We start from the raw sequence: 56,433 nt of genomic DNA on the forward strand, positions 1-56,433 counted from the left end.
GCAGAGTCCCCTGCCCGGCCTATCCGACATGCGTGGGAGGCCCCGGTGTTCATTGAGCGTACGAGTGTTGGGCTGGATGTGCACGCCCGTTCGGTTGCCGCGGCGGCGATCGACGGCGTGACCGGCGAGCTGGTGCAGGCCAGGCTTGCCCCGTCGGAGCAGGCGATCAGGTCATGGCTGGCCTGCTTGCCAGGCCCGGTCGCCGTGGTCTATGAGGCCGGCCCGACGGGGTTCGGGCTTTGGCGGGCCTTGACCTCACGGGGGGTCAGGTGCGTGGTTGCGGCCCCGTCCCGGCTCCAGCGCCCGTCGGGGGACCGGGTGAAGACCGATGCCCGGGACGCGGTGCACCTGGCGAGGCTGCTGCGCCTGGACGAGGTCACCCCGGTGGCGGTCCCGACCGTGGAGCAGGAGTCCGCGCGTGACCTGGTGCGGGCGCGGGAGGACTGCCGCGGGGACCTGATGCGGGCCCGGCACCGGCTCTCGAAGCTGCTGCTGCGGCACGGGATCGTCTACGACGGAGGCGATGCCTGGACCGGGGCCCATGACACGTGGCTGCGCAGGGACGCGGCCCCGGCGCTGGGCTCGAGGGCGACCCGGATGGCGTTCGACTCCGACTACGAGGCCGTGCTGACGGTCAAAGCCCGCCGCGACCGGCTCGACCGCGCGATCGAGGAGCTCGCTGCGGGCAGCGAGTTCGCCCCGGCCGTACACCGCCTGGGCTGCCTGCGCGGGGTCAGCACGCTGACCGGGTTCGCCCTCGCGGTAGAGATCGGAGACTGGCACCGGTTCACCGGGGCCACCATCGGCTCCTTCGTCGGGCTGACCCCGTCCGAGCATTCCTCGGGCGCGTCCCGGGCGCAGGGGCCGATCACCAAGACCGGCAACGCCCACGTCCGCCGCCTCCTGGTCGAGGCCGCCTGGCACCACCGTGCCCGCTACGCGGTCGGGAAGACCCTTCGGGACCGGTGGGAGCTCGCCCCGGCCGCGGCACGGGCCCGCGGCGACGAGGGCAACCAGCGCCTGCACGCCCGGTGGGTGCGGTTCCTCGAGCGGCGCAAGCGCCCGACCGTGGCCAACGTCGCCGTCGCCCGCGAGCTGGCCGGCTGGTGCTGGTCCCTGGCAGTCATGGACGACGACTGACTCCCGAAGGCCGCTTCGCCACGGCGCAAGGTGCCGGCGGCAGCGCGTGGAGCCACCCGCGGCGCAACTATGAACAGACCCCCTCCTGGGGCCAACGTTCGCTCCTAGACACGCGGACCGACTCCAGCCGAACCACCGCCCTGCGGTAGCCAACCCGCGCATATCAGCCTGACCGCGCGTCGCCCAACGACACGCTCGCCGGCGCCCGCCACGCGAAGCACAGAGGCGCCGCCAGGACTCCCTCCCGGCGGCGCCTCGCCATGCCCACTTGACAGCGGACTACTCCATATCAGTTGCTCGTCAGGTCCTGTTCTTGAAATGCCGGAAGAGGTGGCTTTCTCGCACGGTCACCGTCGCGCCGACGGCGCCCATGATCGCGGCGGATGCGCCGGCGGCGCACGTGAGCCCGGCCATCACAAGTGCGGTGTCGAGGGTGGACCGGAAGAGAACGACGCCGGCAACAGCGATCGCGCAGAAAGCGCCCGCCGCGGCCAAAGTGGCCCACATCGCCGATTCCGCCCCGAGGATGACGGCGAGGTGTCCCGGCCTGACGCCCGAGTGGAGGGCCGCGGCGAATTCGAGCCGTCGGCGGACGGTGGATCCCGCGCCGAGCACGGCTCCGAGGATCGCCGCCGCGATCGGGGCGAAGCGCGTGACGCGGGCTTCGAAGTCTGCCGAACCCTCCCAGTTCCGTCCGAAGCTCTCGTTGAGGAGGGAGATCGAGGCACCTCCGGGCCTGCCGTCGACGCCGTCCGCCGTCCCGCGCAGGAGGCCGTCGCGCGAGGACGTGCTCGGCCATACTTCCGCGAGGCACGCATCGAAAGGCCCGGACGCGAGCGTCGGCACAAGGACGGCGTTGGCAAAGCGCGGATCGCGCCCGTCGCGCTCGGTGTAGGGGAATACGCCCGCGATGGTGAGGTAGCCGCGATCCGTGGAGAGGGTGTCTCCCGCCTCGACGCTCCAGCGGGCGGCGAGCGTGCTCGAGACGAAGGCCCCCGGCACATCGGCGTGGCTTGCGCCGAGGACCGTGGGGAGGCCCTGCGTGACGTCGAACACCGGGATCGTCAGGCCGCCGAGGGCGTCGAGCGAAAGGGGCGCGGAGTCCCGGAAGGCGCCTGAAGCTGTGATTCCGTCGACGGCAGCGAGTGCTTCGCACGCGTCGGGGTTGATGGAATGCGGGGCGGACGCCGCCCGGATCGCGGCGCCGGAGGCGCGGTACGCCTGGGCTTGGGAGTCGAGGCGGCCGACGGCAGTGGCGTCGCCGAAGGACGCTGCCGCGAGGAGAAGCCCGAGCGCCACGGCCAGGAATGCTGCCCGGCTCGTGCCCGTCGCGAGGTTGCGCCAGCTTTCCCGGAGGCACTCACGGATGAGCATGACCGGCCTCCGAAGGTCCCGGCGCGTGGGCGCGCGCGGAGAGGTCGACGACGGCGCCGCACGCCGCGAGCGTCTCGCCGTCGTGGCTTGCGACGACGACGGCGGACCCCCGCGCGGCGAGCGACGCGAGCACTGAGTTCACTGTCGCCGCATTGGCGCGGTCCAGCTGCGCGGTCGGCTCGTCGACGAGGATGAGGTCGGGGTGGCCGGCCACGGCGCGGGCCAGCATGAGCCTCTGGGCCTCGCCTCCCGAGAGGGCAGAGAACGGCATGTCCACGTTTCCTGCGAGGCCGAAATCGCCGAGGAGCGCCGCGGCTTCCCGCGTGGCGGACGCCCGGTCGAGTCCGTGGGCGAGGAATGCGAGGGCGACGTGGTCGAGCGCCGTGCGGCGGGGCACACCGAAGGGATTCTGGAAGACCCAGCGCGTGGTCGTTCCGCGGGCGACGACGACGCGGCCCCGGCGCGGCTTCTCCCATCTCGCGATGATCGAGAGCAGGGTTGACTTCCCCGAGCCCGACGGGCCGGAGATGCCCGTGACGACGCCGCTCGAAAACGTCGCGGTGAGGCCCTCGAAGAGCCATTGATCCGGTTTGAAGCCGTGGCTGACGTCATGGAGCAAGACGACGGGTTCGCGCTTCAGCTCGTCGCGCACGAGGCCTCAGTCCACGACCAGCCCAGGCGCGCCGTGCGCGGGGCTGGGCCCTCGAATATGCCCAGCACGGCGCCTCCGCTCGATCCGACGACGCGGAGCCGATGGTCGGCGTCGTCATCCCCTCGGACGCACGCCGCTGAACCCTTGGGCGGGGAGACAGCGGAGATCGGCAGGCGCGCCACACGCAGCGGCGTGGTCAGGGCGACCCTGAGGCTTACGGGCTTGGGAGCGGACCCCTGGGCGCGGGCCGCCGTGTATTCCGTGCTGCTCGAGACAGCCCGGAGGAAAGCGGCGTCCGTGATGACGCCGTCGTCTCCTACGGCTGACGACGCCGAGCCGAACTGGGCCGTGCGCGCCCCCGGAGTCCACGACGACCCGTCCGGCGCGGCGACCCGGAGGCTCTGGAGAGCCCCAGCTGCCGTAAGGAAGGGCGAGCCGGGGGAGTAGGCCGAGCCGACGAGCGCATCGCACGAGAGGACCTCGGTCGACGCCGCCGGGAGCCACATGATGTCGCGCAGCGAGAGGCTGCCGTCGCGCTGCTCGAGGCCGTGCTTGATCTGGATGGCGCGGACCGCACGCGCGACCGCAGCGTCGTACGCGCCCTTCTCGGCGACCTCGTGGCCCATGTCCCGGAGCGCCGCCCGGAGGGCGTCGACGTCGGGACCCGACGTTCCCGCCCGGAGGTCCCGGAAGAACGGGACGGCCGTCGCGAGACTGAGGACGGGGTGCCCGTCGACCGACGCGACGATGCGGCCGGACTCGATCGAGGCGCCGCCGACGCACTCGGTCGACGTGACGATGCCTCCGCGCCCGAGGGATACGGCCGCCGGCTTCGACGTCGTGACCGTTGCGCCTGCCGACCTCTCGTCCCGATGTTCGACGTAGACGACGGGGACGGTGCGCGGAGCCGAGGGTTCGGACAGATTCGGCGGAGGCGCGGCCCACAGGGCGGCGCAGACCGCGGCAGCCGAGCCGGCACCGATGAGGAGGGCGACGGCGGCGATGACGAGGCGGCTTTGAAACCGATCCTCGGTCACAGGACTGCCAGGGCAATGCCTGCACCGACGAGGCAGGCTTGAACGTCATCGGACTTGAAGTCGAAGGGCATGTCCTTGAGGCGGCTCCCGCCGCCTGCTTTCGGTTCGTTCATGGATCTTGTGAACTGTTGGAGCGAGTACCCGTCAGGAACAAGTCCTGAGCGTTCGAGGCAACGATAGGCAGCTTCGTCCGGATCTCTTAGTAGCTCAGGATTTCCCTGTTGGAATGCGAACATCTCGGGAAGGTAGCCGGTGGTAATCTTCTGACACGCGGACACGATGTCCATGGCCTGCTCAAGTGATTGGCCGGGCTTGAGAGGGGCTGCCTTCTCGTAGTAGAGCCCGTTCGGCAGCTTTTTGAGCGCTACTGGCTCGCCTCTTTCGGACATGCACGCGGAGTATCGGGAGTATGCCTCGTCGTAGTCAGCCTGAGCGATTCGCCCCTTCTCCTTGGCGCGCCGATACACCTCGCGTTCGAAGTCGTTGAGATTCGGCTGTGCGAGCTTCAGGTCGAGCAACTCGGCGAAGCTCCCTGCAATCTTGCTGCCAGCTTCTGAATGTGGCTGATCCGCGGCGCAGCCTGCAAGTGCGATGGTGGCGATCAGAGCGCATGCCGCCCACGTATGCTTCAGCATGCTCGCTGGTAGGCCTCGTGCGTCCAGCTGTACCCGGAGGCATCGGCCTTGCTGCGCCAGTTGGATGGCCACCCATAATTCCAGTAGCTGCCGATGCGCGCGACCGGCAACGTTGATCATTTGATCCCCCAAGAATCGTTTGGATTATACGTTTTTATTGAACGGCCACCGACATGTTCGCCCCGACGAGACATGCCTGGACCTCATCGGACTTGAAGTCGAACGGCATATCGGCGAGTGAACTCCCACCGCCTACTTTGGGCTCGCGGAACCCCTTCCGGAACTGTTCGAGCGAATAACCATCCCGCACGAGGTCTGAGCGTTCGAGGCAGCGATAGGCCACCTCGTAGGGGTCACCCGCAAGTTCCCGGTTCTCCTGCTGAATCCCGAACGCCTCGGGGATGAAGCCCTTGGCCGTTTGAGCGCAGCTGAGTGCGAGAGCTTCAACCTGCTCGGACGATTCGCCCGCATTCACCCTCACGTTTCCCTCCCAGTAGAGACCATTCGGGAGCCTGCGGAGGGTAATCGGCTTTCCGCCGTCTGCCATGCACTGGGAATAGCGGGAGAAGGCTTCGTCATAGTCCGCCTGATCGATGCGTCCCGTGGCTCTGGCTCGTTCGAATACCTCGCGTTCGAAATCATTGGAGGAGGGACGCGAGAGATAGTCCTCGATCAATTCGGTGAAGCTTCCAGCGAGCTTGCGAGGAGCGGAGTTCGAGTGCTCGGGGGCGCAGCTCGCGATGGCGAGGACGGACAATCCGAGTAGAACCGCCGAAACGCGCTTCAGCATCCGCGCTGGAAGGCCTCGTGGGTGAAGTTGAAGCCGTTCACCTGCGCGAGGCTGTACCTGCGCGACGGCTCCCCAAAGCGACGATCATCACCGAGCCTTGCCACCGATTGGCGGCAAATCGATGGATTGTAGATGGAGATCTCGGCGTGGGCTTCCCACCAGTTCGACCAGTTCGACCAGTTCCAGTACATCCCGTCGACGGCTGCGTGGGAAGCGGTTGGAACCGCCGTGAGAAGCCCCGCGCTCAGTGCGCCGGCAGCGAGGACTTTTGCGAGGCGAGAAGTGGCAACTTTGACCATTTGATCCCCCATAGATCATGTGAGCCAGGTTCGGCTGACCGGTGCGGTTGATGGCTCGAACGTAGCATCATCAATCGGAGGACGCAAGCAGTGGGAATTCACGTCTGAGGGAGCGCGAAGCAATTCTTGGGCAATTCTTGGGCGCATTTTCAGAGCGATCCGCGGAATGGCGCGGAAGGACCTAAGAATTTCTTAGGCAATTGTTGGGCGTCAGCCGAGCACGTGATTCCCAAAGGTTCCCCGGCGGCTGTCGCATGTGAGACCGCGGCATGATTCGCTGGAGAGTGCTCCGTGAGGCCACCGTGGCCTCTGAGGCTTCGGGCACATCGCGGCCCCTCCCGGCGAGGGCGGCAATGACCGGCTGCAGCTCGCGGCCCTGATCTGTCAGCGTGTACTCGACCTGGGCGGCGCCTCACCATCCTATGGCCCCAGGCCGTTTCAGCCCTTAAGCTTCGAGCACCCGGGCCGCGATCGGTCTGCGGGAGAAGGGGTGCAAATTGGGGGATACGAAGTCCATGACGACACCATCGACCTGCCCGAGACCGGGCGGGCACGCCTGGCTGGGCCAGGACACGATCAACTACGGCTTCGGATGGACACGGGCCGACGGGTTCCCTGATCTGCAGCTGGATCAGGAGCACCTGGACGACAACGCTCTCCAGGCTCTGGCGGATAGGGCCAAGCTGGCGGCCAACGACAGCCGCATGGCCGCCATGCAGTGCCTCGCGGTCCTGTTCGCCCGCGATGTCTATGCGCGGCAGCCGGAAGCGGACGCCGGCTACCTTGAAGTCAAAGACGGCGTCCGCGGTTATGCCCAGCTCGTGGGCGTGTCCGTGCGCCGTGGGGACGATAGCGTGATCGAACACATCGACAGGGAAGGTCACGTCTTCTCCCCGGACGGGAAGCTGGCCCTCCCCGCAGACCGGCGGAGGGCAGAGCTCCTCCACGCCCTTCAGATCGAGTTCTACCAACCGCGGTGGACAGCAGAATGGTCGCCGAGCAGCGAGGCCGGCAAGCAGACACGCTTCGAGTACGAGGACTGAGCCGCGGTTCGCGTGGAAGACTCCAGGGAATTGACCGATGCATGGAATCGGCTTCGTCCGGCCCTCAGGCCCGGGGAACGCCTCCTCTGGTAGGGGCAGCCCGATCCGCAGGTGCTGTTCTCGGCAGCGGACCTCTTCCTGGTGCCGTTCAGCATCATGTGGGCAGGGTTCGTGGTGTTCTGGGAGTTCACAGCGGTCGCCAGCCGGGCTCCCGTCTTCTTCGACCTCTGGGGCATTCCGTTCATCCTCGTAGGCCTCTACAGCACTGCGGGCCGCTTCGTCTTCAAGAGGCGGCGAAAGCTCGCGACCGTCTACGGGCTCACCGACTCGCGGGCGATCGTGCTGTCAGGCGAACGATCGGTTGCCGACGCACCCGTCAAGGGCATGCCAATGCGCATCAGGCGCTCCCGGGACGGACGGCACGTGAACGTGATCTTCGGCGGCGGTGCCCGCTGGCTCGCCTATCAGAACACCGGACTGGACTTTTTCGGCTTCGGCCAGGATCAAGGACTCGCCTTCTTCGACGTGGCCGACCCCGACGGTCTTATCCGTGTCTTGGATAGCGTGCGATAACATCAGGCTGTCCCGGGGAAACCAGACGTAGCGGCTCGTCTCAGTCGCGGTAGACCCAGTCAACGGGTAGTCACCCCGCCATGAGGCGAAGGCTCTCGTCACACGTAGTGACGTCACTTATGTTGACAGAAAACTTCTCAGCCGATGTTGTGTGAAACCGAAAGATCAGACACCCTAGGGTGCCGCCGTCTGCGCTGCGAATACGGACTTGCTGAGGATTGCTGTTCGAATCAACGTCAAGCAGTGTGCTACGGCCCGGGGACAGATGCCGGGCTTTGTGCAGGTCGAGCGTTATCTCGCCATTGGTGTTGTTTGTGATCGTGACTCCCGCCCATTGATCACCATCGATGTAGCTGCCGCAAGCGGCCGCGGCGAGCACCAGCCCCACACATAGGAGAGATCCTGCGACCCGCTCCGCTGGCGTTGCGAGCCGAGCAGATTCAGGCCGGTCAGCATCAGATGTTTCGTGCACCCGGTCGGTCCCCCAATCCAGCCTCCCAGCCATAGTTGTTCGGCCCAAGCTCTCTGTGGCCGTCCTCGTCGATCCCGGGTAAATGGGTGTGGAGTGGACCACCGGGATTCGCGTCGATTCGGGGGATGTGCTTGATTAGCACCTCGCCCTTTCCGCCTTCGTCGTTGTACGGTTCGCTCGCTCCGAGAACGGTCGTTACGACGTCAAGGAACTTGTCGATGTCGAGCATCTGGTTTTCGAACCTTGTCGCTCCATTATTGGCCCAAGTGGGTAGCCGGTCACTGAGGCTCCCCTGCATCCGGTAGGTACGTAATACGCCGCGTACGGGGCGAAGGCAACCGCGCCCACCGCTTGTCGCATAGCCTCGCAGAGCCCATCTAGAAGTCGACACGGACCGGGGCCGAGCGGATCGATTGCGTTCAGCGGGTCGTTGCCGGTGTAGCCATACTCGGAGCGAGCGACCGCAGCCAGCAGGTGGCAGTGAGGCGACTGGGCGCCGCGCCGTCCTCCTGGACTACTCAGGCGCCCAGCACTCGATCCAGAGCGGACCGCCCGCCGTCGCGGCGCGGGACACCCGGGCAAGGGATCCGTCGGCCCCGATCCGGTACGCCGTCACGTGATCGGAGCGCTCGCCGCACGCGAGGAGATACCGGCCCGATGGGTCGATCGCAATGCCACGCGGCTGCGCTTCGGTCGGCGTACGGCGGACGAATTCGAGAAGGCCCTCGTCCCGAACGGCGAAGATGGCGAGCGTGCTCGTGGACCGCTCGGCGGCCACGAGGAAGCGGCCGTCGGGCGTGAGCCGGAGGTCCGAGCACCACACGACACCGAGCCCCGGGTCCGCCGTGCTCGGCGAGCGGACGGGACCGGGCGCAAGCTCGAGCCCCTCGATCGCGGAGGCGCGCTGCAGCAGAGCGAGCTGCCCAGTCGACGCCTCGCGCTCGTAGACGGCCACGTCGCCCGAGAGTTCGTGGAGCACGTAGGCGCGGTCGCCGGAGGCGTTGAAGCGCAGGTGCCGCGGACCCGAACCCTGCCTGGCGGCGACGTGCCCGCTCGGGGCGACGGCGTCGTCGTCATTTGTTTTGGCCGCGCCTGCATCCGAGCCGCTGCCCGCCGCGTCGAGGGCGAACCAGCTCACGCGGTCGTCGCCGAGCGAGGCCGTGTAGACAAAGCGCCCGTCAGGGCTCACGACGGCGCAATGCGTATTCGCGCCCGAACGGAACGTCTCGACGCGGCCCGCGTCGCCGGGGACCGGGAATCGGATGAGCCGGCCCTCATGATACGAGGCGCCGAAGAGCTCGCGCCGGTCGGGCGTAAGGGAGATGTAGCACGTCGTGACAGGGAGTTCGCGCACCGGCCCCGCGGCTGCCGCGCCGCTGCGTTCCGAGAGGGGCAGGGCGACGACGCGCGGCGGCACGTCCGGGAACGGTCGGTCGACGTTGCAGGCGGCATAGAGCGTGCCAGACGGATCGAGCGCGAGCGACGAGACGTGCTCGAGTCCCTCCATGCGTCCGCTCGGCTCGAGCGTCCCCGATTCGGGGTCGAGGGCCAGGACGTCGACGGTGCCGCCTGACGCACACGCGATGTACACGAAAGTCCGGGACACGCTCACTCCTTGCCGTCGGGGGTTGGGCCGTCGTCGAGCCAACCCGCCGCGCGGAACATGCGCTCGTAGATGGCCCGGATCGTCGGTTCCTTGTGCCGGTTGTAGTTCATCACAAGCTGCTCGCCCGTGGCGCTCGCGGCGGCGAGTTTCGCGTCGCGGTATTCGCTCCGGTCCTCCGGATGGGTGCGGAGCCAATCGCGGAACATGCGGTGCCGCACTGTTTCGGGGCAGCCTGGGCCGAACACGTGGAGGTTGACCTGGGGCACGTCCGCGGCGTCTCGGCGCACGAGGGCCCGATGTTCATGCCAGCCGGGCTCGCGGAGCCGCAGCATGTAGCCCACAGTCTCGAGCGCGGGCACGTACGCCGCCTCGACTGCCGGGTCGCGCACCGTGAGGTCGACGTCGATGACGGGCTTTGCGGGCAGGCCCGGCACCGAGGTCGAACCGACATGCTCGACGGCGAGGGCCGAACCACCCAGCGCGGCGCGGATCCCGGTGGCGACGCGCTCGAACTGGCTCGGCCACGCGTCGTCGTACGGGACGACTCGGACCGGAGCCGGCACGGGCGCGCCGCCGACCCACTCGAGCCGGCCATCGGCCGCATCGTGGAAGGCCATGACGGCCTCGCGCCAGAGCCGCGTGGCCTCTCGGGAATTCGTGTCCACGATAGGCCACGCTAGCAGCGGCGAATTGTCGGGTTGTGCTGGGTGTTGGCGGTGGTCACCCTGCGCCGCCCGACAATTCGCGGCGCCGGGAGGTTGCGGGGGTGTTATTCGGCGTCGTGGTCGGTTTCGAGGATGGTGACGAGGTGGTCGAGGGCGGTTTCGGCGTTGGGGTGGTCGGCGCGGAGGATGACCTTCTGGCTGTATTCGGCGCCGAGGCTCATGAGGGAGAGGATGCTGGAGGCGTCGAGGGCCTCGTCGGCGGGCTCGCCTTCTTTGGCGATGGTGACTTCGAAGTCGTATTCGCCGGCGGCCTCGGCGAAGATCGCGGCGGGGCGGGCGTGGAGCCCGACGCGGGAGCCGATGGTGGCGGTGCGTTCTGCCATGGGGGTTCCTTCTCTAGGGGCGGGTGGGTGGGTCAGAGGCCGAGCTTGTCGAGGATGGGCAGGTGGGCGCGGGCGGTGTCGCGGGCGGCCTGTGCTGACGGGGCCGCGAGGGCCTGGGCGGCGAGGCGCTGGGCGTCCGCGACGGTGACGGTGGCCAGGACGGCGGCGACGCCGGCGAGGGCGCGGGGGCTCATGGACAGGGTCGTGACGCCGAGGCCGACGAGGACGACGGCCAGGGCGGGGTCGGCGGCGGCCTCGCCGCAGACCCCGACAGGCTTCGCGGTGCCCGTCGCGAGCGCGGCCTCGTCGGCGCCGTCGCACGTGGCCTTGATGAGCTTGAGGACGGCGGGCTGCCAGGGGTCGTTCAGGGCCGCGAGAGGCCCGAGCATACGGTCGGCGGCCATGGCGTACTGGGTGAGGTCGTTCGTGCCGAGGGAGGCGAAATCCGCGTGCGCGAGGACGTGGGAGGCGGTCAGCGCCGCGGAGGGGACCTCGACCATGACCCCGGCGGTCTTGAGCCCCGCGTCGCGGGCCATCTCGGTGAAGGCCGCGGCCTCCTCGGCGGTGGCGATCATGGGGGCCATGACCCAGACGTCGGCGTCGTGTTCGGCCTCGGCGGCGGCGATCGCCTCCAGCTGGCGGGCCAGGACCCCCGGGGTGGTGCGGTCTGTGCGGTAGCCGCGCACGCCGAGGGCCGGGTTGGGCTCGTCGGCATTGGTCAGGAACGGCAGGGGCTTGTCCGCGCCGGCGTCGAGGGTCCGGATGACGACCTTCTTGTGTGGGAACTGGGCGAACACGGCCCCGTAGGCTTCGACCTGCTCGGCAATCGTGGGCTCGGTGTCCCGGTCCAGGAAGCAGAACTCTGTGCGCAGCAGGCCCACGCCCTCGGCCCCGGCTGCGGCGGCCGCGGCGGCGTCCTTGCCGGTGCCGACGTTTGCCAGCAGCGGCACGGGGTGCCCGTCGGCGAGCCGGCTGTCCCCGGCGAACTGGGCCAGGGTCGCGGACTGGGTGGCCCAGGCCCGGGCTGCGTCGGCCTCGGCAGGGCCGGGCTCGGTGGTGACCCGGCCCGCGGCGCCGTCGACGTAGACCTCGGTCCCGTCCTCGATGCGGTCCACGCCCTCGGCCGCGACCACGGCCGGCAGGCCCAGGGCCCGGGCCAGGATCGCGGTGTGGGACTGCGGCCCGCCGCCGGAGGTGATCAGGGCGATCACCCTGGCCGGGTCCAGGGTCGCGGTGTCCGCCGGGGCGAGGTCCTCGGCGGCCAGGATGAACGGGGTGTCCGAGACCGGGATGCCCGGGGCCGGCAGGCCGCGCAGCTCGGCCACGATCCGGGAGCGGACGTCCAGGACGTCCGCGGCCCGCTCGGCCATGTACCCGCCCAGGCCCCTGAGCCTCTCCGCGACCGCGGCCCCGGACTCCCACACCGCCCGTTCGGCGGTGCGGGGACCGCCGTCCCCGGCCGGGTCCAGCAGCTTCACGGCGCCCTTGACCAGCATCGGGTCCGCGGCCATGAGTGCGGTCGCCTCCAGAACGCCCCTCGCGTCCCCGGCCGTGGCCGCGGCCCGGGCCTTCAGCTCGGCCTGGACCGCCTTCGACGCGGCCCGGATCCGCTCCGCCTCGGACTCCGCCGTGACCCCCGCCGGGATGTCCACCTGAGCATGCGGCTCCCACACCGGGGCCGGCATCTGTCGCACCCGCCCCACCACACGCCCAGGCGTCACACCGACACCGTGAAACTGCTGGCTCATAGGGAGTTCCTTTCGGCAGGCTCGGCGTGGCGGTGCCCTCTTCTGCGGGGGTCGCGCGCCGTCGTTCTCTTGTTTGGGGGCTCGCACAGTTCTGGTTCGCGCGAGCGATCTGTGCGGTCTCAGCTCGGTGCCGCCCCGCCGTCGTCGGCGGAGGGTATCCGCTACCTTAGCGTCTATAGCGTTGCTATACAAGGAGGTTTCGTGATCCTCACCACGCACTCCGCCCATGTGACGCAGTTCACTCTCGGGCCTTGTATAGCGTTGCTATAGCGGTTAGGCTAGCGATCATGCGTGATACGGACATGGGCGTCGCCGACGACGCCCAGGGCGGAGATTCAGCTAAATCTTCGCCCCGTGAGCGGCTTATCGCAGCCGCCACGGAACTGCTTGCACGGTCGGACGGCAAGCCGGTGTCCACCCGCCAAATCACGGATCTCGCTGGAGTGACGGCGCCAACGCTGTACCACCACTTCGGCGACAAAGACGGGCTCATGGAAGCTGTCGTGGCGAGAGGCTTCGAGGAGTTCGTCCAGCGCGAAGGGATGATCGAGCGATCGGCAAGCCCGATCCGAGACGTCCAACGGCTGTGGGACATCCACGTCCACTTCGGGCTGACGCACGTGCAGCTGTACACCCTCATGTTCGGCAACACCGGCCCAGGCCGCCGCCCGGTTCTCGTCGAGGAGGCTGAGCACCTCCTCGAACAAGAGCTCGGGCGCGTGGCCGCGGCCGGTCAGCTCGCTGTGCCGCCTGCTCAGGCGGCGCGAGCCGTCATTGCCGCCAACATCGGAGTCACCCTCATGCTGTTGGCGGACGAACCCGACCAACCACTCTCAGCGGATGACATCGCGAGCCTGCCCCTTTCGGTGCAGACCCGTGATGCCGTCCTCCGCTCCGTCGTCTCGGATGCGTCCGTTGTGGACGATCCGGATCGCGGGGTGCCCGCTGGGGGCCAGCCGTCCTATGTCGCGGCGGCCATCGCCCTCAATGCCACGCTCGAGTCCTCGCATCCGGAGCAGCTTTCCGGGACCGAGATGCGGCTCTTCCTCGAATGGCTCCACCGGCTCTCCAAGGGCTCGAACGGCGGAGACTGACCGCACAGGGAAAGCCAGCCCCACATCCTCCGGCGGCCCGCAAGGCTGCCTCCTGACACGAAAGCAGGGAACCATGTCGATCACCGCTGCCCCAAACAGGCTTCATGCCGCGCGGGCCGGGGTGCAGAAATTCGGCACCTTCCTCTCCGGGATGATCATGCCGAACATCGGCGCCTTCATCGCCTGGGGTCTCATCACCGCGCTCTTCATCAAGACCGGCTGGCTCCCGGTCCCGGCCCTGGGCGGGTTCGGGAACGATCCTTCGGGCCAGCCGTACACGGGCCTCGTCGGCCCCATGATCACGTACATGCTCCCGCTCCTGATCGCCTACACGGGCGGCAAGGCGGTCTACGACGTGCGAGGCGGCGTCGTCGGCGCGATCGCCACGATGGGCGTCATCATCGGCGCCGGCATCCCGATGTTCATCGGCGCGATGATCATGGGCCCGCTCGGCGGCTGGACCATGAAGAAGATCGACGCCATCTGGGACGGCAAGATCCGGCCCGGCTTCGAGATGCTCGTCAACAACTTCTCGGCAGGCATCTGGGGAGCGCTCCTCGCGTTGTTCGGGTTTTTCGCGATCAGCCCAGTCGTGGCGGGCATCAGCAACTTCGCAGGGGGCGTCGTCCAGTTCATGGTCAACGCCGGGATCCTGCCGCTCACCTCGATTTTCATCGAGCCGGCCAAGGTCCTCTTCCTCAACAATGCGGTCAACCACGGCGTCCTCACGCCGCTCGGCATCCAGCAGGCCGCGTCGCAGGGCAAGTCGATCCTGTTCCTGCTCGAGGCGAACCCCGGCCCGGGCCTCGGCGTCCTTCTTGCCTACATGTTCTTCGGCAAGGGCGCGGCGAAGGCGTCGGCTCCGGGTGCTGCGCTCATCCACTTCATCGGCGGCATCCACGAGATCTACTTCCCGTACGTCCTCATGCGGCCGCTCCTCATCCTCGCCACCATCGGCGGTGGCATGACCGGCATCGCGACCCTCGCGATCACCCATGCCGGCCTCGTGGCGCCGTCCGCGCCGGGTTCGATCATCGCGGTCCTGGCCCAGACCTCCCGCGACAGCTACGTCGGCGTCATCCTGTCCGTGATCCTCGCGTGCACGGTGTCCTTCATCATCGCGTCGATCATCCTCAGGGCATCGAGGAACAGGGAAGAGGGAGACCTCGCGGCGGCGACTGCGCACATGGAGGAGATGAAGGGCCGGAGGTCCATGGCCTCGACGCTGCTGCGCGGCGCGGGGGGCGTCGCGACGGCGACCGAGATCAAGAACATCGTCTTCGCGTGCGACGCCGGCATGGGCTCGAGCGCGATGGGCGCCTCGGTACTGCGCAACAAGATCCGGGCCGCCGGTCACCGGCACGTCACGGTCACGAACCAGTCGATCGCGAACCTCACGGACACGTATGACCTCGTCGTCGTCCATCAAGACCTCGCCCTTCGGGCTGGCGAGAAGACCCCGAGCGCGCAGCTCGTCACAGTCGACAACTTCATGGGCAGTCCGAAGTACGACGAGATCGTCGACCTGCTCAACGAGCAGGCCGAGACCGAGGCCGTCCCCTTCCCGGGCGTGGCCGGGAAGGCTGAGCCAGCCTCCGAGGCCGAGGCTGCCGCGGCCCACGTCGCGGTGCCCCATCACCACGCGGAGACGAAGCACGTCCTGCGGCGTGAATCGGTCGTCCTGTCCGGCTCTGCCTCGGACATGGCGGGCGCGATCGACGAGGCGGGTCGCCTCCTCAAGGCGGCAGGCGCGGTGGACGACGCCTACGTCGCCGCGATGCATGAGCGCGAGAGCTCCGTCTCGACGTTCATGGGCAACGGCCTCGCGATCCCGCACGGCACCAACGAGGCCAAGCCGCACATCGCCGCCTCGGCCGTGACCTTCGTCCGCTACTCCGAGCCGATCAACTGGCAGGGCCAGGCCGTGAAGTTCGTGGTCGGCATCGCGGGGAAGGACAAGGAGCACCTCGGAATCCTCGCGAAGATCGCCAAGGTCTTCGGGGACCGCGAGCAGGTGGCGCGGCTCGAGGCGGCCCAGAGCGTCGACGAGGTGCTCGACATCTTCGGAAGGGTCAACGCGTGAGCGCACAGCCGGAGGCGACCGACCCGAGCACACAGCCGGAGGCGCCAGGCACGGGTTCGGACTCGAAGTCGGCAGTCCATTTCGGGGCGGGCAACATCGGGCGCGGCTTCGTGGGGCTTCTCCTCCACGAAGCGGGCTACGATCTCGTCTTCGCCGACGTCGCGGCACCGCTCATCGACGCCCTGAAGGCCACGCCGTCGTACACCGTGCACGAGGTGGGGGAGGGCGGCCGGGACCACGTGGTGGATCGGTACGCCGCCGTCAACTCGGCCACGGACGAAGCCGAGCTCGTCGAGCGGATCGCCCGCGCCGACGTCGTGACGACGGCGGTGGGTCCGAACATCCTCAAGTTCGTGGCCCCTGTCATCGCCCGCGGCGTCGCGGCCCGGCCCGAGGCCGCCCCGCGCCTCGCCGTCATGGCGTGCGAGAACGCGATCAACGCGACGGACCTCCTTGAGACGGAGGTCCGTGCGGCAGCCCGTGCCGAGGGAACCTCGGACGCGGACGTCGATGCGAAGGCGCTCTTCGCCAACACGGCCGTGGACCGGATCGTCCCGGCCCAGGCGCCGGGCGGCGGCCTCGACGTCCGTGTCGAGCCCTACTTCGAATGGGCCATCGAACGCGGTCCGTTCGGCGGCGAGGCCCCGGAGATCCCCGGTGTCACGTGGGTCGAATCCCTCGGGCCATACATCGAGCGGAAGCTCTTCACGGTCAACACGGGCCATGCCTCCGCAGCGTACTTCGGGCGTGGCGCGGGGAAGGAGAAGATCGCCGACGCGATCGCGGACCCCGAGATCCGGGCCAAGGTCGAGGCGGTGCTCGCGGAGACGAAGGCGCTCCTTGTCGCGAAGTACGGCTTCTCGCCTGAGGACCAGGAGTCCTACATCCGCAAGATCCTCGGCCGTTTCGCGAACGCCGAGCTGCCGGACACCGTGGATCGCGTGGGCCGTGCGCCCCTGCGCAAGCTGAGCCGCCACGAGCGCTTCGTGGGCCCCGCGGCGGAGCTCGCCGAGCGGGGCCTCGCGGCGGACGCGCTGCTCGAGGCGATGGGTGCGGCCCTTCGCTTCGACGCAGCCGACGACGACGAAGCCCAGCGTCTCCAGGCCACCCTCGCCGGGGATGGCGCGGACGCCGCCGTCGCCGAGGAGCTCACGGGGCTCGAACCGGGGCACCCGCTGTACGGCGCCGTCGTCGGCCTTGTCGCGGACGCGCGGCAGGGGCGCGGCTGACGTCACCGTTCAAGGGTCAGCTCCCGTGGGTGTCCCACCCACGGGAGCTGACCCTTGAACGCGATCAGAGCTCGACGCGCAGGATCCGCGATCCGGCGTCCGCGTTCGTCGCGAGCCACAGCTCGTTCCGCCCGGGCACCGCGACCGCGTCCCGCAGCCGCCCATATTCGTTCCGGAAGTGCTCGGTCGCGCCGGGAAGGCTTCCGCTCCCATCGGGAACGTATCCGGGGCCCGGGAGGGGAAAGCGCCAGAGCCGCTGCCCTCGGAGGCACGCGACGTACGCGACATCGCCGACGACCACGAGTCCGCTCGGCGACGCGTTCGCCGTCGAGGGCCACACGAAGGCAGCCGGGACGCTCGAGCCGCTGCGGGCCCCGCCCGTCACGGCCGGCCACCCGTAGTCGCCGCCTGCCACGATGAGGTTGAGCTCGTCGTTCCTCTCGGGGCCGAATTCGCTCGCCCAGAGGCGCCCCCGCGAATCCCACGCGAGCCCTTGGACGTTGCGATGTCCCCACGTGTAGACGCGGGTTCCGTGCGGATTCCCGGGCGCGGGCGAACCGTCCGGCGTGACCCTCAGGATCTTCCCGCCGAGGCTCCCGAGATCGGGGCTCAGGGTCCGCGTGTTCGCGTCGCCCGTGCCGATGTAGAGGAGGCCGTCGGGGCCGAACCGGAGCCGCCCGCCGTTGTGGACCACAGCTGCCGGAATCCCGTCGACGATGATGCGCTCGCCGCCCAGCGACGTGCCGTCCCACGTGAGCGTCACGACGCGGTTCGCACCCGCGGCCGTGTAATAGGCGTAGAGAAGGCCGTCCTTCGCGAACGTCGGAGAGACCTCGAGGCCGAGCAGGCCGCCTTCGCGCGTACCCTTTCGCGCGGTGACTTTCCCCGCTTCTCGCGGGGCACCGCCGTCGCCCGCGAGGCGGAGGATGCGGCCGGTGTCCCGTTCGGACACGAACGCCATGCCGTCGGGGGCGAAGGCGATCGACCACGGGGTGCGGAGGCCTTCCGCGATGGTTCCCGTCACCCGGGGAGCGGACGACGGCGCCGCGCCTCCCGCCCCCGTGCCACCTGACGCCGTGCCGCCTGACGCCGTGCTTCCTGCCGCGGTGCCACCTGACGCCGCGCTTCCTGACGATCCTCCCGACGACGACGGCGCGGGTCCGCTCGAGCGTGTCGGGCCCGGAGCGGGCGACGGTGTGCAGGCGGCGAGCCCTCCAGCCGCGGCGAGCCCTCCAGCCGCACCGAGCCCTCCAGCCGCTCTGAGCACGGCGGCCGCGCTCAGCCTGAGCGCGGCCCGGCGGGTCATCGGAGGCAATGGCATACTGCCACCCTGTCAGGCAGCCAGCCCGCAGGACAAGACGCCGCACAGGGTGCGAGGGCATAGAAAAACCTGCATCGCGCCATTGAGATGCAGGTCACACAAGAAAGTGTAGGTGCTCGGGGCTGCGAGAGTTCGCGTTGTGACCAAAACGTTGCCGGAACGTTGCCTATCGCTCACGGACTGTCGCCTAGCACGGCGATGCCCCGGGTTTCGGACTCCTGCCCCGCGCCGAAGCACGCGGCGAAACCCGAAACCCGGGGCACTCATGAACCCTCGCTACCGGCAGGAACCGCCCTCGCCGAGGTGCTGGCCGTCGTTGCCCGAGCAGTACGCGGCCTGGACGACCGAGCCGTTGGCGGGGTCGAGGATCAGGCCGTCGTGGCGCACGTGGGTGAAATCGAACATGTTCCCCAGCGAGCCGGCAAGGGCGTCGAACGAGCCGTCGCCGAGGCGGCCGACGCCCCAGTTGTCCTCGATGAAGCGCAGGATCGAGGACTGCTGCGTGAAGGTGTGGTCCACGAAATTGCGCTTCGCGAACGGGGAGACCACGAGCAGCGGGAGGCGCGGGCCGGGGCCGCAGCGGTCCTGGTAGCCGCCGAGGATGGGCGTGCCGGCCGTCGCGGCGTTGAGGCAGATCGACGCGTCTTCCTTCGGATCGTTGGACGCGTTCAGGATCTTGTGGGCGACGTGGTCGTACCAGCCGTCCGAGTCGTCGTACGCGAGGACGATCGCCGTCGAATCCCAGTTCTTCGACTTCTGGATCGCGTTGATCTCGTTGACCACGAACGTCTGCTCGTCGATCGGGTCGGAGTATGAGGCGTGCCCGTCCTGGTAGTTCGGCGCCTTGAGGAACGAGACGGCCGGCATGTTGTCCGTGTCGAGGACCTTGGTGAAGTCCGTCAGGTCGTACTGGTGGTTCGCCTGCCCGGTGTGGCCGATCTCGGCCTCGCTGGCCGGCGGCAGGTGATGCGGGTTCGACGTCGACTTGTAGTACTGGAACGGCTGATGATGCGGGTTGTAGTCCGTGCGGGACCCCCCGACGATGTTCTTGTGCGCCGTCGTGCACTGCGCGTAGTCGACGCCGTTGATCTTCTTGGTGCCGTTCGGCGTGAAGCCGCCCTCGAACCAGCCCCACGAGACATTCTTCTCGTTGAGGAGGTCGCCGACGTTCTTGCCCTGCATTGCCGCGAGCTTGTACGGCTTGCCGTTGTGGCTGTTGTTCGAGCAGTCGTCGAAGGCCGGGTCGGGGTCCTCCGTGACCGTGCCCACGCCCTGGGCGTTCGGGGACTTGACCGTGAAGTCGTCCGGCGTCGCGGTCTGCTGGCCCGTGAACGGGTCCACGCTGATGACGCCGTGGGTCTGGCCCGCCACGAGGTTGAGCGCGCCCGGCGTGGACGGGCCGAACTCATCGCCGAAGCTGTTGTCGCTCATCGCGAAGTGCTGCGCGTAGTTCCAGAGGCCCGTGACGGTGTTGCCGTCGTAGTAGCCCATCGTGAGGCCCTTGGTCTGATACCGCGGGTCGCCCGGCTTGCCGCACACGTCCGTGCTCGTGAACTCCACGAACTTGTCCATGAGCCCGTTGTCGAAGGCCTGCTGCTCGGGCTTGTAGTCGTGGTCCTGGTCGCACGTGACGGCCTGGCCCGGCGTGAGGCGCATCGGCTGGACCGAGTTCGGGTTGTTCGGCGCGAGCAGGTCCGCGTTCGCGAGCGTGTCGATGTCCTTGGGCGTGTTGTGCGCGGCCGTGAAGGACGACGCCGGGGCGCCCGTTCCCTGGACCGTCTCGCCTGAGGTGTTGGCGGCCTTGGGGTAGGTCGCGAAGTAATGGTCGAACGAGACGTTCTCGCCGAAGATGACGACGACGTGCTTGATCGGCGTGGTGGTGGTGGCGGGTGAAGCCTGGGCAGGCAATGCGGCGGTGATGGCTCCGCCGGCAGCAACAACGAGCCCGAGAGCGCTCGTCGCGGCCGCTGCGCGGACGCTGAACTTCGGCATCTGGTAGTCCTTCTCGAGAGAGCGGTCATACTCGTCCCCCGCCAAGACCCTAGACCCGCCGGTTATCCCCGAAGGAGGGGGAGGCGATCAATTCAGCAAGAGTTCATTCTTGAACATGCCCGCCTCGCGGAGCCAGCCCCGGCGCCTCCCTCGCGGAGCCCGCCCCCGGCGTCAGTCCGCTCGCAGCCCATCGAAGAGGACCGCGACCACGTCGTCCGCGAGTTTCGCCGGGGTGAGGGAGCCTCCGGGCCGGTACCACTCGACGATCGAGTTGATCGTGCCGAACAGGAGGCGCGAGACGGTGCGCGGGTCGATGTCGCTCCGCACCGTTCCCTCCTCGCGGGCCTCCTCGATGAGCTCCGCGACCTTGCGGTCGAAGCCGCGTCGGCGCTCCATGGCCTTCCGCTCGGTCTCGGTATTGCCGCGCAGCCGGAGGAGGAGCGTCACGAACGGGAGCCGTTCGGTGAGGACCCGAACCGTTGAGCGGACGACGAACTCGAGCCGCTGCTCGGCGGTTCCGTGCTGTGTCTCGGGCGACTCCCACACGGATTCGAGCCCGCCGAGGGCCTGCTCGAGCGCGAGGGAGAGCAGGTCCTCCTTCGAGGGCACGTGGTGGTAGATCGCGGACTTCGAGATGCCGAGGTTCTCGGCGAGGATCCCCATGGACGTCGCGTCATAGCCGTGCCGGTTGAACACCTCGGCGGCGACGTTCAGCACCGACTGCTGATCGTAGCCGGGCCGGCCGCGCCGTCCGGTGGGCGCTGGCCCTGTGGGGCCGGGTCCGGGTGTCTCAGTTGCGGCGGCGGATGGCATGGGTTCAAGTCTATTCGGGTGGGTGGGTGGGTCTGGCTAGGCGCGGGTTTGGCTGGGCGCGGGTTCGGCTAGGCCTTGGTGCGCAGGTCGTAGATGCGGCGCAGCTTGCCGTTCGAGCGCTCAAGCGAGCCGGGTTCGACGACGTCGATGCGGCACGACGATCCGATGTGGATCTTGATCTGCTGGCGCAGGGCCGCGCCCGCGGCGGTGCGCTGCTCCGCCGTCGTGCCCTCTCGGGGCTCGATCTTGACGGTGAGCTCGTCCATCCGGTGCGGGCGGGTGATCTCGAGCTGGAAATGCGGGCTCAGCTCGGGGATGCGGAGCGCGATCTCCTCGATCTGGGACGGAAACAGGTTGACGCCGCGCAGGATGATCATGTCGTCGCTGCGGCCCGAGATGCGGCCCATGCGGCGATGGCCGGGGCGCGCCGTGCCGGGGTGCAGGGCCGTGAGGTCCTTCGTGCGGTAGCGGATGATCGGGAGGGCCTGCTTCGTGAGCGACGTGAACACGAGCTCGCCGGTCTGGCCGTCCTCCATCGCGGTGCCCAGGTCGAAGGGATCGACGATTTCCGGGCGGAAGTGGTCCTCCCAGATGTGGCTCCCGTCCTGCGTCTCGACCGACTCGCCGGCCACGCCGGGGCCCATGACCTCGGAGAGGCCGTAGATGTCGCACGCCTTGATGTCGAACATCTCCTCGAGCTCGTGGCGCATCTCCTGCGTCCACGGCTCGGCGCCGAGCACCGCGTACTTGAGCGATGTGGCTCGGGGGTCGAGGCCCTTGTGCATCATGGCGTCGCCGATGGTCAGGAGGTACGTCGGCGTGCAGAGGATCGCGTCCGGCGCGAAGTCGCCGATGAGCTGGATCTGCTTCTCGGTCTGGCCGCCTGACATCGGGATGACCGTCGCGCCGAGCTTCTCCGCGCCCGCATGGGCGCCGAGTCCGCCCGTGAAGAGCCCGTAGCCGTATGCGTTGTGCACCTTCATACCGGGGCGGACGCCCGAGGCCCGGAGGCAGCGGGCGACGAGCGTGGCCCAGTTGTCGAGGTCCTGCTTCGTGTAGCCGACGACGGTCGGGCGGCCCGTCGTGCCGGAGCTCGCGTGGATGCGGGCCACTTGGTCCATCGGGACGGCGAACATGCCGAACGGGTACTCCTGGCGGAGGTCCTCCTTCGTGGTGAAGGGGAACTTCACGAGGTCGGAGAGCTCCTTGATGTCGCTCGGGTGCACGCCGGCCTCGTCGAACTTTCGCGTGTAGAGGGGGACGCGGTTGTACGCGTACTGGAGCGTTTCCCGGAGGCGGGCGAGCTGGAGGTGTTCGATCTGGTCCCGCGACATGGTCTCCTCAACGTCGAGGACGGCGGGTCCGAAGGGCGAGGCTCCAGGGGCGGGGTGGGCGGGGGCGGAAGCGGTCACGGTGTCTCTCTTGGGTCGTGGATCTTGAGTCTTGGGGGCGTGAGGGCGGGAGAGGGGAGGGAGGCTCGTTGCTCAGCGCTTGGGGATGGTGCGGGAGCGCCCGCGGAACTCGGCGATGAGCCGCGGCGCGGGAGCGCCGGCTGGGGTCGCGCGGGCCGGGGACGCGCCGTCGCCCGATGCCGATGCCGATGCCGGTGGCGTCCCCTCCGGCCCGCTGTGCGGCGCGGCGGTGCTGTGCGGCGCGGCGGTGCTGTGCGGCGGGGCTGTGCTGTGCGGCGGAGCCGCGAAGACCTGGACGTCGTAGAGGCCGCTGCGCCCGGTCTGGGCGCGGCGTTCGGCGACGGCGGTGATGCGCTCGCCCACGTGGGCCGGGGCGAGGAAATTGACGTCGACGCCGGCAGCGACGGTGATCGTGTTGTCGTCGTCGTCAGGGGAGTGGGGGTTGCACGCGAGGGCGAACGCCGAGTCCGCGATGGCGAAGATCATCCCGCCGTGGGCGATCCCGAAGCCGTTGAGCATCTCGCGGCGGACGGTCGTGGCGACCGTTGCGCTGCCCTCTCCCAGCGCGAGGACCTCGAGGCCCATCCATTCGGTCGCGTAGTCGTCGGTCAGGATGGGGTGGGCGAGCCGAGAGAGCGTTTCCGGTTGAGCAGCGTCGCTCATAGAGATACCTCGCATTTCTTTACCGAATGTTCATTAGGTAATCCCATGCGCGCGGATGTGTCAAGGCACACAGCTGTCATCTGGCACCTCGGGGCGCAGTCGAGACCCCAGGCATGGCGGACCCCGCGAAGGCGCACACGCCCGCAAGGGCGCGCCTCGTCCGCAAGGGCGCGCCGGGCCCGCCGCGCTTTTGCGGCTAAGGCGCGCGCATGCGTTTCGCGTCCGGATCTACGCGAGCAGCTCCCGAGCCCCGAGGGCGTCCGCGATGAACGCGTAGTCCCAGGCGCGGTCCTTCCACGCTTCGTACCGGCCGGAGGCGCCGCCGTGGCCGGCGTCCATCTCGGTCTTGAGGACGATCGGCCGGCTGCTCGTCGAGGCCTCGCGCAGCACCTGGACCCATTTCGCGGGCTCTACGTACAGCACGCGCGTGTCGTTGAACGAGGTCACGGCTGCGACGGCGGGGTAACCGGCCGGGCGGACGTTCTCGTACGGCGTGTAGGACTTCATGTACGCGTACACGTCGGCGTCCTCGATCGGATTGCCCCATTCCTCCCACTCGAGGGCCGAGAGCGGGAGCTCGGGGTCGAGGATGGTCGTGAGCGCGTCGACGAACGGGACCTGGGCGACGGCGGCGGCGAACCTCTCCGGCGCGAGATTGAGCACGGCACCGATGAGGAGGCCCCCCGCGGAGCCGCCCATGCACGCAAGGCGAGACGGATCGCCCCAGCCTGAGGCCGCAACCCAGTCCGCGGCCGCGACGAAGTCCGTGAACGTGTTCTTCTTGCGGAGCTTCTTGCCGTCTTCGTACCAGCGGCGGCCGAGTTCCCCGCCGCCGCGGATGTGCGCGACGACGAAGACGACGCCGCGGTCGAGGAGGCTTAGGCGCGGGATCGCGAAGCCCGGGTCCATGCTGACCTCGTACGAGCCGTATCCGTAGACGAGGGCGGGGTTCGTCCCGTCGGGCAGCACCGACGCCCGCCGCAGGACGGACAGCGGAACCCGGGTGCCGTCGTCGGCCGTTGCCCACGCGCGCTCGGCGACGTAGTCCGCGGGGTCGTAGCCGCCCAGCACGGGCGTCTCCTTGCGCAGGATCAGCTCGCCGGTCGCTAGGACGTAGTCGTAGACGCGCGGCGGCGTGAAATAGGACGTGTAGGAGAGCCGTGCGACCGGAGCGCGGTAGTCAGAGACGCTGGCCCCGGCCGTGTAGAGCTCCTCGCCGAATGCGGGCTCTGCGAACGACGGCGCGGGGTGGCCATCGGCCGCAGAATCCAGCGCGGCGAGGGCTTCCGCGAGGGGTGCGAAGCGGACGGTTTCGATGGTGTCTCGGCGGAGCGAGACGACGAGGTGGCTTGAGGTGACCTCCGCGCTTTCGATCTTGACGGCATCGTCGTGGGCGACGATGGTCAGCCACTGCTGATCGGCGAGCGGCTTCGCGAACTCGGCGAGCCGCGCGACGGAGACCATGCTGTTGACCGCTTTTGCGCCCTGCGGGTCACGGTTGTGGGCGAGCAGGACGTGGGCGGCGCCGTCGTGCTCGAAGATGTCCGCGGCGTGGAGGATGCGCTCGCCGCGGCCGATCAGGAGCTCGAGCCGCGCATCGGGGTCTTCGAGATCGAGGTATCGGGTCTCGCTGTACTCCGAGTTCCCGATGCTCACGAGGAGCCACCGGCGGTCGCTCGAGAGGTCGAGCGAGGTCCACTGGGCTACGTCGCGCTCTTCAAACAACACCTCGTCCTGCTCCGCCGGCGTGCCCAGGGTGTGGACACGGATCTGATGTGGGCGCCACGATTCGTCCGCCACGACGTAGTAGAGCCGTCGCCCGTCCGTAGAGAATTCGAGCCCGTAGAAGACGTGCTCGATGACGTCCGGGAGCTGCTGTCCGACGCCGAGGTCTTTGATGCGGAGAGCGAAGCTCTCGTCTCCTGTGTTGTCCACGGTGTACGCGTACAGAATGCCGTCGCGGCTCACGGTCGCGCCGCCGAGCGCGAAGAACGGCTTGCCCTCGGCTTCCGCGTTCCCGTCGAGCAGCACCTGCTCGCCCGGTACCGCCGCACCCGCGACGACGGTGGGCGGCGTCCACGATTCGAGGGCCGCGCCTGACTGCGCGCCGGCGGGGGCGCCCTCCGCCGCGACGCGGCAGTAGACCGGGTACTGTTTGTCCTCGATCGTGCGCGAGTAGTACCACCAGTCGCCGAGGCGGCTTGGAACCGAGAGGTCGGTCTCCTGGGTGCGGCCCTTGATTTCGGCGAAGATCGCGTCCCGGAGCGGCTGCTGATCGGCCGTCACGGCTTCCGTGTAGGCGTTCTCGGCCTCGAGGTGCGCCACGACCTCGGGGCTCTCCTTGTCCCGCAGCCACTCGTATTGGTCCGCGAACGTGTCTCCGTGGTGCTCGCGGAAGGTCGGCACCTTCTTGGCGACGGGCGGGACTGCTGCGGCCTGGCCGGCCGGCGCCGGAGCGAGGGCTTCGTTCATAGGCCCCACCTTAGTGGGGAGCGACGAGTTCGCCGTCGGTGGCCCTAGGACCCGTTCTGCACCGGGCTAGTTCCCGTTTTGGAGCTTGTTGTCCGCCACGTATTTGGACATTGTCCCCTTTGCCATCGCGTCGGCGAGCGCACTCGTTGCGGGCTGGTTGAAAATAACAATCGACTGCTGGCCGTCAGGCGACCAGCCCGTCCCATTTGTTGGCACCGTAAATGACACAATGTCGCTGGGTTTGACGCCCGTCAGTTCGAGGCCGAGGGACACCACCGCCCCTGAGTTGAAGCCAGAATCAACGGCGAGGTACGGCGAGAACTGATTCACGACATTTGCGAGCGTCACCGGATTCGCAAGTGTCTGGGGCGTCGCGAGCTTCGCGACGAGGGCCTTGATGAAAATCTGCTGATCGCGCACGCGCTGGTAGTCACCGTCGGGGAAGGCGTAGCGCTCGCGGACGAACGCGAGGGCCTGGTCGCCGTTCAGGGTCTGTGTGCCGGCGTCGAAGTGGTAGTTCGAGGTCTGCCTCGCATCGAAGGTCTTCGGAACGTTGACGGTCACCCCGCCCACGGCGTCCGTGACGCTCTTGAAACCCTCCATGTCCATGAACACGACGTGGTCGAGGCGCTGGCCGAGGACTGACTCGACGGTCTGGACCATGAGCGGGACGCCGCCGAAGGCGAGGGCAGCGTTGATCTTCGCGCTGCCGTAGCCCGGAATCGGAACCCAGAGGTCGCGCATGATCGAGATGAGGTACACGTTCTTCCGGTCAGCCGGGATGTGGACGAGCAGCATCGTGTCCGAGCGCTGGTCGGACGGCGTCCCGGACTCGGCTTGGGTGATCGTCGCCGCGCGGCTGTCCGAGCCGACGAGCAAGATGTTCATGGCCGTCTTGCCGTCCGCGGCGGGAGCCGAGGCCTGCGGCCGGACCGATTCGCTCGGGAATACGGCCGGGAGCTTCTTCGTCTGCGAGTCAAAGCTCCGCGAGAGGCTGCCGAGGTAGATGAGGGCCGCAACCGCAGCCAGCACGACGACGAGCAGGGCGCTCAGGAGGACGTACAACGTCGTGCGATTCCTCTTTTTGCGGGCCACGATCTGGTCGGTCACGATCCCTCTTCTCTTGTCAGGAGCTGCGGTTAGTATCAGTGTGCCCCGGAGCTTGCCGTTGCCAAGACCCGGGATGCACATGGGGGAGGAAAAGTGATGTCAATCTGGCGCAAAAGTGCCCTTGTCGCCGAAGTCGCGGCCGAGGATGAAGGGCGAGTGGCTCTGCTCAATCTGCAGGCGGAGAAACCTGTTGTCCTGACTGGGTCCGCAGCTATCATTTGGGGTCTTATTGACGGGGTGCGCACTGAGGCGGACATTCTCGTCGAACTCAGAGACATCTTTGTCTACACAGCCGGTGCGGAGCCCCGAGGTGCCGAGTCCCAGGTCACCGAGCCCCAAGGGGTCGCGACCGACGACGGCGCGGATGACAACGGCCCCGCTGACAACGGCCCGAGTGACAACAGCGCGTCCGACGACTGCGCGGATGACAACGGCCCCGCTGACAAGGGCCCGAGTGACAACAGCGCGTCCGACGACGGCGCGGATGACAACGGCCCCGCTGACAACGGCCCGAGTGACAACAGCGCAGCCGACGACGGCGCGGCCGCGATGGCGCGCCAGCTGGCCGAATTCCTCGCTCAGCTCGAGTGCCAGGGCCTCGCCGAGGCGATCGGATGACGCCAGATGGCCTCAGGCTCCGCGTGCTGGGGGTCGCCGTGGAGGTCGCCTTCGAGGAGGGATTCGCGCCCGAGCTCGCAGCAGCGCTGCGCCGTGCCTGGTCGAGGTGCCTCGACGTCGAGGAAGCTGTCCGTCCGAGCGCGCCGCGACCTCCGCGATTCAACGGTGGCCCGTCCGACGGTGGCCGGTCCGACGGGGCCCCGTCCGACGGTGGCCGGTCCGACGGAGGCCCGTCCGCGACGCACCGGGCCCCCAGCGGACCCCTTCGGGCGAGCGTGCGCACGGAGCGCGGGGTGGCCTCAATCGAGGGGGAATCGCCCGAGCGCTTCGCGTCCGAGCTCACGAGCGCCGTCACGCTCAGCGCGATCGAGGCACGCGCCGGGGAGCTGCTTATGCTGCACGCGGCGGCCCTCGCAGATCCGGCCACGGGGCGTTCGGCCGCCCTCGTTGGGCCCTCGGGCATGGGCAAGACCACCGCGACAAGGGTGCTCGGCCGCGAATGGGGCTACGTGACGGACGAGACCGTCGCGCTCGACCGCTCGGGCTTCCTCGAGCTGTACGCGAAGCCGCTTTCGGTGGTCGCCAGCGGATCTCGCCGGCCGAAGCACCAAGTCGGCCCGGATGAGGCCGGCCTGCGCGTCGCACCGCGTGCGGCGACGCTCGGCGCCGTCGTCCTCCTCGACCGCCGCCCGGAAGGCGACGGATCCCCGGACGCCGCCGGGGACTGGCCGCGCGTCGTGCCCTTGAGCCACGCTGAAGCACTCATCGAGCTCGCTCCGCATACCTCGTCGCTGGCCCGCATCGACCGGCCGCTCGAGTGGCTGTGCTCGACTCTTGATGCGTGCGGTGGTGCGGTGCGCGTCGAGTATCGCGACGCGCTGGACCTCGCGGCGCTCCTGCCGGCACTTCTTGATCGCGCGCCCCTCGCTCGCGAATGGGCGTCTGCGCTACACGACGGCGCCGTTCTTGACGACGGCGCCGCACCAAGCGACGGCGCGGTCCTCGACGACCCTGCAGTCCTCGACGACCCTGCGGTCCTCGACGACGGCGCCGTTCGCGACGACGGCGATCGTCGGCTCCACGACAAAGGCGCCTGGCTAAATGGCGGTTTTGTGCGTCGGGCCGAGGTCGTGGATGCCGTGAGCATCCCTCGCGACGACGGAGCTGAGGAACTGCTCGCGATGGTGGGTCACCACGTGATCCGGCTGAGCGGGATCGGGCCCCTGATCTGGGAGGCATTGGGCACTCCGCTCACGCTCGCCGGCATCGCCGAGCGAATCGCGCCCGAGGTCGGCCTTCCGGATGGTTACGAGGCAAGCCTCGCCGCAGCCGTCGCCGAGCTCGAGGCCCACGGCGTCGTCTCACGGTTCGGACAAGACGGCCCGTAACCGGTCGCTACAATCGCTGGGACGTTGCCGCAACTATGGGGGAGGACGGCACAGGTGGCTCTTGACGCACCGGCAGAAGAGCGGGGGCTTTCGCTCGCGGACTATCTCACGGTCATCCGCTCGTACTGGCTTGGCATTCTGCTGTTTACGGCGGTGGCCACGGCTGGCGCGTTCGGTTGGTACCTCGTGCAGCCTCGGGTCTATGCCGCTGATTCCACCGGCCTCGTGGTGACCGCCGGCGCCGAGAACCTCAACTTCTCCCTCGCGGGGGACACCCTCGCCAAGTCGAAGGCCAAGAGCTACAAGTCGGTCGGCGAGTCGGTCCTGGTCGCCGACCGCGTCATCAAGGCCCTTGGCCTCGACGTGAGCGCCCAGTCGTTCGACGGCCGCGTGACGGTGGCCGTCCTTCCGGACACGGCCGAGATCAAGGTGACCGTGCGGTCCTCGGATCCTCGCGAGGCCCAGACCGTTGCCGACGCGTGGGTGACCGCTCTCGCCGCGCAGGTCTACAGCATGGAGAAAGCCAATACGACGGCCGGTATGGAGCCGGCATCGAAGGTCGTAGCCCTTGCCAAGGCGACCGTTCCCACGGCTCCCGTCTCGCCGAACCTCCGGCTTGCGCTCGGAATCGGCGCCGCGGGGGGCCTTCTTGCGGGGTTTGCGTATGCCTTCGTCCGCAACCACTTGGACCGGCGCATCCGCGCTGGTGGCGAGATCGAGCGGCGATTCCGGGTTCCCGTCGTCGGGACGCTTCCCCTTGACAAGCGCCTCTCCGGGGCGACTCGCGTACTCGACGACGTTGCCGGGTCGGGGTCGAACCGCGGGGCGCACGCGATGGCCGAGGCCCTGCGCGAACTCCGCACCAATCTCTCCTTCGTCGACGTCGACAATCCGCCCCGCATCCTGCTCGTGACGAGTTCGCTCCCCTCCGAGGGCAAATCCACGGTGATCGGGAACCTCGCGGCGACCATCGCGGCGGCGGGGGAAGAGGTCATCGTCGTGGACGGTGACCTCCGCCGGCCCACGGTGCACAAGGTTTTCGACATTGTTGGGGACGTTGGCGTCACGGATGTCCTGACAGGCCGGGCCGCGATCGACGAAGTGCTCCAGTCATGGGGGCCCATGCCCCATCTGCGAATCCTTGCCGCGGGGCGGATCCCGCCGAATCCCTCCGAGCTCTTGGGCTCGCGCGCGATGGGCCACCTCCTCGAAAGCCTGTCCCAGCGGGCGGTCGTGCTCGTCGACACGCCTCCCCTTCTCCCTGTCACCGACGCGGCCGTCCTCTCGCGGGTCGCGGATGGCACCCTCGTCGTCGCGAGGGCCCGCAAGACGACGACGGACAGCCTCGACCGCGCCCTGCGCAACCTCGCCCGGGTGCGGGGTCGCATGCTCGGCGTGATCCTCAATTGCGTCGCGACCAAGGGGCCGGACAACTACAGCTACGGCTATTACGGCACCTACACGAGCGGGCGTGGCGGCAAGGGCAAGGCGCGTCGTGGAACGGCTGCGTCTGCTCCCGCGCGTGTGACCCCAGCCGCACCCGCGTTCGACCATGCCGCCGGCCCCGAAACGATCGAAGGCATCGTTGCCACCGAGCCCGTGCTTGCCCGCGCCGCGGCCCAGCTCATGCCAGCGGAGCCCGTGCCGACGCAGCAGGTGCAAGCATGGCCCGTGCTGACCGAGCCCGCTCCCCAGCCCATGCCAGGGGAGCCCGTGCCGACGGGGCGGACCGCTTATCGGGGACGGCGCTCGGCGGGCTGAATCTCTGTGGGCCCGCGCCGCTCGGCTGCCCGGACGGCGGCGCGGCTCCCCGCCTGGACCGTTCGGCGCCCGCGCTTTCGGGGCACCGCGGCCGTGATGAGGGCGCTCACGGCAGGAACCAGCTCGTCGGCCATGCGTTCGTAGGCGGATGGCCCGAGGCCGTAGGGGTCTGACACATCGTTGAGCGCGGGATCCGAGACCCGGACCCGATGCCGTTCCGCGTTTCCGTTGGCCACCAGCCGCGCCCACGCCTCGCTCGCCGTCTCACGCGACGTGGGGCCGGGCAAGAGATCGACGATGCGCGCGAACTCGCGGAGGGTGAAGGTCCGGCGCAGCGCCGCGGGCGAGGCGGACAGGACAGCCGCGCGATGCGTTTCGGCGAGAATGAGCACGAGATCCGCCCCCGTGACGAGGGCCTCCGTGAGCTGGCGCGCCCGGAAGCCATCAAGGGTCGAGCCGAGCCGATCGGCAATCTCCGCCGACAACGGCTGCGCTGGGTCCCCGACGAGGGCCCTTGTTCCCGCGCTCGACACGGCGAACTCGCCCGGCGCGACCTCGTCGAGGCCGGACTGCAGCAGGCGCTCTGCAAGAGGCGACCTGCACACGTTGCCGGTGCACACCGCCAAGATGCGAAAGGGGGTCCTGACGCTCATCGTGTCAACGTTAACATCGGCGGTGGCGCCGGATCACGCGGTTTGCCTTCCCGTCTTGACTGCTACGTGACCGGCCCGAAGCGGTCGAGGGGCCAGATCCGCGCGTCAACTCGGCCCACGATCTCGCCGAGCGAGACAGTCCGAACGCATGATTCGGGCGACGGCGCGACGTCTGCCGGCCGGCTCGCGCGGCACGCGATGAGCGAGTCCGCAGACGCCGAACGGTGGTCGCCGAGGAGCACGAACTCTCCGTCCGGCACAGCGAAGGGGCTGAAACAGCGGGGGGAGCGCGGCGTCGTCGTACAGTCGTGCTGCCCGCGCACGAACGGGAGGTCTTCGAAGACGTAAGGCTCGTCGACCCCCTGCCCATTCCGCTCGAGGCGGCCCTCCGCGTCGCAGCACGCAATGGTCTGGCCCCCGCGGGCGACGACCCGCTTGACGAGGTAATCCCCGTTGGACGGTCCGATGCCCGTGAGGTCGCCGAAGGCGCGGACGACGGCGGCGATCCCGTCGCGCGGGTCCCACGGAGCCTCCGCGGACCAGGCACGCGGGCGGGTGAAGACGACGATGTCTCCGGGCTCGGGCTTCGCGCCCGCGACGTAGGCGAGCCGGTTGACCAGCACGCGGTCGCCTCCGGCCTCGCTGCTTCGGAGCGTCCGCTCCATGGAGCCCGACGGGATGCGGACGAGCTTGATGGCGAATGCCTGGACGAGGGAAACGACGACGAGGGCGGCGAGGACGTTGAGAGCCATGGTGGCCCAGAGCGGCAGTCGGCGTCGTGCCATGGGGATTTCGTTCCTCGGTGCGGGTGCTGGATAGCCATGCTATCCAATTCATGCGAGGCCCCTCGCGCGGTCATGGTCCGGGTCGGCGGCTTGACGGCGTCGGAAGCCCCGAATATTCTGAACGAACGGTCGGTAATTATTTGAGGAGGAGCTATGGCCGCTGCGAAGCTGCAGCCCGTGCCCACGGCAGGCAACGAAGCCCCCGCCCCTGAACGGTCCGCCGAGGACATCGCGGGCCAGGCGTATTTTGACCGCATCATCGCTGAGGACTCGCGCATCGAGCCGAAGGACTGGATGCCCGCGGCCTACCGCAAGACGCTCGTGCGCCAGATCTCGCAGCACGCCCACTCGGAGATCATCGGCATGCAGCCCGAGGCCAACTGGATCACGCGTGCCCCGAGCCTCAAGCGCAAGGCCATCCTCATGGCCAAGGTCCAGGACGAGGCCGGCCACGGCCTGTACCTGTACTCGGCGGCCGAGACGCTCGGCACGCCGCGCGACGTGCTGAACCAGCAGCTCCTGGACGGCAAGGCCAAGTACTCGTCGATCTTCAACTACCCGGCGCGGAGCTGGGCGGACATGGGCGCGATCGGTTGGCTCGTCGACGGTGCCGCGATCGCCAACCAAGTGCCGCTCTGCCGCGCGAGCTATGGCCCTTATGGACGCGCGATGGTGCGCATCTGCAAGGAGGAGTCGTTCCACCAGCGCCAAGGCTTCGAGATCCTCCTCGAGCTCTCCCACGGCACGCCGGAGCAGAAGCAGATGGCGCAGGACGCCGTCGACCGCTTCTATGCGCCCGCGCTCATGATGTTCGGGCCGCCGGACGACGACTCGCCCAACTCCAAGCAGTCCATGGCGTGGAACATCAAGCGCTTCTCAAACGACGAGCTGCGCCAGCGTTTCGTCGGCATGATCGTCGAGCAGGCCAAGGTCCTTGGCCTCACGCTGCCTGACCCCGAGCTCCGTTTCGACGAGGAGACGGGCCAGTGGATCCACATGGAGCTCGACTGGCAGGAGTTCAAGGACGTCATCGCGGGCCGTGGCCCGTGCAACGCGCAGCGCATGGCGCGCCGTCGCGAGGCGCATGAGGACGGGACGTGGGTGCGCGAGGCCGCACGCGCCTATGCGGAGAAGCAACTGAAGAAGGTAGGTGCCGCCTGATGAGCCAGGACACCACGGGCCAGCCGGCTAACATCTGGCCCCTCTGGGAGGTCTTCGTGCGCTCGAGCCGCGGCCTCTCGCATGTCCACGCGGGCTCGCTCCACGCGCCGGACGCCGCCATGGCGCTGCGCAATGCGCGCGATCTCTACACGCGGCGCAACGAGGGCGTCTCGATCTGGGTCGTGCCTTCGGATGCGATCACCGCGTCCGATCCGGACGCGAAGGGCTCGTTCTTCGAGTCGCCGCAGGGCAAGGACTATCGCCACGCGACGTACTACACCAAGAGCGAGGGCGTGAAGCACCTGTGACAGCCACCCACGCCAGCCCCGACCACTCGCTGGACAGCTTCGGCGACGCCGCGGCGTCGGCCACGCGCGTTACCCCGGGCAACGCCCTGCGGCCCGAGGACATCGCCGTCCGGCCGGACAAACCGAGTGACGACGTCGCGGAGTACGCCCTGCGCCTCGGCGACGATTCGCTGATCCTGGCCCAGCGGCTGAGCCACTGGATCTCGCGCGGCCCCGAGCTCGAGGAGGACATCGCGCTCGGCAACATCGCGCTCGACCTCCTCGGCCACGCGCGTTCGTTCCTCATCTACGCGGGGCACACCCTCGGCAGGTCCGAGGACGATCTCGCCTACTGGCGCGAAGAAGAGGAGTTCCGTTCGGCGTGGCTCTTCGAGCAGCCCAACGGCGACTTCGGCGTCACGATTGCGCGCCAGCTCATCGTCTCGATCTACCAGCACCTCCTCTACTCGCGCCTCGTGAATTCGAGCGATACCATGATCGCCGCGATCTCGGCCAAGGCCCTTAAGGAGGTCGACTACCACCGCGATCACGCGACCCAGTGGACGCTTCGCCTCGGCGACGGCACGGAGGAATCGCACGAGCGCATGCAGGCCGCGCTCGAGTTTGTGTGGCCGTACGTCGACGAGCTGTTCGACGAAGACGCGCTCTTCGAACGCCTCGGCGACGCGGGCGTGCGCCCGTCGACGCTGCGCGAACAGTTCGACGCCGAGATCGCAGCAGTGATCGACGAAGCCACGCTGTCCCTGCCCGCGCTCCCGCGTGCCATGGGCGGCGGGCGCCGCGGCCTCCACACGGAGCACCTCGGCTACCTGCTCGCCGAGATGCAGGTCCTCGCGCGCAAGCATCCGGGTGCGACATGGTGATGACAGGCAACATCGCGACCGACGCGGACGTCTTGGCCCTTGCCGCGACCGTCAACGACCCCGAGATCCCGGTGCTGAGCATCAAGGATCTCGGGATCCTCCGCGACGGCCGCGTCGAAGCGGACGGGACGGTGCGCCTCACGATCACGCCGACGTACTCGGGCTGTCCTGCGATGGACGCGATCCGCGACGACCTCGTGAGGGTCTTCCAAGACGCCGGGCACGAGAAGGTCGAGGTCGACCTCGTGCTGGCCCCCGCGTGGACCACGGACTGGATGACGGCGGAGGGCAAAGCCAAGCTCGCAGAGTATGGCATTGCGCCGCCCACAGGGAAAGCGGGGCACGCGAGTCCCGTGAGGCTCGGACTCACCGTCAAGTGCCCGCGGTGCCATTCCCTCAGCACCCGGGAGATGTCCCGCTTCGGTTCGACCTCGTGCAAGGCGCTCTACGTGTGCCAGGAGTGCCACGAACCCTTCGACTACTTCAAAGTGCTCTGATTTTGAGGCCAACACCGATGACTCCGAGGTGCCCACGATGACCGACCAGCTGACTGACGCAGGCACGGAAGGAACCACCCGCCGTCGTGCGTCCTTCCACACGCTCGAGGTGAGCGAGGTCCGCCGCCTCACGAATGACGCGATCGAGGTGACGTTCGACGTCCCGGCCGCGCTCGCCGACGAATACGACTATGTCCCCGGACAGTACGTCGCGCTCCGCTCGCAGCTTCCCGATCCCGCGTCGGGGGAGGCCCGGGAACTTCGCCGCAGCTACTCGATCTGCGCCGTGCCGCGCCGTTTCGAGGACGGCACCAGCGAGATCCGGGTTGCGATCAAGAGGGATCTCGGCGGGCTCTTCTCGACGTGGGCCAACGAGAATCTCAAGCCTGGCGACACGCTCGACGTCATGAGCCCGGCCGGAGCATTCATCTCGAAGCACAAGATGACGGGCCTCAATGACCCGACGAGCATCGACACGGAGCGGGAGCACACGTTCGTCGCCGTCGCCGCGGGCTCCGGGATCACGCCGGTTCTCGCGATCGCGAAAACGGTCCTCGCGGCAAACGACAACGTCCGCTTCGACCTCATCTACGCGAACAAGGCCGCGATGGACGTCATGTTCGTCGAGGAGCTCGCCGACCTCAAAGACCGGTACCCCGCCCGGTTCGCGCTGCATCACGTGCTCTCGCGCGAGCAGCGCATCTCGCCGCTGCTTTCGGGCCGGGTCGACGCCGAGAAGCTCACGACGCTGCTCAACACCGTCATCCACGCGGACGACGTCGACGAATGGTTCCTGTGCGGGCCGTTCGAGCTCGTCCAGCTCGTGCGGGACACGCTCTCCGCGCGCGGCGTCGAGCCCGAGAACGTTCGCTTCGAACTCTTCACGACCGGCACACCGACGCATCTCGAGGGGAACATCGGGCGGCCGGTTGTCGAGGACGAGTCCGGCGAGACGTTTGAGATCGAGTTCCGTCTCGACGGGCTTTCGGGCGTCGTCAAGAGCCCGGTGGCCGCGAACGAGACGATCCTCAACGCGGCGCTGCGCCTTCGACCCGACGTCCCCTTCGCGTGCGCGGGCGGCGTGTGCGGCACGTGCCGTGCGAAGCTCGTCAAGGGTACGGTCGAGATGGCCGAGAACTACGCGCTCGAGCCCGACGAGATCGAGCGCGGGTACGTTCTGACGTGCCAGTCGCGGCCGACGTCGGACGCCGTGTCCGTGGACTTCGATGCGTAAGAACCCGCCCGCCCCGATGCCGAGGAGGCTGCTTTGATCTCGCTGACCATTGCCGACGGCGTTGCCGAGGTGGTCCTCGACGCCCCAGGCAAGCTCAACGCCGTCGACCCTTCCGCGCTCGCCGAGCTTTCCCAGGCATACGACGACGCTGCCGCCGCCGCCTCCCGCGGCGAGGTGCGGGCGCTGCTGCTGCGCGGAGTGGGCCGCGCGTTCTGCGCGGGCCGCGACATCTCCGGCGTCGACCCGGCCGACGACGACGTCCTCGGCTACCTCGGCGGGCTCGTCACGCCGCTCATGCAGAAGATGGCGGCGTTCCCCGCCCCGACGTTCGCGGCCGCCCAGGGGGCGTCGCTCGGGGTGGGCCTCGGGCTCCTGCTCGCGACCGACGTCGTCTATGTCGCCGACAACGCGAAGATCGGCTCGCCGTTCGCCAATCTCGGCGCGACGCTCGACTCGGGCGGGCACTGGTACTTCACGGAGCGCCTCGGCATGCATCGCACGCTCGACCTCGTCTACACGGGCGAGCTCATGAGCGGCGAGGAGGCCGTACGGGCCGGGCTGTTCAGCCGGTCGTTCCCGGCGGCCGAGCTGCTCGAGCGGACCCGCGAGGTCGTGGCCCGCGTTGCGCAGGGGGCCACGGGCGCCTTCGTGGCCTCGAAGGAGCTTGTTGCGCAGGTCCGGGACCGACGCCTCGGGCTGTGGGAGTCGATGGACGCCGAGAACAAGGCGCAGGCCGCCCTGTGCGACTCGGACGACTACCGCGAGGGGTTCAAGGCGTTCCAAGAAAAGCGAAAGCCAGTGTTTTCCGGGAAGTAGCGGTTCACAAGACCGAGCCGGTGTTTTCCGGACGTTAACGCGCCGGGGCTAGGCTGGGGCCCGTGACGGCTTCTCGGAGAGCAACTCACCAGTCCGTGTCCTCCCGCTCGGCCAAGGCCGCGGTCAACGTCGAGCTGAACCCGCTGTTCAGCCGGCCGGGCGAATCGACCGAGTTTCCCCGCTTTACGATCCCCGGGGGCGAGTCCTTGCCTTCGACCGCGTACCAGATCGTCCACGACGATGCGATGCTCGACGGCAACGCGCGCCTCAACCTCGCCACGTTCGTTGGCACATGGATGGAGCCCGAGGCTGCGCGGCTCTACTCCGAGACCGTCGACAAGAACATGATCGACAAGGACGAGTATCCCAAGACAGCCGAGATCGAGCACCGGTGCTGGCGCATGCTCGCGGACCTGTGGAACGCGCCCGACCCGGCCAACGCCGTCGGCACGTCGACGATCGGCTCCTCGGAGGCCTGCATGCTTGCTGGCCTCGCGCTCAAGCGCCGCTGGCAGCACGCGCGCAGGGCCGCTGGGAAGCCGACGGACCGCCCGAACCTCGTGATGAGCTCGGCTGTGCAGGTGTGCTGGGAGAAGTTCTGCAACTACTTCGAGGTCGAGGCCCGCTATGTGCCGATCTCGGAGAACCATCGCGTCCTCGACGGGCACGGACTCAACGAGTACGTCGACGAGAACACGATCGGCGTCGTCGCGATCATGGGCGTGACGTACACGGGCATGTACGAGCCGGTGCAGCAGGTCGCCGCGGCGCTTGACGCGATCGAGGCCTTGACCGGTCTCGACGTGCCGATCCACATTGACGGGGCCTCGGGCGCTATGGTCGCGCCGTTCCTCCAGCCCGAGCTCGCGTGGGACTTCCGGGTGCCGCGCGTCGTGTCGATCAACACGTCGGGGCATAAATACGGACTTGTCTACCCGGGACTCGGATGGGTCGTGTGGCGGGATCGCGACGCCCTGCCGGAGGACCTCGTGTTCCACGTGAGCTACCTCGGCGGGGACATGCCGACGTTCGCGCTGAACTTCTCGCGCCCCGGCGCACAGGTGCTCCTGCAGTACTACCTGTTCTTGAGGCTAGGGTTCGAGGGCTACCGGGCGGTCCACGCGGCGTGCCGCGACGTCGCCGGGTACCTCGCGCACGAGATCGGGGCCATGGACGCCTTCGAACTGTGGAACGACGGTTCGGACATCCCGGTTTTCGCGTGGCGGCTCAAGCCCGGCCACACGGACAAGTGGAACCTGCATCACCTCTCGGATCGGCTCCGGATGGCGGGGTGGCTCGTTCCGGCGTACCCAATGCCGGATGGGCTCGCGGACCTCACGGTGCAGCGGGTCGTGGTGCGGAATGGCTTCACACGGGACCTCGCCGCGAGCTTCCTCGACGACCTCCGCGGCGCCGTCGCATACCTTGACTCGGCGAACGCAGCCTTCCCTGATCCCGGGCACACTGAGGCGTTCCACCACTAGAAGGCGAGGGCTTCAGGGGCGGTCGTGCCGCCCACACCTCGATCAGCCGCGGGCGCCGATCAGCCGCTTGCGCCGGAGATGTGACTGGCTTGTCCATCCGTGGGAGTGCGAGAGTGGCCCGATGGTGCAGGGGCCAATGGCGCAGAGGCCTATGGTGAAGAGGACCGCAGTGCGACGCCGGGAACGGCCAGGGTTCCGGGCGATGCTGATCAGTCTTGGGGTGGACAACTTCGGCTCTGGCCTGTTCCTTCCCCTGACTCTCGTGTATCTCGAGCGGGTCGCCGGAATCCCGCTGGGGACGGCCGGGGCAGTCTTGGCTGCCGGCACCCTGGTCGGGACTTTCGCTCCAGCGGCCGTTGCGCGGTATGTCGACCGGTGGGGGCCACGACGCGTCGTCGTGCTGTCGCAGCTGCTCCAGTCGCTCGGCATGCTCGCCTATCTGGTGGCGAGGGATATCCCTTTGGCCGTGACCGCGGCCGTCCTGACGGCGGCTGGCGTGCAGGTCTTCTATTCCGCCCTCGGGGCGATGACCTCCGAGGCCGCGCACGGCGGGGATCACGACCGGGCTTTCGCGACCGTGAACGTAGTCCGCACCGCAGCGTTCGGGGCCGGCGGCCTCGCGGGCGGTATCCTTCTCGGAGTTCCGGATGACGCCGGCTTGGTTGCCTGCGTGGTCTTGAATGCCGCCACCTTCCTCGTCGCGTCGGCGATCCTCGCGGTTGCCGTGCCTTCGACACGGCCGACCGCCGCCGCCAGAAGTACCCGGCTCGTGGACGTCTGGGCGCCGCTGCGCAATCGGGCATTCCTCCTCCTGTGCGCTGTCGCCTTCCTGCTGTTCCTGAGCGTGGATCTGTTCCTGGTCCTGATGCCCCCGTACGCCGATGGTGCCCTCGGTGCCCCTGGATGGGTCGTCGGCGCTTCAATCGCGGTCAACACGGGCCTCGGCGCCGTCGCCGGGACGTGGGCAGTGGCCCGAACCTCCGGCTTTAGGCGGACGACGAATCTCGTTGTGGCGGCGGCTTTGCAGGCCGCGTGGGGAGTCGGGATGGCTGTGCTCGTGGCCCTTCCCACCGAGTTCCGGCCCGTGGCTCTCATAGCTGTGACCGCGCTGCTCAGCGGGGGAAGCCTCATCGGCGGCCCAAGAGTCTTCGCCCTCCTGGCCGAGATCGCACCCCCGGAACAGAGGGGCGCGTATTTCTCGCTCTTCCAGTACTCATTCACCGCCGCGGCACTTGTGGCGCCGCTCTTCTCCGGGCTCGTCCCTCTCGCGCCGTGGGCGCCTTGGGCCGTCGACGCGGTTCTGGTCGTTCTGGCCTTGCCCGCGATCACCGCGTTCAGGAAATCGATGTCGCCAGCCAACCCCTAGCCGATCGGCTCGGGCCTGCGCGGGGCATTGACAGCATCTCTTCCTTCGGGAGAGATTTGGCTCGCTCCGACACGATTGCCGGAGGATCCCGGGGGTGGTTTCTCGTGATGGTTGGGGGATTCATGACGCGTGCTCCGAAGGCCGGGAGCAATGGAAGGCTCGCTCTTGCGGACAACCTGATGACGGCGGCGGGGCTCCTCCTGCTGCCCGCGGCCCTGCTGGGCTATGACTTCTGGCTCGTCGTAACCGGCGAGGCGGTCGGCACGGTGATCTTGGCCGGCGTCGCCGGGATCCTTTGCGCGCTGGCTACGGTCTCACTTGGGACCGCCTCGCTTCTGATTCGGCGTCGACCACTCGCGGGAATGTCGACAAGGGAGTCTCGCGGAGACTATGAGGACCACGACCCGGACAACCACCCCAAACTGCCCCCCTTAGGAGGCGGCCAGGGCAATAGCAGCTTCGACTGGCCGCGAGTCTGAACAACACACCGCTCCACCCGCTGTACCAGGCTCGAAATGCCCGAAGTCGTCGGATGCTCCACGCCTGCACGCGGCATCTGCGGCGCACATCGACCGGACCCCGGCGCGCTTCGGTCCGGCGGCTATTTTCAGACACAGATGTTGGGTATCTGCTTGGCTGAAGTGATCCGCAACGGCGGGAGTGGGGTCATTTGGGCCGGCGTCCGGTCAGTGCGACTCGGCGTCATGGAGAGCCTTCGTCAGCGTGTCGATGACGCTGGGGTTGAGTTCGCCGAGCAGGTCGGTCAGGGATTCTTCGAAGGCTGGCGCGGTGGCGTCGAGGGCCTGCCGCCCGTCAGGGGTGAGGCCGAGCCGGCAGCTGCGTCGGTCGGTCGGGTGGGGCAGCCGCGGCAGGACCTGGCATTCAAGGACTGGTGGTCAACCGGAGACGATCCGGGGTTCGGATGCTATCTCCGAGGTGCCACCGTCGGCGGTGGCACCGGAGGTGCCTGTCCAAAAATGCCCACCGGAGGTACCCGCCAGTCCGAGTTCCGAGTGAGTGAAGCCGATCCAACTCTGATGGAAAAGCAGTGCATGGATCGCAGCTCGCCATCAGTCTGACGGCCCTGCCACTCAGCTCAGGTCCGCATCCACGGGAACACTTCAGCTAAGCAGATACCTCATACACATATATTGGGTATCTGCTTGGCTGAAGTTGCGGCGTCGCTCATTTTCCAAAAGGCTGGCCCGGCCGGCTTGTGTAGCCGACCGGGCCATTTTGTCAGTCGAGGAGCAAGGCGCTGAATCGTGATTCGGCTGCGTCGAACTCGATGACGCGCACGCGCACGGTCGCGCCGACCGCAGCATTGCCACCGCGGACGAGCCCTTGCACGCCAGAATCAGACTCAACGAAGAGCCCGAACGGCTTGGCAGACACGACGACGACATCGATCTCATCGCCGGCATTCAGGAGGGTTCCGGCCATATGGCTCACCCCCTCTCCATCCTCAGGGTGAGTCGGACAGTGGTGCAGACGCAGCCCCAAGGTTCCTTCCTCAGCGGGGCAGCGCTTGCGTCCGGGCTCTGCCCAGACCTCACGCAAGCAAAGATGGTACAGGCCGAGGCCACCGAACCACAGGCCTTGACTATTCCTCGTCGGCGTCGTGCGCGATGCCAAGGTCTTTCAGGGGGTCGGCGTTGATGGCCCGCTGAAGCGTACTTCAGCTACGCAGATACCTAATACACATATATTGGGTATCTGCTTAGCTGAAGTTGGGCTGGTTCCGGGTAGTTGGAATCTGCGACCGGACCCCTCGACCGTGCGCGGCGGCTCGGATCAGCTGTCTTTGCGCAGAAGCTCCCGCGCAAAGACGAGGAGTTCAGAGGCTATCTGATCGCGGAGCCGCGGGATTTCGTCCCAGTCATCCAAGAGCTTCCACAGGAGGTTTAGCTCCTTCGGCTGACCCGGGGGGAACCATCCGACTCGGAGCATCAACCTCGACCCTTGTAGGACGTCGAGCCTCCCCTCCGTAATCTCCCGAGCCCAGTGTTTGAGGAGGAATCGTGGGGCCGCTTCATCGGCCTCGCGGGGGATACCGAGTTCTCCACGAACGGTTTCCCACAGCTCTGCGGCGTCGGACCGATCGCCCTTTGGGAGGCCCGCCAGTTCGCGAAGTGACGGGCTGTCATGCCCCAGGACTAGGAGTTCCGTGGCAAAGTCAGGCAACTCGTGAGGTGGGATGAGGCCCATCTGCTCGCACGCGAAGATGGCGCGCGCCCGGTCCCTCGTCTGGTTATCCACAGTGGAGAACATAACTCGTCGAGCGACCTGCAGATCGAGTCAACCGTGGGTATCGACTGGAATCACCAGGTCCCTCAGGGGCGCGGGGTCGGTGTTTGTGGCCTGTTGGGGGAGCCGGTAGCCAGATACTCGAGGCAGGCCTCGTCGGTGCTGAACCACTCCTAGAACTGACCGAACGTTTTGGGGTAGTCCACGCCTGCACGTGGCATCTGAGGCGATGAATCGGCCATACCCCAGCCTGCTTCAGCTAAAGCAGATACCCCATACACATATTCTATAGCGTCCTTGTTTATCGAACAAATCTTCGATAGACTGGCTGCATGGTCGGCATGGGGGACTGGCATTCGACGGAGCTTCGTTCGGTGGGCGGAGGGCTCGGTGATTCGCGTCCGGAAGACTGGCGCACCGCCCTTGGGAGTCTGCTTGGTGGTGGCGGGGGCCCCTCCAGTGCCGAGATCGATTCCTTCGCGTCTCGTCTCGCGATCTCAGGCGGGGTGAGCGGCCTCAGCGGGCCCGAACTCATCGATCGAATCGCGTCCCTTGAGCGACTGAAGGCCTCGGCCGCAGCAGAGCAGGCGCGGATCCAAGTGGAGTTCGCCGAGCTGTGTGAGGCGGGGATGGATCCCCGGGCCGCCTCGCTTGAGAGCAAGACCGGGCGGAGTGAGTCGAGGGCTCGAGAACGCTCCGTAGCCGCTCAGGTCGCCCTTGCGCGGGGGGTCTCGCCGGCACGGGGATCGAGACTTCTGGCTGCGGCGAAGAGGCTCGTGGGCGAGATGCCCCACACCTTCGCGGCGTTCGGGGCCGGGCGGCTCAACGAGGACCGCGCGATCTGCGTGGCCGAGGGCGTCGAGGTGCTTTCACCGGCTGCCCGCGGCGTGGTCGATGAGGATCTCTGTCAGGATCCCCGGCGCCTCGAGGGCTTGGGCGATCGAGGTGTCCAGGACGCCGTGCGTGCGTCCGTGGATGCGATTGACGACGGCGCGGCCCTTGCCCGAGTGCGGAAGGCCGAGTCGGCTCGCCGCGTGACGATCCGACGGCTTCCGGATTCGATGGCTCAACTTACTGCGATCCTTCCGGTCGCGCAGGCCGCCGCCGCGGGTGGCGCTCTTCGGCGCGCCGCGACCGAGGCAAAGGCACGTGGGGATGATCGGACGGCCGGACAAGTCGCGGCCGACACTCTTGTTGAGCGCGTGACCGGCCAAGCCAGAGCCGATGCAGTGCCGCTTCGGGTAGGGCTCGTGATGACGGACTGTTCCCTGTTCGGAGGCGGTCGCGAACCCGCCCTCCTCGAGGGGTACGGGACCATTACCGCGGCAGAGGCCCGGGGGATGGTCGCCGCCACGGCTCGGGGCGGAGTTGGGATGCGCGGCAGATCTGGCGATGGGTCGGGCCGCGGCTCCCTGTCGGGTGCAGGTGGTGCGTTGGGTGCCGGTGGTGCGTTGGGCGCCGGTGGTGCATCCGGCGCCGGTGGTGCATTGGGTACCGATGGTGCGTTGGGTGTCGTTGGTGCGTCGGGAGCCGGTGGTGGAATGGGTGATGCCGGTTCTACGGCAGGTGCTCCCGGAACAGGCCCCGGGGCCGCGGCGTTCGCAGGCGTGTGGCTGAGGCGTCTTTTCCTTGATCCGTCGGCGGGCGAGCTTGCCGCAATGGATTCGAGATCGAGGCTGTTTCCTCGCGCGTTGGCCGACCTCATCAGAATCCGCGATCAGGTCTGCCGCACCCCGTACTGCGATGCTCCTATCCGCCACATCGATCATGTCGTTCCGGTCGCCGTCGGCGGTGAGACCAGCGCTGAAAACGGCCAAGGTCTCTGTGAAGCCTGCAACTACGCCAAGGAATCGCCCGGCTGGGAAAGAGCGGTGGTTGGCGTTCGCGATGACGATCGAGATGTCACGCATGGGGACATTCTCACCGTCACTCCAACGGGCCACGAATACTACTCGCCACCGGTCAAGCTCCCAGGGTCGGTGCTTAGGAAGAATGGTCGCTTGCGCCGGGCGAGCTGACACCGGCGTGCGGGCTGAGGCCCTGGGTGCGGGCTGGCGCCCTGGGTGCGGGCTGGCGCCCTGGTCCCGTCCGTGCCAAGCTCGTTGCCGCCTACCTTGTGTCCAGGTCCTCGAACACGAGGAATGTCTGCGTGTCTAGGACGCCCGGCATGTTCTGGAGCTGGTCGAACACGACGCGGCGGAGGTCCGTGTTGTCGACGGCCCGCACGAGGAGGATGACGTCGAAGTCGCCGCCGACGAGCGCGATGTGGTGCACCTCGGGTATCGCTTTGAGCTGTTCTCGCAGTTCGCGCCACGAGTGCTGCCGCACCTTGAGGGTTACGTAGGCGCTCGACCGTAGCCCCGCCTTGAGCGGGTCCACGAGGGCCGTGTACTTCGTGATGATCCCCTGTTCCTGGAGCTTCGCGATGCGGTTGTACGCGTGCGCTCGCGAGACGTGCACGTTCTCGGCGATGGTCGTGACGGATCGGCGGGCGTCCTCGGTGAGCTGGGCAAGGATGGCGCGGTCCACATCGTCCACGGGGCCTCCTGTGATCTGGGTCATTCTTGGGCTTTTGTCTATAGATTCTGGCTCGATGGTTCCAAAATTCCAAGATTCGGGGGAGTTCTGGATACGAAAGACCTTGGGAATTGATACTTGTGTCAACACACATGCTGCGAGGAGGCATCATGACCATTCCCGCGGAGGCCCAAGAGGCCGTCAAGCGCTTCGGGATCAGCATCGAGGACTACATGCTCCCGGTGCACGGCCAGATCCAGATCCTCTCCGAGGACGGAACGATGCTGCCCGAGGAGCAGCGAGGCTCAAGCCCCGGGCACCAATACCCCGTCCCGAGCGACAGCGAACTGCTCGAGGCCTACCGGCAGCTCGTCATCGGCCGCCGCGTCAACGACCAGAACTCCGCGCTCGTACGTCAGGGCCGCCTCGCGGTCTACCCGTCGAGCCACGGCCAGGAGGCCTGCCAAGTCGCGGCCGCGCTCTGTCTGCGCGATGGCGACTGGATGTTCCCCACGTACCGCGACTCGGTGGCCGTCATGACCCGCGGCGTCGACCCCGTCGAGACGATGACGCTCTTCCGCGGCGACTGGCACGGCGGCTACGATCCCCACGCGCACAAAGTCGGCATCCAAAGCACCCCGCTCACCACTCAGCTCCTGCACGCCGTCGGCGTCGCCCACGCCGCGAAGCTCCGGGGCGAGGACACCGTGGTGCTCGCGATGTGCGGCGACGGCGCCACGAGCGAGGGCGACTTCCACGAGGCCCTCAACTTCGCCGCCGTCTTCCATCTCCCGGTCGTCTTCTTCATCCAGAACAACCAGTACGCGATCTCGGTACCGCTCGCGCACCAGACAGTTGCGCCGTCGCTCGCCCACAAGGCGGTCGGCTACGGCATGGCCGGGGAGCGCGTCGACGGCAACGACATTGTCGCGCTCCTGGCTGTCCTCGACCGCGCCGTGACGCTCGCCCGCGCGGGGTCGGGCCCGCTCCTCGTCGAGGCGAACACGTACCGCATGCAGGCCCACACGAACGCCGACGACGCGACCCGCTACCGCAACCAGGCCGAGGTCGAAGCGTGGGCGGCCAAGGACCCGCTCAACCGCATGCGGCACTACCTCCGCTCGACGGGGCATCTCACGGACGACGCCGAGACCGCCTTCGCGGGTGACGCCGAGGACATCGCCCAGCAGCTCCGCGACGGACTCAACGCGGAGCCGAGGCTCGATCCGCAGGACCTGTTCCGCCACGTCTTCACCGAACCCACCCCCCAGCTGCGCGAGCAGGCCGCCTTCCTCCGTGACGAGCTGGCCCGCGACGAGCAGTCCGCCCTCAGCCTGGGCCGAGAGGAGCACTGATGAGCACGGTAGCCGAGGCTGCCGCCGCACGGGCGGCCGCCGCAGCAGGCCCCGAGGCCGTGACCTTCGCGAAGGCGCTCACCACCGCGATGGCCGATGCAATGCGCGCGGACGACGGCGTCGTCGTCTTCGGCGAGGACGTCGCCAAGCTGGGCGGCGTCTTCCGCATCACGGACGGGCTCAACGCCGAGTTCGGCGAGCAACGCTGCTTCGACACGCCGCTCGCGGAATCCGGAATCGTCGGCATGGCGCTCGGCATGGCGATGAACGGCATGCGCCCCGTGGTCGAGATGCAGTTCGACGCGTTCGCGTACCCCGCGTTCGAGCAGATCGCGAGCCACGTGGCCAAGATGCACAACCGGACGCGCGGCCGCGTGACGTTGCCCATGGTCATCCGCGTCCCGTATTCGGGCGGGATCGGCGGCGTCGAACACCACTGCGACTCGTCCGAGGCCTACTACGCCCACACTCCGGGGCTCAAGGTCTTCACGCCGTCGAGCGTCGCGGACGCGTACTGGCTGCTTCGCGAGGCCATCGCGAGCGACGACCCTGTCGTCTTCATGGAGCCTAAGAAGCTCTACTGGTCGAAGGAGGCCGTGGACCTCGAGGCGCTGCGTGCTGACTTTGAGGCGACCAACGTCGAGGCCAGCCGAAAGGGCGAGGGCCGCGCCGCCGTCGTCCGTCCGGGCGCGGACGCGACGATCATCGCGTACGGGCCCTCGGTCCCGCCCGCGCTCGCCGCGGCCGAAGCCGCATCCGCCGAGGGTCGCTCGGTCGAGGTCGTGGACCTGCGCACGATTGTGCCGTTCGACGACGAGACCGTGTGCGCATCGGTGCGCAAGACGGGCCGCGTCGTCGTCGTCGCGGAGGCCCAAGGGTTCGCGTCGGTCGCGTCGGAGGTCACGGCGCGCGTGCAGGAGCGCTGCTTCCATTCGCTCGCCGCGCCGGTGCGTCGCGTGACCGGCTTCGACATCCCGTTCCCGCCGCCCAAGCTTGAGCACTGGTATCTGCCGGGGGTCGACCGCATCCTCGACGCCCTCGACGAGCTCCAGTGGGAGGACTGATGACGCGCGAATTCCTGCTGCCGGACCTGGGCGAGGGCCTCACCGAGGCGGAGCTCGTGCGCTGGCTCGTGGCCGTTGGAGACTCCGTGGCCGTGGACCAGCCGGTCGTCGAGGTGGAGACGGCCAAGGCCATCGTCGAGGTGCCCTCGCCGTTCGCCGGGGTCGTTGCCGTGCTGCACGGACAGCCCGGCGAGACGCTCGACGTCGGCCGGCCCCTCATCAGCATCGCGGAGGTCGGGTCGCCTGCTGCCGAGGTCGGGTCGGGTGGCGCCGAGGTCGGGGCGCTCGCTGCCGAGGTCGGGTCGGGTGGCGCGGAGGTCGGGTCGCCTGCTGCCCGAGCGTACAGAACCGAGGAGCGCGCGGGGACAACGGCCCCGCAAGCAGCCGCCGCTTCCGGGTCCGGCAACGTCCTGATTGGCTACGGCACGTCGGGGTCCGCGACGGGCGGGAGGACTCGACGCCGCAAGGGCCTCGTGTCCGCCTCGGGCGGGGCGCCCTCCGCGACCGCTGAGGCGAGCGCCCCCGTGGAAGCCATCCGCGTTGTGTCACCGCTCGTGCGCAAGGCGGCCCGCGAACTCGGCGTCAGCCTGCATTCGCTGAGGGGTTCTGGGCCGGATGGGCTCATCATGCGTCGGGACGTCGAGCACGCAGCACAGGCCCCGATCTCGGCGGCAGGGGCCGCGATCTCGGCGGCAGGGGCCGCGATCTCGGCGGCAGGGGCCCCGATCTCGGCGGCACGGGCCCCGATCTCGGCCGCAGGGGCCGCGATCTCGGCGGCAGGGGCCCCGATCTCGGCAGCGGTGGACGCCGTCACGGGCCTCGGCATCGCATCGCGCGTGCCCATTCGCGGGGTGCGCAAGGCCGTCGCGCAGGCGATGACCCGAAGCCGCGCCGAGATTCCCGAGGCGACCGTGTGGGTCGACGCCGACGCAACCGAACTCGTCGAGCTCCGCGCCGATCTCAAGCGGCGAGACCCCGAGAACACTCCGAGCCTGCTCGCGTTCATCGCGCGGTTCGTCGTCGCGGGCCTCGCGAAGTTCCCCGAGCTCAACACCCGCATCGAGACGGCGGCCGACGGCGGCCAGGAGATCGTCGCGTTCGACGGCGTGAACCTCGGATTCGCTGCCCAGACCGAGCGCGGTCTGGTCGTCCCGAGCATCCGCGGGGCGCACGGGCTCAGCGCCCGAGCCCTCGATGCGGAGCTCAGGCGGCTCACCGCCGTCGCCCGCGACGGGAAGGCGACGCCGGCGGATCTGAGCGGCAGCACGTTCACGCTCAACAACTACGGCGTGTTCGGGGTAGACGGCAGCGCGGCGATCATCAACTACCCGGAGGCGGCGATCCTCGGCGTCGGCCGGATCGTGGACCGGCCCTGGGCGGTCGACGGCGCGCTCGCCGTGCGCAAGGTCGTCGAACTCACGCTCGTGTTCGACCACCGGGTGTGCGACGGCGGAACTGCAGGAGGCTTCCTGCGGTACGTCGCGGACGCCATCGAACACCCGGGCAGCATCCTCGCTGACCTCTGAAGCGCGTGGCAGAATCGGACCCACAGTCGGAACGGCTGGCTAGTCTCGAAAGTTAGGACATGGCGCGATGGCTCAATGGCGCGACCTTGGCGGAGACACGTACACGCTCAGCCTTGAGCCACTTCGGCTCAACGTCGGGCTCGTGATCGGGACCGACCGGGCTCTCGTGATCGACACGGGTGAGGGACCGCGTCAGGCGCGGGAGATCCTTGACGCCGTGAGGGAGAAGACGCAGCTGCCGCTCGTCGTCGTCAACACGCACGCGCACTACGACCACTTCTTCGGCAACGCCGTGTTCCGCGCGGCCGGGGCCACCGAATTCTGGGCGCACGAGAATGCGGCGGCGACGATCGCGACCGCCGGCGACGGTGCCCGCGCGGAGGTGGCGGGCCGAGAGCCCGAGATGGCGTCTGGCGAGGGCGAGGATGCCGAGATCGTTGTTCCCCAGGCGATCGTGCGGGAGCAGCCGGTGCTCGTTGACCTCGGGGGACAGAGCGTCACGCTCTTCTACCTCGGGCGCGGACACACGGACGGCGACCTCCTCGTCGGTACTCCCTCGGCCCTTTTCAGCGGCGACCTCGTCGAAGAAGGCGCCTACCCCGAGTTCGGCGATTCGTACCCCGAGGAGTGGGCAGACGTCCTCCGGCATGTCTCGGCGCTGCGACATCGGTACGAGCACCTTGTGCCCGGCCACGGTGAACAGTGCACGGATGCCACCGTGCGGACCATGGCCGAGACCATGGCGATGGCCGTCCGCTCCGCGCGCCAGGCCACGCGCGAATCGCCGAACGACGCGACGAAGGCCATCCCGATCCTCCCCTACGGGCCGGAGCAGTCGAGGCTGTTCATCTCGCGCCTCAAGGCGGCCCACAGCCTGCACTAGCGCCTGCCGCCTGGACTAGAGTTACCAGCGGTCGGGTACGAAAGGGGCGGGATGGTCGACGACGAAACGCAGCAGGCCGAGACCACGCAGACCGCGATGGGGCAGACCGCGACAGGGCAGCACTCGGGCGACGGCGGGGTTTCCGCTCGCGATTCCGGCGAGGCTCGTGCTCGGCCGCTGACACGACGCGAGTTGCGGAAGCTGCGTGAGGCCGAGGACGCCGCGCGGGCCGAGCACGCCGAGCTCACGTGGGACCAGCCGTTCGCCCCGGGCGAGGGGTCCGACACGCGCTCGCTTCGCGCCGTCGTCCCTCCGCTTCCTGACGCCCCGCCGATGTCGGCGTTGAATGCCTCCGTGGAATCCGCCGTCGCCCGTGATGACGACGCGCGGGACCCCGCCGCCGTGGGCGGGCCGGCGCATGCCGGCGGCCCGGACGAGGATGCGCTGCCGGAACCGGACGCAGCGGAAACGGCCGTGCCGGAGTGGCCAGGGGAGTCGGAACTCGGGGAGCCGGAGTGGCCCGGGGAGTCGGAACCCGGGGAGCCGGAACTCGGGGAACCGGAACTAGGGGAGCCGGAGTGGCCGGGGGAGTCTGAACTGGGGGAGCCAGAGTGGCTGGGGGAGTCGGAACCGGGGAAGCCGGAACCGTGGGATCCGGAATGGGCGCGCGAGCAGCTGACCGAGCATCCCGCGACGGCCGAGCCCCTGGGGCTTTCGGATTACGCGAGCGGGTTCGAGACGCCGCTGCCCGCCGAGACGCAACTGCCTGCTGAGACGCCGCTGCCGGCCGAGACGCAACTGCCTGCTGAGACGCAACTGCCCGCCGAAACACTGCTGCCCGCCGAGCAGCCCGCGGGCTTCGTCAAGACTCCGCCGAGCGTCGCGCCCCACGGTGGCTTGAGGGGTTTCCTGTACCGCATCACGGGCGGGGCCCTGAACTTCGGGCCGACCTCGGCAGAGGCGGCCGAGTCTGAACTCGATCGACGGATCCGACGGCGGCTCGGCGGGAGTCGGAACACGGTGTTCCTCTCGCTCAAGGGCGGGGTGGGCAAGACATCGACGACGGTCGGGGTGGGGCTCACGCTCGCGAATCTCCGCTCCGGCAGCGTGTGCGCGATCGACGCGAATCCCGACGCGGGCGACCTCATTGAACGCGCGCTCGGCGAGGGGGCGTATGAGTCCGAGCACGAGTTGAACATCACGCGGCTCGTGCGCGAGCTCGGGGACAACGACTCGCGGGTCGCGCTCGACCGGTACCTCCACGAGGTCGGCAGCCTGCGTCTCCTCGCCGGGGAGCAGGATCCGGACCTTTCGGACTCGCTTCACGCCGAGGACTATCAGAGGATCTTCAGGCTCGTGTCGCTCCATTACGGTGTCACGCTCACCGACTGCGGAACCGGCGTGAGCCGTCCCTCGATGCGGGGGGTTCTCGAGAGCGCGGACAATGTCGTCATCGCTTCCGGCTTTGCCGTGAGTGGGGCCAAACGGGCCCGGGACACCCTCATGTGGCTTGCTACCCACGGTTTCGCCGAGCTGGCCGCGAACGCGATCGTCGTGGTCACCGACAAGGACGACGTCTCGGGCCGCGTCGACAAGCGGGCGATCGAGGCGACCCTCGCCGGGATGTGCCGGACCCTCATCAGCGTGCCCCACGATCGGGCCGTCGCGGACGGGGACCTTGTCTCGCTCGAGACGGTGCGCCCCGAGACCCGTCGCGCCTACAAGGAGATCGCCGCCGCGATTGTCGACGGCTACCGCTGAGGCGACGGCTACCGCTGAGGCGACGGCTGTGGCTGAGGCGAAGGCTGGCGCTGACAAGAACGGCACGGCTGCCCCCAATAGCAGTCGTGCCGGTCCTGATTAGTCCAATGAATGGACAAGGCAAGCGTAGCGGCCGGTCCTCATGCGCGCAATGGAAGGTTTCGCGGCGCCGTCATGTGGCTCCGCGCGGCTGGTTCACGCGCGGCGCGCCGCGACCCCGAAGAGCCACATCCCGGCCACGCAGAGCAGGTAGCCGCTGATGACGATGAGGGAGAGACCGGTCCAGAAATAGTGCGTTGTGCTTGCTATTCCGGTGCTTGGCGCGATCCGCGTGAGCATCGACACGGCGAGCCCGGTGGCGGCGAGGCCCGCGAGGAGGGGGAGCGAGAGCCAGAGGCGCGAGGCGGCCCACTCGCTGCCGAAGCCCGACCACGCGTTCCAACGCCGGCCCACGCGCATGATGAGCCACCCAGCAGGCGCCGTGCAGGCGGCCACGACGAGGAACGCCGCGACGACATCGGCGGGGCGATGCCACTGGTTGACGAGGGTCGCGCCGCCGGCGGCAATCGCGAACGTGCTCCCCGCGAACGCCACAAATGGGCGCTTCGCGGGCGACGCGACGAGGAAGACGGCGGCCGCGGCCGAGGCGGCGAGGGTCGTGTGGCCCGAGGGCAGCGAATTCTCCATGAGCGTCTCGATGCCCCGGAACGGCCGCGTGAAGACATACGCCTTGAGCGCCTGGGTGATGATGTTGGCCGCCACGGCGGAGGAAAGGGCGACGGCGGCCGCGAACCATCGCCGCTTGACGATCGCCGCATAGAGCAGGCCGGCCCCGCCGAGGACGACGGCGAGGGTCGGCAACGCGTCGAGGTAGCCGAGGGCGGCCTTGCCGGCCTTTCCGTACACCCCGATGGCTTCGTCGAGGGCGGATTCGTCGATGTACTGGCCCGTGGTCGTGCGGACGAAGAAACCGTAGGTTCCGGCCACGCCGAGTGCCGAGGCCAGGGCCGCCACGATGAAGAGGCCCGGGCCGGCGATGGCGTCGCGAATCGGCGCTACGCGGCGCGGTACCACGCGGCCTGGCATCACAGGGCGTGGGGGACTGGGTGTATCGGGGCGAGTTCGGGTGGCGGCCATGACCTCAAGGGTGGCACACGAGGCTGGGCGCGGGCTTGGGGATGCCTCTCCTCGGCCGTGGCCCGACCGGTTCGCGCGGAGCCGTCGAGGGTCGCGGCGATCTCGGAGGCCGTGATCGGGGTGTCGTCGGAGAACAAGCCGCCGCAGCACGTCGCGTTAGGCTTCGAGAATGACGCTTCAGGGGCCGTTCCCGGCTGGATCAGCCGGGCTGTGCTCGGTCACGCTCCGTTCGCGCTCGTTGGCCGACGTCGTCGAGACGGCGTCAAATGCCGGTCTGACGGGAATCGAGTGGGGCACCGACGTCCACGTGACGGGGCCAGACGAGGCGAGGACGGCCGCACGCCTGTGCGCCGAGAAGGGGCTGCGGGTCATGTCGCTCGGGTCCTATTGCCGGCTCGGGGACTTCGAGGACGTCACCAGGCTCCTGGCCTCGGCGAAGGCGGCCGGCACGCAGCGCATCCGTGTCTGGGCCGGCCGAGAAGGGTCTGATCGGGCAACTCCGGCGCTGTGGGATCGTGTCGTCGAGGATGCGCAGAGGATCGCCCGGCTCGCGGCAGAGGACGGCCTCGAGATCGCGCTCGAGTACCACGGGAACACCCCGACGGATACCGCGGCATCCACGGTTGATCTGCTCACGCGCATCGATCGCCCCAACGTCCGCACCTATTGGCAGCCCGCGGTCGGGCTCGACGACGCAGCCGCCCTCGAATCCTTCCTCGAGGTGTCCCCCTTCGTCTCCGGAATCCATTGCTTCAGCTGGTCTGCGACCGGGGATCGGTATCCGCTCCGCGGCCGCGAGCGGCTGTGGGCCGCGGTGGTCGGAGCGACGGCGGCGCGCGGGGAGAGCCTCGATTTCATGCTCGAGTTCGTGGTCGACGATTCGCGCGAGCAGGTCGTTGACGACGCGGGAACCCTTCTGTCCCTGCTTGCTGCCCGCGCACCGTCGTCGTCGGCCAGCTGATCCGGGGGAGGCTCCCAGCCGCGTCCGCTATGGTCGGAGGCGATGCTTCACGATTGGTGGACGGCCTTCGTCCAAGGATTCACCCACACGGCGCCCCTGTCCGTGCCTGTTTCCGAGCTCGCGTGGCTCGTCGCCGGGGCGGCGGCACTGTGCGTCATCCCCGTCCTGTGGCGGTTCTTCGGACGCTTCGTCACGATCGTCCATGAGCTCGGCCACGCGTTCGCGGGCCTCGCGACGGGGATGCGCGTCACCGGAATCATGCTCCGGATGGATCAGGGCGGCACAACGCAGGGCATGGGGCGGGGCCGAGCGGTGTGGTTCGGCTTCTGGGGCTACCCGGCGCCGGCCGTCGTCGGCGCTGCCCTCGTATGGGCCTCCGCGGCAGGGTGGGGCCGCGCCGCGCTCTCGGCCGCCGTCGTCGTCCTGGTCGCGGTGTTCCTGTTCATCCGCAACCTCCAAGGCGTCCTGATCCTGAGCGGGGCGATCCTCGTGGTCGCGCTGCTCGTCGTCGCGGTGCCGCCCGAGCTGCAGGGTCACCTCACGCTCGGCGTGGGTGTCGCGCTCGTGTTCGGCGCGGCCCGCGATTGGTGGAACCTCGTGTCCGTCCACACGGCCCGGCGCCGCGAGCTCGCGAGCTCGGACGCCTTCATCCTCGCGCGCAAGACCCGGGTTCCGGCGGCGTTGTGGCTGCTCTCCTTCGCCATCGTCATCGGGGCGTGCGGGGCGGCGGCTTGGCTCGTGCTGAGGGTCGTGGCATGACGGCGACGGGACCCGGACTCCCGCGGTCTGAACCTACCCTCCCGCGGTCTGCACCCACCCTCCCGCGGTCTGCACCCACCCTCCCGCCCTGCCTTGAGCTCGAGGCGAGCGCCGTCGTCGTCCGCCTTCCGCTCACGGTGCGCTTCCGCGGCGTCCTCGAGCGCGAGGCGCTCCTTCTGCGCGGCCCGGCGGGCTGGGGCGAGTTCGCGCCCTTCCTCGAGTACGACGACGCCGAATCTTCCCGCTGGCTCGCCTCCGCCATCGAGGCGGCGTGGGAGGGCTTCCCCGCGCCCGTGCGCGACCGCGTGCCCGTCAACGCCACCGTCCCAGCGGTCCCCGCCGACCGCGTGAAGGAGGTTCTCGCCAAATACGGCGCGGTGCCCGCCGTCAAGGTCAAGGTCGCCGAGCGTGGGCAGGGCCTTGGCGACGACGTCGCGCGCGTCGCCGCCGTGCGCGACGCCCTGCCCGACGCGGCGCTCCGCATCGACGCGAATGCGGCCTGGACCGTCGACGAGGCCGTTGCCGCGATCTTGGCCCTTTATCCGTACGGCCTCGAATACGCCGAGCAGCCTGTTGCCGGCATTGAGGGTCTTGCGGCCGTCCGGGCACGCCTCGCCGCGGCGGGGATGACCGTGCCGATCGCCGCCGACGAAAGCGTCCGGAAGGCGGAGGATCCGCTCCGCGTCGCCCGGGCGGGGGCGGCGGACCTCATCGTCGTCAAGGCTGCACCGCTGGGGGGAGTCCGGCGCGCCCTCGCGATCGTGCGCGAGGCCGGGCTTCCCGCCGTCGTGAGTTCCGCGCTCGACACGTCGATCGGCCTGTCCGCGGGCGTCGCCCTCGCCGCAGCGCTGCCTGAGCTGCCCCACGCGTGCGGGCTCGGCACGGGCGCGCTTTTCGAGTACGACGTCGTCCGGCCGGCCTTGGTGCCCGACGGCGGCTTCCTGCCCGTCGCCCCGGTGGTATCCGGCGCGGTGACGCCGGACCCGGAACTGCTTGCCGAGCACGCCGCCCCGGCCGAGCGCCGCGCATGGTGGCTTGAACGGCTGCGGCGGTGCTACGCGCTGCTCGCGGGATCCTGAACCCGCGCAACGGGCTGCCGGCACACGAGGTGCGCGACGAGCGCGGACCAGCCCGTCTGATGCGAGGCCCCGAGGCCCGCTCCCGTGTCGCCGTGGAAATACTCGCTGAACGTCGGGTGCGCGTCCCAGAGGGGACCGGACGGGTGGTGGCGCGGCGTGCTGGGCCGCCGCCCGGCGTCGTCCGCTCGGAAGAGCCGAACGAGCCGGTCTTCGAGCTCGCGCGCAATGTCCGCGAGCGGAACCTTGGTCCCGGAGCCCGTCGGGAATTCGAAGGCGAGGTCAGCCCCGGCCCCCTCGGCGTAGAGCGCGAGGGCGTCGGCAACGAGGACGTTCACCGGGAACCACACGGGGCCGCGCCAGTTCGAGTTTCCGCCGAACAGGCCCGAATCCGACTCGCCCGGGAGGTACGCGATGCTCATGGGCTGCCCCGCGACGTCGACGGTGTACGGCTCGCGGTAGGCCGCCGAGAGCGAGCGGACGCCGAACGGCGAGAGGAACTCGTTCTCGTCGAGAAGCCGGGCCAGGACGCGTTCGAGCCTCTCGCCGTGCAGGACCGCGAGCGTGAGCGGCGAGCCGTTCGCGGATCGGACCAGGGCTTCGGTCTCGTCAGGCCTGTGGCGCTGGAGCCAGTGCAGGCTCTGGGCGAAGTCGGGAAGCCCGTCGACCGCCCACTCGGGCGCTACCGCGACGGCAAGCAGCGGCAAGAGCCCGACCATACTGCGTACGGGAAGGCGCTCCTGGCTCCCGTCACCGGCGAGGAGCACGTCGTAGAAGAAGCCGTCGGCGTCGTCCCACAGCGAGACTCCCGTGCTCCCGAACGTGTCCATGGCCTCCGCGATCGCGAGGAAGTGCTCGAGGAACTTCGTCGCAAGGTCGTCCCATACTCGGTCTTGGCGCGCGAGTTCGAGCGCGATGCGCATCATCGTGAGGCAATAGAACCCCATCCAGCTCGTCGCGTCCGACTGCTCAAGGCGGTGGCCCGCCGGGAGGCCCTTCGAGCGGTCGAACAGCCCGATGTTGTCCATCCCGAGGAATCCGCCCTCGAAGAGGTTCGACCCGTCGGCGTCCTTGCGGTTGACCCACCACGAGAAGTTCAGGAGGAGCTTCGTGAAGATCCGCATGAGGAAGTCCGCGTCCCGCGAGCCGTCGATGCAGTAGATCTGCCACGCCGCCCACGCGTGCACGGGCGGGTTGACGTCGCCGAACGCCCACTCGTATGCCGGGAGCTGGCCGTCCGGATGCATGGCCCATTCGCGGCATTTGAGCACGAGCTGGCTCTTCGCGAACTCCGGGTCGATGTGCGCGAGCGCCGTGCAGTGGAACGCGAGGTCCCACGACGCGAACCACGGATACTCCCATTCGTCCGGCATCGAGATGACGTCCGCGAGGGCGAGGTGACGCCAGCCGGTGTTCCTTGCGTTCGGTCCGCGCCGCTGGGGCGGCGGGGGCGGGAACGCGGGGTCGCCTTCGAGCCACTCGCGGACCGAGTAGCGGTAGTGCTGTTTGCCCCACAGGAGTCCGGCGAAGGCGCGCCGGGCCACGAAGGCATCCTCAGGGCTCGACGCCGGGAGGACCGCCGAGTAGAACTCGTCGGCTTCTCGTTC

The 56,433-nt window shown here is 68.6% G+C and carries 53 protein-coding genes (1 of these 53 only partly in view); 28 read left to right on the plus strand and 25 right to left on the minus strand.

Going from position 1 to position 56,433, the window contains the following annotated elements; all coding sequences use genetic code 11:
- Positions 1 to 45 precede the first annotated feature (45 nt).
- Positions 46 to 1,140 carry an IS110 family transposase gene (locus tag RBS12_RS04730; protein ID WP_307964926.1) on the plus strand — a complete coding sequence of 365 codons (1,095 nt, stop codon included), beginning with the start codon at positions 46 to 48 and terminating at the stop codon, positions 1,138 to 1,140.
- Between the two features lie 300 nt (positions 1,141 to 1,440).
- On the opposite strand, the gene RBS12_RS04735 is transcribed toward RBS12_RS04730, so the two are convergent.
- The 6 genes from RBS12_RS04735 to RBS12_RS04760 form a co-directional block, all read right to left on the minus strand.
- Positions 1,441 to 2,514 carry a hypothetical protein gene (locus tag RBS12_RS04735; protein ID WP_307964927.1) on the minus strand — a complete coding sequence of 358 codons (1,074 nt, stop codon included), beginning with the start codon at positions 2,512 to 2,514 and terminating at the stop codon, positions 1,441 to 1,443.
- Positions 2,501 to 3,166, minus strand: coding sequence for an ATP-binding cassette domain-containing protein (locus RBS12_RS04740; protein ID WP_307964928.1), 666 nt, complete (start codon positions 3,164 to 3,166; stop codon positions 2,501 to 2,503). The genes RBS12_RS04735 and RBS12_RS04740 overlap by 14 nt, the downstream gene beginning before the upstream one ends.
- Complete coding sequence (locus RBS12_RS04745) at positions 3,151 to 4,203, minus strand: peptidoglycan-binding protein (protein ID WP_307964929.1); 1,053 nt, start codon at positions 4,201 to 4,203, stop codon at positions 3,151 to 3,153. Before RBS12_RS04745 ends, RBS12_RS04740 begins: the two co-directional genes overlap by 16 nt.
- A complete protein-coding gene (locus RBS12_RS04750; RefSeq protein WP_307964930.1) occupies positions 4,200 to 4,838 on the minus strand; it encodes a hypothetical protein in 639 nt (212 codons plus the stop codon). Before RBS12_RS04750 ends, RBS12_RS04745 begins: the two co-directional genes overlap by 4 nt.
- 154 nt (positions 4,839 to 4,992) lie before the next feature.
- Positions 4,993 to 5,628, minus strand: coding sequence for a hypothetical protein (locus RBS12_RS04755; protein ID WP_307964931.1), 636 nt, complete (start codon positions 5,626 to 5,628; stop codon positions 4,993 to 4,995).
- Positions 5,622 to 5,927, minus strand: coding sequence for a hypothetical protein (locus RBS12_RS04760; protein ID WP_307964932.1), 306 nt, complete (start codon positions 5,925 to 5,927; stop codon positions 5,622 to 5,624). Before RBS12_RS04760 ends, RBS12_RS04755 begins: the two co-directional genes overlap by 7 nt.
- A 515-nt stretch (positions 5,928 to 6,442) precedes the next feature.
- On the opposite strand from RBS12_RS04760, the gene RBS12_RS04765 reads away from it, so the two are divergent.
- Both RBS12_RS04765 and RBS12_RS04770 read left to right on the plus strand, forming a co-directional pair.
- A complete protein-coding gene (locus RBS12_RS04765) occupies positions 6,443 to 6,970 on the plus strand; it encodes a hypothetical protein (protein WP_307964933.1) in 528 nt (175 codons plus the stop codon).
- A 111-nt stretch (positions 6,971 to 7,081) separates the two neighbouring features.
- Positions 7,082 to 7,543 carry a hypothetical protein gene (locus RBS12_RS04770; protein ID WP_307964934.1) on the plus strand — a complete coding sequence of 154 codons (462 nt, stop codon included), beginning with the start codon at positions 7,082 to 7,084 and terminating at the stop codon, positions 7,541 to 7,543.
- Between the two features lie 455 nt (positions 7,544 to 7,998).
- On the opposite strand, the gene RBS12_RS04775 is transcribed toward RBS12_RS04770, so the two are convergent.
- The 5 genes from RBS12_RS04775 to ptsP all read right to left on the minus strand — a co-directional run bounded on the left by RBS12_RS04775 (position 7,999) and on the right by ptsP (position 12,417).
- Positions 7,999 to 8,244, minus strand: coding sequence for a hypothetical protein (locus RBS12_RS04775; protein WP_307964935.1), 246 nt, complete (start codon positions 8,242 to 8,244; stop codon positions 7,999 to 8,001).
- Positions 8,245 to 8,529: 285 nt separating this feature from the next.
- Positions 8,530 to 9,621 carry a beta-propeller fold lactonase family protein gene (locus RBS12_RS04780; RefSeq protein WP_307964936.1) on the minus strand — a complete coding sequence of 364 codons (1,092 nt, stop codon included), beginning with the start codon at positions 9,619 to 9,621 and terminating at the stop codon, positions 8,530 to 8,532.
- Positions 9,622 to 9,623: 2 nt separating this feature from the next.
- Complete coding sequence (locus RBS12_RS04785; protein WP_307964937.1) at positions 9,624 to 10,286, minus strand: GrpB family protein; 663 nt, start codon at positions 10,284 to 10,286, stop codon at positions 9,624 to 9,626.
- A 104-nt stretch (positions 10,287 to 10,390) separates the two neighbouring features.
- Positions 10,391 to 10,669, minus strand: a complete 279-nt coding sequence (locus RBS12_RS04790; protein ID WP_307964938.1) for an HPr family phosphocarrier protein — start codon at positions 10,667 to 10,669, stop codon at positions 10,391 to 10,393.
- A gap of 32 nt (positions 10,670 to 10,701) precedes the next feature.
- Positions 10,702 to 12,417: a phosphoenolpyruvate--protein phosphotransferase gene (gene ptsP / locus RBS12_RS04795; RefSeq protein ID WP_307964939.1), complete on the minus strand. Its 1,716-nt coding sequence runs from the start codon at positions 12,415 to 12,417 to the stop codon at positions 10,702 to 10,704.
- 302 nt (positions 12,418 to 12,719) lie between these two features.
- Here ptsP and RBS12_RS04800 point away from each other — a divergent pair, with 302 nt between their 5' ends.
- From RBS12_RS04800 to RBS12_RS04810, 3 genes are all read left to right on the plus strand, one after another.
- The gene (locus RBS12_RS04800; protein WP_307965281.1) at positions 12,720 to 13,511 is read left to right on the plus strand and encodes a TetR/AcrR family transcriptional regulator; all 792 of its coding nucleotides are present in this window, start codon (positions 12,720 to 12,722) and stop codon (positions 13,509 to 13,511) included.
- Between the two features lie 73 nt (positions 13,512 to 13,584).
- Positions 13,585 to 15,594: a PTS mannitol transporter subunit IICBA gene (locus RBS12_RS04805; RefSeq protein WP_307964940.1), complete on the plus strand. Its 2,010-nt coding sequence runs from the start codon at positions 13,585 to 13,587 to the stop codon at positions 15,592 to 15,594.
- Complete coding sequence (locus tag RBS12_RS04810) at positions 15,591 to 16,823, plus strand: mannitol-1-phosphate 5-dehydrogenase (protein ID WP_307964941.1); 1,233 nt, start codon at positions 15,591 to 15,593, stop codon at positions 16,821 to 16,823. The genes RBS12_RS04805 and RBS12_RS04810 overlap by 4 nt, the downstream gene beginning before the upstream one ends.
- A gap of 64 nt (positions 16,824 to 16,887) precedes the next feature.
- Here RBS12_RS04810 and RBS12_RS04815 read toward each other — a convergent pair whose 3' ends face one another.
- From RBS12_RS04815 to RBS12_RS04845, 7 genes are all read right to left on the minus strand, one after another.
- Positions 16,888 to 18,144 carry a PQQ-dependent sugar dehydrogenase gene (locus RBS12_RS04815; protein WP_307964942.1) on the minus strand — a complete coding sequence of 419 codons (1,257 nt, stop codon included), beginning with the start codon at positions 18,142 to 18,144 and terminating at the stop codon, positions 16,888 to 16,890.
- 276 nt (positions 18,145 to 18,420) lie between these two features.
- Positions 18,421 to 20,136 (minus strand): alkaline phosphatase family protein, encoded by a 1,716-nt coding sequence (locus RBS12_RS04820; RefSeq protein ID WP_307964943.1) that lies wholly within the window; start codon positions 20,134 to 20,136, stop codon positions 18,421 to 18,423.
- Positions 20,137 to 20,307: 171 nt separating this feature from the next.
- Entirely contained in the window at positions 20,308 to 20,949 is a 642-nt protein-coding gene (locus RBS12_RS04825) for a TetR/AcrR family transcriptional regulator (protein WP_307964944.1), read from the minus strand.
- A 68-nt stretch (positions 20,950 to 21,017) separates the two neighbouring features.
- The gene (gene paaK, locus RBS12_RS04830; RefSeq protein WP_307965282.1) at positions 21,018 to 22,283 is read right to left on the minus strand and encodes a phenylacetate--CoA ligase PaaK; all 1,266 of its coding nucleotides are present in this window, start codon (positions 22,281 to 22,283) and stop codon (positions 21,018 to 21,020) included.
- Positions 22,284 to 22,433: 150 nt separating this feature from the next.
- On the minus strand, positions 22,434 to 23,024 hold the full coding sequence (locus RBS12_RS04835; protein ID WP_307964945.1) for a hotdog fold thioesterase: 591 nt from the start codon (positions 23,022 to 23,024) through the stop codon (positions 22,434 to 22,436).
- Positions 23,025 to 23,252: 228 nt separating this feature from the next.
- Positions 23,253 to 25,496 (minus strand): S9 family peptidase, encoded by a 2,244-nt coding sequence (locus RBS12_RS04840; RefSeq protein ID WP_307964946.1) that lies wholly within the window; start codon positions 25,494 to 25,496, stop codon positions 23,253 to 23,255.
- Positions 25,497 to 25,562: 66 nt separating this feature from the next.
- Positions 25,563 to 26,606: an LCP family protein gene (locus RBS12_RS04845; RefSeq protein WP_307964947.1), complete on the minus strand. Its 1,044-nt coding sequence runs from the start codon at positions 26,604 to 26,606 to the stop codon at positions 25,563 to 25,565.
- Between the two features lie 237 nt (positions 26,607 to 26,843).
- Here RBS12_RS04845 and RBS12_RS04850 point away from each other — a divergent pair, with 237 nt between their 5' ends.
- Genes RBS12_RS04850 through RBS12_RS04860 form a run of 3 tightly spaced genes read left to right on the plus strand, consistent with a single transcriptional unit; the run spans position 26,844 to position 30,373 of the window.
- Positions 26,844 to 27,224: a hypothetical protein gene (locus tag RBS12_RS04850; protein ID WP_307964948.1), complete on the plus strand. Its 381-nt coding sequence runs from the start codon at positions 26,844 to 26,846 to the stop codon at positions 27,222 to 27,224.
- The gene (locus tag RBS12_RS04855; protein ID WP_307964949.1) at positions 27,221 to 28,612 is read left to right on the plus strand and encodes a hypothetical protein; all 1,392 of its coding nucleotides are present in this window, start codon (positions 27,221 to 27,223) and stop codon (positions 28,610 to 28,612) included. The genes RBS12_RS04850 and RBS12_RS04855 overlap by 4 nt, the downstream gene beginning before the upstream one ends.
- 54 nt (positions 28,613 to 28,666) lie before the next feature.
- Entirely contained in the window at positions 28,667 to 30,373 is a 1,707-nt protein-coding gene (locus RBS12_RS04860) for a polysaccharide biosynthesis tyrosine autokinase (RefSeq protein WP_307964950.1), read from the plus strand.
- Here RBS12_RS04860 and RBS12_RS04865 read toward each other — a convergent pair.
- Together RBS12_RS04865 and lepB are read right to left on the minus strand one after the other, a co-directional pair.
- Entirely contained in the window at positions 30,346 to 31,026 is a 681-nt protein-coding gene (locus tag RBS12_RS04865) for a low molecular weight phosphatase family protein (protein ID WP_307964951.1), read from the minus strand. The two genes, RBS12_RS04860 and RBS12_RS04865, sit on opposite strands and share 28 nt — an antisense overlap.
- A gap of 62 nt (positions 31,027 to 31,088) precedes the next feature.
- Entirely contained in the window at positions 31,089 to 31,811 is a 723-nt protein-coding gene (gene lepB / locus RBS12_RS04870; RefSeq protein WP_307964952.1) for a signal peptidase I, read from the minus strand.
- A 153-nt stretch (positions 31,812 to 31,964) separates the two neighbouring features.
- On the opposite strand from lepB, the gene paaA reads away from it, so the two are divergent.
- From paaA to RBS12_RS04920, 10 genes are all read left to right on the plus strand, one after another.
- The gene (gene paaA, locus RBS12_RS04875) at positions 31,965 to 32,972 is read left to right on the plus strand and encodes a 1,2-phenylacetyl-CoA epoxidase subunit PaaA (RefSeq protein WP_307964953.1); all 1,008 of its coding nucleotides are present in this window, start codon (positions 31,965 to 31,967) and stop codon (positions 32,970 to 32,972) included.
- Positions 32,972 to 33,280, plus strand: coding sequence for a 1,2-phenylacetyl-CoA epoxidase subunit PaaB (paaB, locus tag RBS12_RS04880; RefSeq protein WP_307964954.1), 309 nt, complete (start codon positions 32,972 to 32,974; stop codon positions 33,278 to 33,280). Before paaA ends, paaB begins: the two co-directional genes overlap by 1 nt.
- Positions 33,277 to 34,143 carry a 1,2-phenylacetyl-CoA epoxidase subunit PaaC gene (paaC, locus tag RBS12_RS04885; RefSeq protein WP_307964955.1) on the plus strand — a complete coding sequence of 289 codons (867 nt, stop codon included), beginning with the start codon at positions 33,277 to 33,279 and terminating at the stop codon, positions 34,141 to 34,143. Before paaB ends, paaC begins: the two co-directional genes overlap by 4 nt.
- On the plus strand, positions 34,143 to 34,640 hold the full coding sequence (paaD, locus tag RBS12_RS04890; protein ID WP_307965283.1) for a 1,2-phenylacetyl-CoA epoxidase subunit PaaD: 498 nt from the start codon (positions 34,143 to 34,145) through the stop codon (positions 34,638 to 34,640). The genes paaC and paaD overlap by 1 nt, the downstream gene beginning before the upstream one ends.
- Before the next feature lie 37 nt (positions 34,641 to 34,677).
- Positions 34,678 to 35,874 carry a 1,2-phenylacetyl-CoA epoxidase subunit PaaE gene (gene paaE / locus RBS12_RS04895; RefSeq protein ID WP_307964956.1) on the plus strand — a complete coding sequence of 399 codons (1,197 nt, stop codon included), beginning with the start codon at positions 34,678 to 34,680 and terminating at the stop codon, positions 35,872 to 35,874.
- A 33-nt stretch (positions 35,875 to 35,907) separates the two neighbouring features.
- Entirely contained in the window at positions 35,908 to 36,690 is a 783-nt protein-coding gene (locus RBS12_RS04900) for an enoyl-CoA hydratase/isomerase family protein (RefSeq protein WP_307964957.1), read from the plus strand.
- Between the two features lie 95 nt (positions 36,691 to 36,785).
- A complete protein-coding gene (locus tag RBS12_RS04905; protein ID WP_307964958.1) occupies positions 36,786 to 38,174 on the plus strand; it encodes a glutamate decarboxylase in 1,389 nt (462 codons plus the stop codon).
- A 202-nt stretch (positions 38,175 to 38,376) separates the two neighbouring features.
- A complete protein-coding gene (locus tag RBS12_RS04910; protein ID WP_307964959.1) occupies positions 38,377 to 39,540 on the plus strand; it encodes an MFS transporter in 1,164 nt (387 codons plus the stop codon).
- A 122-nt stretch (positions 39,541 to 39,662) separates the two neighbouring features.
- Positions 39,663 to 40,019, plus strand: coding sequence for a hypothetical protein (locus RBS12_RS04915; RefSeq protein ID WP_307964960.1), 357 nt, complete (start codon positions 39,663 to 39,665; stop codon positions 40,017 to 40,019).
- A gap of 36 nt (positions 40,020 to 40,055) precedes the next feature.
- Positions 40,056 to 40,619 (plus strand): hypothetical protein, encoded by a 564-nt coding sequence (locus RBS12_RS04920; RefSeq protein ID WP_307964961.1) that lies wholly within the window; start codon positions 40,056 to 40,058, stop codon positions 40,617 to 40,619.
- 160 nt (positions 40,620 to 40,779) lie between these two features.
- Here the strand turns inward: RBS12_RS04920 and RBS12_RS04925 are convergent, their stop codons facing one another.
- Both RBS12_RS04925 and RBS12_RS04930 read right to left on the minus strand, forming a co-directional pair.
- Positions 40,780 to 40,992: a hypothetical protein gene (locus RBS12_RS04925; protein ID WP_307964962.1), complete on the minus strand. Its 213-nt coding sequence runs from the start codon at positions 40,990 to 40,992 to the stop codon at positions 40,780 to 40,782.
- Between the two features lie 342 nt (positions 40,993 to 41,334).
- Complete coding sequence (locus RBS12_RS04930; RefSeq protein ID WP_307964963.1) at positions 41,335 to 41,799, minus strand: hypothetical protein; 465 nt, start codon at positions 41,797 to 41,799, stop codon at positions 41,335 to 41,337.
- Positions 41,800 to 42,416: 617 nt separating this feature from the next.
- On the opposite strand from RBS12_RS04930, the gene RBS12_RS20205 reads away from it, so the two are divergent.
- Positions 42,417 to 43,805 carry a DUF222 domain-containing protein gene (locus RBS12_RS20205; protein WP_373886489.1) on the plus strand — a complete coding sequence of 463 codons (1,389 nt, stop codon included), beginning with the start codon at positions 42,417 to 42,419 and terminating at the stop codon, positions 43,803 to 43,805.
- 91 nt (positions 43,806 to 43,896) lie between these two features.
- Here RBS12_RS20205 and RBS12_RS04945 read toward each other — a convergent pair whose 3' ends face one another.
- Complete coding sequence (locus RBS12_RS04945; RefSeq protein WP_307964966.1) at positions 43,897 to 44,349, minus strand: Lrp/AsnC family transcriptional regulator; 453 nt, start codon at positions 44,347 to 44,349, stop codon at positions 43,897 to 43,899.
- Positions 44,350 to 44,474: 125 nt separating this feature from the next.
- On the opposite strand from RBS12_RS04945, the gene pdhA reads away from it, so the two are divergent.
- The 5 genes from pdhA to RBS12_RS04970 all read left to right on the plus strand — a co-directional run bounded on the left by pdhA (position 44,475) and on the right by RBS12_RS04970 (position 50,893).
- Complete coding sequence (gene pdhA / locus RBS12_RS04950; protein WP_307964967.1) at positions 44,475 to 45,659, plus strand: pyruvate dehydrogenase (acetyl-transferring) E1 component subunit alpha; 1,185 nt, start codon at positions 44,475 to 44,477, stop codon at positions 45,657 to 45,659.
- A complete protein-coding gene (locus RBS12_RS04955) occupies positions 45,659 to 46,723 on the plus strand; it encodes an alpha-ketoacid dehydrogenase subunit beta (protein WP_307964968.1) in 1,065 nt (354 codons plus the stop codon). Before pdhA ends, RBS12_RS04955 begins: the two co-directional genes overlap by 1 nt.
- Entirely contained in the window at positions 46,723 to 48,249 is a 1,527-nt protein-coding gene (locus tag RBS12_RS04960; protein WP_307964969.1) for a dihydrolipoamide acetyltransferase family protein, read from the plus strand. Before RBS12_RS04955 ends, RBS12_RS04960 begins: the two co-directional genes overlap by 1 nt.
- 67 nt (positions 48,250 to 48,316) lie before the next feature.
- A complete protein-coding gene (locus RBS12_RS04965) occupies positions 48,317 to 49,132 on the plus strand; it encodes an MBL fold metallo-hydrolase (protein WP_307964970.1) in 816 nt (271 codons plus the stop codon).
- A 51-nt stretch (positions 49,133 to 49,183) separates the two neighbouring features.
- Positions 49,184 to 50,893 (plus strand): hypothetical protein, encoded by a 1,710-nt coding sequence (locus RBS12_RS04970; protein WP_307964971.1) that lies wholly within the window; start codon positions 49,184 to 49,186, stop codon positions 50,891 to 50,893.
- Positions 50,894 to 51,088: 195 nt separating this feature from the next.
- Here RBS12_RS04970 and RBS12_RS04975 read toward each other — a convergent pair whose 3' ends face one another.
- Positions 51,089 to 51,967: a phosphatase PAP2 family protein gene (locus RBS12_RS04975; RefSeq protein ID WP_307964972.1), complete on the minus strand. Its 879-nt coding sequence runs from the start codon at positions 51,965 to 51,967 to the stop codon at positions 51,089 to 51,091.
- Positions 51,968 to 52,199: 232 nt separating this feature from the next.
- Between RBS12_RS04975 and RBS12_RS04980 the strand changes: the two genes are divergently transcribed.
- The 3 genes from RBS12_RS04980 to RBS12_RS04990 are packed head-to-tail and all read left to right on the plus strand — an operon-like array spanning position 52,200 to position 54,829.
- Positions 52,200 to 52,991, plus strand: a complete 792-nt coding sequence (locus RBS12_RS04980; protein WP_307964973.1) for a TIM barrel protein — start codon at positions 52,200 to 52,202, stop codon at positions 52,989 to 52,991.
- Positions 52,992 to 53,033: 42 nt separating this feature from the next.
- A complete protein-coding gene (locus RBS12_RS04985; protein WP_307964974.1) occupies positions 53,034 to 53,750 on the plus strand; it encodes a M50 family metallopeptidase in 717 nt (238 codons plus the stop codon).
- Positions 53,747 to 54,829 (plus strand): o-succinylbenzoate synthase, encoded by a 1,083-nt coding sequence (locus tag RBS12_RS04990; RefSeq protein ID WP_307964975.1) that lies wholly within the window; start codon positions 53,747 to 53,749, stop codon positions 54,827 to 54,829. Before RBS12_RS04985 ends, RBS12_RS04990 begins: the two co-directional genes overlap by 4 nt.
- Here the strand turns inward: RBS12_RS04990 and RBS12_RS04995 are convergent.
- A protein-coding gene (locus RBS12_RS04995) for a glucosidase (RefSeq protein ID WP_307964976.1) crosses the window boundary here: on the minus strand, positions 54,805 to 56,433 show its 3' portion. 1,089 nt of this gene lie beyond the right edge of the window; the window shows 1,629 of its 2,718 coding nt (coding positions 1,090-2,718); the start codon falls outside the window, past its right edge — the gene reads right to left on this strand; it ends in the stop codon at positions 54,805 to 54,807. The two genes, RBS12_RS04990 and RBS12_RS04995, sit on opposite strands and share 25 nt — an antisense overlap.

The organism is Sinomonas sp. ASV322 (assembly GCF_030908245.1).
Lineage (GTDB): Bacteria > Actinomycetota > Actinomycetes > Actinomycetales > Micrococcaceae > Sinomonas.

Excerpts from the sequence above, each read along its gene's own strand:
- RBS12_RS04865 (WP_307964951.1), bottom strand. The coding sequence starts at position 31,026 with ATGAGCGTCAGGACCCCCTTTCGCATCTTGGCGGTGTGCACCGGCAAC.
- RBS12_RS04970 (WP_307964971.1), top strand. The coding sequence starts at position 49,184 with ATGGTCGACGACGAAACGCAGCAGGCCGAGACCACGCAGACCGCGATG.
- RBS12_RS04775 (WP_307964935.1), bottom strand. The coding sequence starts at position 8,244 with ATGCTCGACATCGACAAGTTCCTTGACGTCGTAACGACCGTTCTCGGA.
- RBS12_RS04790 (WP_307964938.1), bottom strand. The coding sequence starts at position 10,669 with ATGGCAGAACGCACCGCCACCATCGGCTCCCGCGTCGGGCTCCACGCC.
- RBS12_RS04815 (WP_307964942.1), bottom strand. The coding sequence starts at position 18,144 with ATGCCATTGCCTCCGATGACCCGCCGGGCCGCGCTCAGGCTGAGCGCG.
- RBS12_RS04835 (WP_307964945.1), bottom strand. The coding sequence starts at position 23,024 with ATGAGCGACGCTGCTCAACCGGAAACGCTCTCTCGGCTCGCCCACCCC.
- RBS12_RS04910 (WP_307964959.1), top strand. The coding sequence starts at position 38,377 with ATGCTGATCAGTCTTGGGGTGGACAACTTCGGCTCTGGCCTGTTCCTT.
- RBS12_RS04965 (WP_307964970.1), top strand. The coding sequence starts at position 48,317 with ATGGCTCAATGGCGCGACCTTGGCGGAGACACGTACACGCTCAGCCTT.
- paaA (WP_307964953.1), top strand. The coding sequence starts at position 31,965 with ATGGCCGCTGCGAAGCTGCAGCCCGTGCCCACGGCAGGCAACGAAGCC.
- RBS12_RS04980 (WP_307964973.1), top strand. The coding sequence starts at position 52,200 with ATGACGCTTCAGGGGCCGTTCCCGGCTGGATCAGCCGGGCTGTGCTCG.
- RBS12_RS04945 (WP_307964966.1), bottom strand. The coding sequence starts at position 44,349 with ATGACCCAGATCACAGGAGGCCCCGTGGACGATGTGGACCGCGCCATC.
- RBS12_RS04820 (WP_307964943.1), bottom strand. The coding sequence starts at position 20,136 with ATGCCGAAGTTCAGCGTCCGCGCAGCGGCCGCGACGAGCGCTCTCGGG.
- RBS12_RS04955 (WP_307964968.1), top strand. The coding sequence starts at position 45,659 with ATGAGCACGGTAGCCGAGGCTGCCGCCGCACGGGCGGCCGCCGCAGCA.
- RBS12_RS04825 (WP_307964944.1), bottom strand. The coding sequence starts at position 20,949 with ATGCCATCCGCCGCCGCAACTGAGACACCCGGACCCGGCCCCACAGGG.
- RBS12_RS04760 (WP_307964932.1), bottom strand. The coding sequence starts at position 5,927 with ATGGTCAAAGTTGCCACTTCTCGCCTCGCAAAAGTCCTCGCTGCCGGC.
- paaK (WP_307965282.1), bottom strand. The coding sequence starts at position 22,283 with ATGTCGCGGGACCAGATCGAACACCTCCAGCTCGCCCGCCTCCGGGAA.
- RBS12_RS04960 (WP_307964969.1), top strand. The coding sequence starts at position 46,723 with ATGACGCGCGAATTCCTGCTGCCGGACCTGGGCGAGGGCCTCACCGAG.
- RBS12_RS04750 (WP_307964930.1), bottom strand. The coding sequence starts at position 4,838 with ATGCTGAAGCATACGTGGGCGGCATGCGCTCTGATCGCCACCATCGCA.
- RBS12_RS04990 (WP_307964975.1), top strand. The coding sequence starts at position 53,747 with ATGACGGCGACGGGACCCGGACTCCCGCGGTCTGAACCTACCCTCCCG.
- RBS12_RS04800 (WP_307965281.1), top strand. The coding sequence starts at position 12,720 with ATGGGCGTCGCCGACGACGCCCAGGGCGGAGATTCAGCTAAATCTTCG.
- paaD (WP_307965283.1), top strand. The coding sequence starts at position 34,143 with ATGACAGGCAACATCGCGACCGACGCGGACGTCTTGGCCCTTGCCGCG.
- lepB (WP_307964952.1), bottom strand. The coding sequence starts at position 31,811 with ATGGCACGACGCCGACTGCCGCTCTGGGCCACCATGGCTCTCAACGTC.
- RBS12_RS04855 (WP_307964949.1), top strand. The coding sequence starts at position 27,221 with ATGACGCCAGATGGCCTCAGGCTCCGCGTGCTGGGGGTCGCCGTGGAG.
- RBS12_RS04920 (WP_307964961.1), top strand. The coding sequence starts at position 40,056 with ATGCCCGAAGTCGTCGGATGCTCCACGCCTGCACGCGGCATCTGCGGC.
- RBS12_RS04735 (WP_307964927.1), bottom strand. The coding sequence starts at position 2,514 with ATGCTCATCCGTGAGTGCCTCCGGGAAAGCTGGCGCAACCTCGCGACG.
- RBS12_RS04915 (WP_307964960.1), top strand. The coding sequence starts at position 39,663 with ATGACGCGTGCTCCGAAGGCCGGGAGCAATGGAAGGCTCGCTCTTGCG.
- paaB (WP_307964954.1), top strand. The coding sequence starts at position 32,972 with ATGAGCCAGGACACCACGGGCCAGCCGGCTAACATCTGGCCCCTCTGG.
- RBS12_RS04840 (WP_307964946.1), bottom strand. The coding sequence starts at position 25,496 with ATGAACGAAGCCCTCGCTCCGGCGCCGGCCGGCCAGGCCGCAGCAGTC.
- RBS12_RS04755 (WP_307964931.1), bottom strand. The coding sequence starts at position 5,628 with ATGCTGAAGCGCGTTTCGGCGGTTCTACTCGGATTGTCCGTCCTCGCC.
- pdhA (WP_307964967.1), top strand. The coding sequence starts at position 44,475 with ATGACCATTCCCGCGGAGGCCCAAGAGGCCGTCAAGCGCTTCGGGATC.
- RBS12_RS04805 (WP_307964940.1), top strand. The coding sequence starts at position 13,585 with ATGTCGATCACCGCTGCCCCAAACAGGCTTCATGCCGCGCGGGCCGGG.
- RBS12_RS04765 (WP_307964933.1), top strand. The coding sequence starts at position 6,443 with ATGACGACACCATCGACCTGCCCGAGACCGGGCGGGCACGCCTGGCTG.
- paaE (WP_307964956.1), top strand. The coding sequence starts at position 34,678 with ATGACCGACCAGCTGACTGACGCAGGCACGGAAGGAACCACCCGCCGT.
- ptsP (WP_307964939.1), bottom strand. The coding sequence starts at position 12,417 with ATGAGCCAGCAGTTTCACGGTGTCGGTGTGACGCCTGGGCGTGTGGTG.
- RBS12_RS20205 (WP_373886489.1), top strand. The coding sequence starts at position 42,417 with ATGGATCCCCGGGCCGCCTCGCTTGAGAGCAAGACCGGGCGGAGTGAG.
- RBS12_RS04985 (WP_307964974.1), top strand. The coding sequence starts at position 53,034 with ATGCTTCACGATTGGTGGACGGCCTTCGTCCAAGGATTCACCCACACG.